This is a genomic window from Siphonobacter sp. BAB-5385, from assembly GCF_002261125.1.
Lineage (GTDB): Bacteria > Bacteroidota > Bacteroidia > Cytophagales > Spirosomataceae > Siphonobacter.
In genome coordinates, this window is sequence record NZ_NMPS01000070.1 from 115,344 (window position 1) to 173,014 (window position 57,671).

General features: G+C 49.4%; 47 protein-coding genes, 1 tRNA gene, 1 pseudogene and 1 riboswitch (2 of these 50 cut by a window edge). Of the genes and pseudogenes, 32 read left to right on the forward strand and 17 right to left on the reverse strand.

What is annotated here, in order from left to right:
- Both BWI93_RS06765 and BWI93_RS06770 read left to right on the forward strand, forming a co-directional pair.
- Positions 1-781: the final stretch of a SusC/RagA family TonB-linked outer membrane protein gene (locus BWI93_RS06765; RefSeq protein ID WP_255157759.1), read on the forward strand. It extends 1,382 nt beyond the left edge of the window; the window shows 781 of its 2,163 coding nt (coding positions 1,383-2,163); its start codon lies off the left edge, out of view; the stop codon is at positions 779-781.
- Between the two features lie 44 nt (positions 782-825).
- Positions 826-2,511, forward strand: a complete 1,686-nt coding sequence (locus tag BWI93_RS06770) for a RagB/SusD family nutrient uptake outer membrane protein (protein ID WP_094809462.1) — start codon at positions 826-828, stop codon at positions 2,509-2,511.
- Between the two features lie 183 nt (positions 2,512-2,694).
- Here the strand turns inward: BWI93_RS06770 and BWI93_RS06775 are convergent, their stop codons facing one another.
- Positions 2,695-3,522, reverse strand: a complete 828-nt coding sequence (locus BWI93_RS06775) for a ThiF family adenylyltransferase (protein ID WP_094809464.1) — start codon at positions 3,520-3,522, stop codon at positions 2,695-2,697.
- 18 nt (positions 3,523-3,540) lie between these two features.
- Positions 3,541-4,200: a TatD family hydrolase gene (locus tag BWI93_RS06780; RefSeq protein WP_094809466.1), complete on the reverse strand. Its 660-nt coding sequence runs from the start codon at positions 4,198-4,200 to the stop codon at positions 3,541-3,543.
- A gap of 152 nt (positions 4,201-4,352) precedes the next feature.
- Between BWI93_RS06780 and gltX the strand changes: the two genes are divergently transcribed.
- The 6 genes and pseudogenes from gltX (at position 4,353) to BWI93_RS06810 (ending at position 11,579) form a co-directional block, all read left to right on the forward strand.
- The gene (gene gltX, locus BWI93_RS06785; RefSeq protein WP_094809468.1) at positions 4,353-5,846 is read left to right on the forward strand and encodes a glutamate--tRNA ligase; all 1,494 of its coding nucleotides are present in this window, start codon (positions 4,353-4,355) and stop codon (positions 5,844-5,846) included.
- A 112-nt stretch (positions 5,847-5,958) separates the two neighbouring features.
- Positions 5,959-6,233, forward strand: a pseudogene (locus BWI93_RS06790) (hypothetical protein).
- 191 nt (positions 6,234-6,424) lie between these two features.
- Positions 6,425-7,207, forward strand: coding sequence for a TIGR00266 family protein (locus tag BWI93_RS06795; RefSeq protein ID WP_094809470.1), 783 nt, complete (start codon positions 6,425-6,427; stop codon positions 7,205-7,207).
- Between the two features lie 144 nt (positions 7,208-7,351).
- Entirely contained in the window at positions 7,352-7,939 is a 588-nt protein-coding gene (gene gldD, locus BWI93_RS06800) for a gliding motility lipoprotein GldD (RefSeq protein WP_094809472.1), read from the forward strand.
- 54 nt (positions 7,940-7,993) lie between these two features.
- Positions 7,994-9,460, forward strand: coding sequence for an ATP-binding cassette domain-containing protein (locus BWI93_RS06805; RefSeq protein WP_094809474.1), 1,467 nt, complete (start codon positions 7,994-7,996; stop codon positions 9,458-9,460).
- A gap of 148 nt (positions 9,461-9,608) precedes the next feature.
- Positions 9,609-11,579 (forward strand): glycoside hydrolase family 127 protein, encoded by a 1,971-nt coding sequence (locus tag BWI93_RS06810; RefSeq protein WP_094809476.1) that lies wholly within the window; start codon positions 9,609-9,611, stop codon positions 11,577-11,579.
- Positions 11,580-11,610: 31 nt separating this feature from the next.
- Here BWI93_RS06810 and BWI93_RS06815 read toward each other — a convergent pair whose 3' ends face one another.
- Positions 11,611-12,729: a glycosyltransferase gene (locus BWI93_RS06815; RefSeq protein ID WP_094809478.1), complete on the reverse strand. Its 1,119-nt coding sequence runs from the start codon at positions 12,727-12,729 to the stop codon at positions 11,611-11,613.
- A gap of 267 nt (positions 12,730-12,996) precedes the next feature.
- Between BWI93_RS06815 and BWI93_RS06820 the strand changes: the two genes are divergently transcribed.
- From BWI93_RS06820 to BWI93_RS06840, 5 genes are all read left to right on the forward strand, one after another.
- A complete protein-coding gene (locus BWI93_RS06820; protein WP_094809480.1) occupies positions 12,997-14,316 on the forward strand; it encodes a vanadium-dependent haloperoxidase in 1,320 nt (439 codons plus the stop codon).
- Between the two features lie 286 nt (positions 14,317-14,602).
- Entirely contained in the window at positions 14,603-17,650 is a 3,048-nt protein-coding gene (locus BWI93_RS06825; RefSeq protein ID WP_158242737.1) for a TonB-dependent receptor, read from the forward strand.
- A gap of 72 nt (positions 17,651-17,722) precedes the next feature.
- Complete coding sequence (locus tag BWI93_RS06830) at positions 17,723-19,240, forward strand: RagB/SusD family nutrient uptake outer membrane protein (protein ID WP_094809484.1); 1,518 nt, start codon at positions 17,723-17,725, stop codon at positions 19,238-19,240.
- Between the two features lie 87 nt (positions 19,241-19,327).
- Positions 19,328-22,726, forward strand: coding sequence for a VCBS repeat-containing protein (locus BWI93_RS06835; RefSeq protein ID WP_094809486.1), 3,399 nt, complete (start codon positions 19,328-19,330; stop codon positions 22,724-22,726).
- A gap of 14 nt (positions 22,727-22,740) precedes the next feature.
- Positions 22,741-26,079 carry a VCBS repeat-containing protein gene (locus BWI93_RS06840; protein ID WP_094809588.1) on the forward strand — a complete coding sequence of 1,113 codons (3,339 nt, stop codon included), beginning with the start codon at positions 22,741-22,743 and terminating at the stop codon, positions 26,077-26,079.
- Here BWI93_RS06840 and BWI93_RS06845 read toward each other — a convergent pair.
- A complete protein-coding gene (locus tag BWI93_RS06845) occupies positions 26,076-26,861 on the reverse strand; it encodes a hypothetical protein (protein ID WP_094809488.1) in 786 nt (261 codons plus the stop codon). The genes BWI93_RS06840 and BWI93_RS06845 overlap by 4 nt on opposite strands.
- Before the next feature lie 354 nt (positions 26,862-27,215).
- Here BWI93_RS06845 and BWI93_RS06850 point away from each other — a divergent pair, with 354 nt between their 5' ends.
- Positions 27,216-27,758, forward strand: coding sequence for a DUF4136 domain-containing protein (locus tag BWI93_RS06850; protein ID WP_094809490.1), 543 nt, complete (start codon positions 27,216-27,218; stop codon positions 27,756-27,758).
- A 73-nt stretch (positions 27,759-27,831) separates the two neighbouring features.
- Here BWI93_RS06850 and BWI93_RS06855 read toward each other — a convergent pair whose 3' ends face one another.
- The 3 genes from BWI93_RS06855 to BWI93_RS28610 are packed head-to-tail and all read right to left on the reverse strand — an operon-like array spanning position 27,832 to position 28,970.
- A complete protein-coding gene (locus BWI93_RS06855) occupies positions 27,832-28,401 on the reverse strand; it encodes a phosphoribosylglycinamide formyltransferase (protein ID WP_094809590.1) in 570 nt (189 codons plus the stop codon).
- 60 nt (positions 28,402-28,461) lie between these two features.
- Positions 28,462-28,689, reverse strand: coding sequence for a hypothetical protein (locus BWI93_RS28605; RefSeq protein WP_255157755.1), 228 nt, complete (start codon positions 28,687-28,689; stop codon positions 28,462-28,464).
- A gap of 32 nt (positions 28,690-28,721) precedes the next feature.
- Complete coding sequence (locus tag BWI93_RS28610) at positions 28,722-28,970, reverse strand: hypothetical protein (RefSeq protein ID WP_255157756.1); 249 nt, start codon at positions 28,968-28,970, stop codon at positions 28,722-28,724.
- 201 nt (positions 28,971-29,171) lie between these two features.
- On the opposite strand from BWI93_RS28610, the gene BWI93_RS06865 reads away from it, so the two are divergent.
- The 10 genes from BWI93_RS06865 (at position 29,172) to BWI93_RS06910 (ending at position 40,041) form a co-directional block, all read left to right on the forward strand.
- A complete protein-coding gene (locus tag BWI93_RS06865) occupies positions 29,172-29,735 on the forward strand; it encodes a YcxB family protein (RefSeq protein WP_094809492.1) in 564 nt (187 codons plus the stop codon).
- Between the two features lie 104 nt (positions 29,736-29,839).
- A complete protein-coding gene (locus BWI93_RS06870) occupies positions 29,840-30,616 on the forward strand; it encodes a DUF3050 domain-containing protein (protein WP_094809494.1) in 777 nt (258 codons plus the stop codon).
- Positions 30,617-30,838: 222 nt separating this feature from the next.
- Entirely contained in the window at positions 30,839-32,584 is a 1,746-nt protein-coding gene (locus tag BWI93_RS06875; RefSeq protein ID WP_094809496.1) for a GMC oxidoreductase, read from the forward strand.
- Positions 32,585-32,618: 34 nt separating this feature from the next.
- Positions 32,619-33,068, forward strand: a complete 450-nt coding sequence (locus tag BWI93_RS06880; RefSeq protein WP_094809498.1) for a four helix bundle protein — start codon at positions 32,619-32,621, stop codon at positions 33,066-33,068.
- Between the two features lie 49 nt (positions 33,069-33,117).
- Positions 33,118-33,729, forward strand: coding sequence for a gluconate 2-dehydrogenase subunit 3 family protein (locus BWI93_RS06885; protein ID WP_094809500.1), 612 nt, complete (start codon positions 33,118-33,120; stop codon positions 33,727-33,729).
- Positions 33,730-34,055: 326 nt separating this feature from the next.
- A riboswitch (cobalamin riboswitch) is annotated at positions 34,056-34,333 on the forward strand.
- Positions 34,334-34,372: 39 nt separating this feature from the next.
- On the forward strand, positions 34,373-36,352 hold the full coding sequence (locus tag BWI93_RS06890; protein WP_141217381.1) for a TonB-dependent siderophore receptor: 1,980 nt from the start codon (positions 34,373-34,375) through the stop codon (positions 36,350-36,352).
- Positions 36,353-36,542: 190 nt separating this feature from the next.
- Entirely contained in the window at positions 36,543-37,553 is a 1,011-nt protein-coding gene (gene cobT / locus BWI93_RS06895) for a nicotinate-nucleotide--dimethylbenzimidazole phosphoribosyltransferase (protein WP_094809504.1), read from the forward strand.
- The gene (locus tag BWI93_RS06900; protein WP_094809506.1) at positions 37,546-38,316 is read left to right on the forward strand and encodes an adenosylcobinamide-GDP ribazoletransferase; all 771 of its coding nucleotides are present in this window, start codon (positions 37,546-37,548) and stop codon (positions 38,314-38,316) included. Before cobT ends, BWI93_RS06900 begins: the two co-directional genes overlap by 8 nt.
- On the forward strand, positions 38,301-38,870 hold the full coding sequence (gene cobC / locus BWI93_RS06905; RefSeq protein WP_094809508.1) for an alpha-ribazole phosphatase: 570 nt from the start codon (positions 38,301-38,303) through the stop codon (positions 38,868-38,870). Before BWI93_RS06900 ends, cobC begins: the two co-directional genes overlap by 16 nt.
- Before the next feature lie 52 nt (positions 38,871-38,922).
- Positions 38,923-40,041 (forward strand): glycoside hydrolase family 130 protein, encoded by a 1,119-nt coding sequence (locus BWI93_RS06910; RefSeq protein WP_094809510.1) that lies wholly within the window; start codon positions 38,923-38,925, stop codon positions 40,039-40,041.
- Position 40,042: 1 nt separating this feature from the next.
- Here BWI93_RS06910 and BWI93_RS06915 read toward each other — a convergent pair whose 3' ends face one another.
- From BWI93_RS06915 to BWI93_RS06930, 4 genes are all read right to left on the reverse strand, one after another.
- Entirely contained in the window at positions 40,043-40,342 is a 300-nt protein-coding gene (locus tag BWI93_RS06915) for a rhodanese-like domain-containing protein (RefSeq protein WP_094809512.1), read from the reverse strand.
- Between the two features lie 57 nt (positions 40,343-40,399).
- The gene (locus BWI93_RS06920) at positions 40,400-40,702 is read right to left on the reverse strand and encodes a rhodanese-like domain-containing protein (RefSeq protein WP_094809514.1); all 303 of its coding nucleotides are present in this window, start codon (positions 40,700-40,702) and stop codon (positions 40,400-40,402) included.
- Positions 40,703-40,839: 137 nt separating this feature from the next.
- Positions 40,840-42,651, reverse strand: a complete 1,812-nt coding sequence (locus BWI93_RS06925; protein WP_176454154.1) for a T9SS type A sorting domain-containing protein — start codon at positions 42,649-42,651, stop codon at positions 40,840-40,842.
- Between the two features lie 99 nt (positions 42,652-42,750).
- Positions 42,751-43,566, reverse strand: a complete 816-nt coding sequence (locus tag BWI93_RS06930; protein ID WP_094809518.1) for a PASTA domain-containing protein — start codon at positions 43,564-43,566, stop codon at positions 42,751-42,753.
- A 210-nt stretch (positions 43,567-43,776) separates the two neighbouring features.
- Here BWI93_RS06930 and BWI93_RS06935 point away from each other — a divergent pair, with 210 nt between their 5' ends.
- Positions 43,777-44,217 (forward strand): NUDIX hydrolase, encoded by a 441-nt coding sequence (locus tag BWI93_RS06935; protein ID WP_094809520.1) that lies wholly within the window; start codon positions 43,777-43,779, stop codon positions 44,215-44,217.
- 194 nt (positions 44,218-44,411) lie between these two features.
- Positions 44,412-44,582, forward strand: a complete 171-nt coding sequence (locus BWI93_RS27695; RefSeq protein ID WP_158242735.1) for a hypothetical protein — start codon at positions 44,412-44,414, stop codon at positions 44,580-44,582.
- 89 nt (positions 44,583-44,671) lie between these two features.
- Here the strand turns inward: BWI93_RS27695 and BWI93_RS06940 are convergent.
- The 4 genes from BWI93_RS06940 to BWI93_RS06955 form a co-directional block, all read right to left on the reverse strand.
- Positions 44,672-44,742 (reverse strand) — tRNA-Gln (locus BWI93_RS06940).
- Positions 44,743-44,873: 131 nt separating this feature from the next.
- Positions 44,874-45,761, reverse strand: coding sequence for an ACP S-malonyltransferase (gene fabD / locus BWI93_RS06945; RefSeq protein WP_094809522.1), 888 nt, complete (start codon positions 45,759-45,761; stop codon positions 44,874-44,876).
- Between the two features lie 43 nt (positions 45,762-45,804).
- On the reverse strand, positions 45,805-46,191 hold the full coding sequence (locus tag BWI93_RS06950; protein ID WP_094809524.1) for a thiol-disulfide oxidoreductase DCC family protein: 387 nt from the start codon (positions 46,189-46,191) through the stop codon (positions 45,805-45,807).
- Positions 46,192-46,303: 112 nt separating this feature from the next.
- Positions 46,304-49,153: a gliding motility-associated C-terminal domain-containing protein gene (locus BWI93_RS06955; RefSeq protein ID WP_094809526.1), complete on the reverse strand. Its 2,850-nt coding sequence runs from the start codon at positions 49,151-49,153 to the stop codon at positions 46,304-46,306.
- 416 nt (positions 49,154-49,569) lie between these two features.
- On the opposite strand from BWI93_RS06955, the gene BWI93_RS29450 reads away from it, so the two are divergent.
- The 5 genes from BWI93_RS29450 (at position 49,570) to BWI93_RS06975 (ending at position 55,345) form a co-directional block, all read left to right on the forward strand.
- Positions 49,570-49,857, forward strand: coding sequence for a hypothetical protein (locus BWI93_RS29450; RefSeq protein WP_369679109.1), 288 nt, complete (start codon positions 49,570-49,572; stop codon positions 49,855-49,857).
- Between the two features lie 35 nt (positions 49,858-49,892).
- Positions 49,893-50,357: a hypothetical protein gene (locus BWI93_RS29455; protein WP_369679110.1), complete on the forward strand. Its 465-nt coding sequence runs from the start codon at positions 49,893-49,895 to the stop codon at positions 50,355-50,357.
- 88 nt (positions 50,358-50,445) lie between these two features.
- Positions 50,446-52,434 (forward strand): fumarate reductase/succinate dehydrogenase flavoprotein subunit, encoded by a 1,989-nt coding sequence (locus BWI93_RS06965; protein ID WP_094809528.1) that lies wholly within the window; start codon positions 50,446-50,448, stop codon positions 52,432-52,434.
- Positions 52,435-52,476: 42 nt separating this feature from the next.
- The gene (locus tag BWI93_RS06970; protein WP_199182003.1) at positions 52,477-53,226 is read left to right on the forward strand and encodes a succinate dehydrogenase/fumarate reductase iron-sulfur subunit; all 750 of its coding nucleotides are present in this window, start codon (positions 52,477-52,479) and stop codon (positions 53,224-53,226) included.
- Positions 53,227-53,533: 307 nt separating this feature from the next.
- On the forward strand, positions 53,534-55,345 hold the full coding sequence (locus tag BWI93_RS06975; protein WP_141217382.1) for a hypothetical protein: 1,812 nt from the start codon (positions 53,534-53,536) through the stop codon (positions 55,343-55,345).
- A 178-nt stretch (positions 55,346-55,523) separates the two neighbouring features.
- Here BWI93_RS06975 and rpoN read toward each other — a convergent pair whose 3' ends face one another.
- Positions 55,524-56,519 carry an RNA polymerase factor sigma-54 gene (gene rpoN / locus BWI93_RS06980; protein ID WP_369679116.1) on the reverse strand — a complete coding sequence of 332 codons (996 nt, stop codon included), beginning with the start codon at positions 56,517-56,519 and terminating at the stop codon, positions 55,524-55,526.
- Positions 56,516-56,965 carry a hypothetical protein gene (locus BWI93_RS28615; RefSeq protein WP_255157757.1) on the reverse strand — a complete coding sequence of 150 codons (450 nt, stop codon included), beginning with the start codon at positions 56,963-56,965 and terminating at the stop codon, positions 56,516-56,518. Before BWI93_RS28615 ends, rpoN begins: the two co-directional genes overlap by 4 nt.
- Positions 56,966-57,180: 215 nt before the next feature.
- On the opposite strand from BWI93_RS28615, the gene lysS reads away from it, so the two are divergent.
- Positions 57,181-57,671: the start of a lysine--tRNA ligase gene (gene lysS / locus BWI93_RS06985; RefSeq protein WP_094809534.1), read on the forward strand. Its footprint extends 1,222 nt past the window's final position; the window shows 491 of its 1,713 coding nt (coding positions 1-491); its start codon is at positions 57,181-57,183; its stop codon lies beyond the right edge, outside the window.

A 57,671-nucleotide genomic window follows, 5' to 3' on the forward strand; every position in this document is an offset into this window, starting at 1 on the left:
TGCGGCGAATGGTTTCCGCTGGTCAACGGATTTGCAGTTCACCAAAAACAAGGAACAGATTCGTGAATTGTTCAACGGTAAAGTAGATGACGTGGGAAATGCCCGATTCATTGGTCAACCGATTACGGCTATCTACGACTTCAAGAAAATTGGCATCTGGCAAACGAGCGAAAGTGAAGAAGCCAAACGCTACGGACAGAACCCAGGCGAAGTAAAACTACTTGACATCAGTGGAAAAGACGGCGTGCCCGACGGGAAGATAGACGCTACGTATGACCGGATGATTATCGGTTCACAGATTCCGAAATTCACCGCCGGTATGACGAACCGCTTCAGCTTCAAGGGCGTTGATCTGTCCTTTTTCCTGTATGCCCGCGTGGGAAGTACCATTACCAGTGGTTTCCACCAGACCTTCAACACGTTAGCTGGCCGTTATAATAACCTGGATATTGATTACTGGACGCCTAACAATCCTACGAACGAATTTCCTCGTCCGAACCAAAACCAGGAATCGCCCCTGTACGCCAGTACTTTACGCTATTTCAGCGGTACGTTCGTAAAAGTTCGCAACATCAATGTAGGATACAACTTCACCGAAGGTATTGCCAGAAAACTGGGGATGAGCAGTTTACGGGCTTATGTAGCCGCTCAGCAGCCCTTCATTTTCTCGGAATACCGTTCGAAATACAAGGGTATCGATAATGAGACCGTGAATAACGTGGATGAAAATCAGACGCCTTCGGCCCGTCAGTTCATTTTCGGTATCAACGCGAAATTCTAGCAAACGATTCGGAACGCTGGTTCCGGTTTCAACTACAGACATTCATGAAAAAAATAGTATATTCTTTATTGATTGCCAGTCTGATGCTGACCGGGCAATCGTGCAGTAACATGCTCGATGAAAAAGCCATTTCATCGGTAGGCGGTGAGTATTATGACACGTCAGCGGGGTTTGAAGCGGGCGTTCGGGCCGCGTATGCCTCGTTACGGGATTATTACGGTCGCGAAATCGGTACCAACCTGACGGTATTCGGCACCGATACGTTTACGATGGGAGCTGACGGCAGCTACAAGTACATGAACCGTTATACAACCGAATTCAATTCGAATGTGGATCTGCTCCGGGATCTATGGAATAACTTCTACGTGGCGATCAACACGATGAACATTCTCATCGATAAAGCCAACGCGGGTCAGGTTTCCGGTTTGACGGATGCGAATAAAAACTTGCGAATTGCCGAATTACGCTTTTTGCGAGCTCATCATTACTTCATTCTGGTGCAAAACTGGGGACCGGTTGCTCTGACACTAACGGGCAATCTGGAAGCAAAAAAAGATTTTACCCGTGCTCCGGTCAAGGATGTATACGCAGCTATTACTGCCGATCTGGAAGCGGCGTTAACGCAATTGCCGACGACTACCGCTGATTATGGCCGGGTCACGAAAGGAGCCTGTGAGCATCTGCTGGCTCGCGTGTACCTGACCAAAGCAACGTCAGAGGCTGCTGCGTCAGATGATTATACCAAGGCGGCTACCTATGCTCAAAATGTGATCAAGAATTATACGTACTCCTTACTGACCGACTTTGCCAGCGTCTACGATCAGGCCAATCAGGTGAATAGTGAAGTCATCTTCGCGGTGCAGTACACGAACGATGCGTTGACGGACATTGGGCCCAGTTCCAGCAATACGGGAACGATTTACAATGGGAATCAAACCCACTTATTTTTTGGAAATGAGTACGACGTTCAGGCAGGGATGAAACGGGATTTGGCCAATGGTCGGCCCTGGAAACGGTATATGCCGACGAATTATATGCTGAACACCGTTTTCAATCCAGCGGATCGTACGAAAGATTCACGGTACAAGAAAACGTTCAAGGACACCTGGTACTCTAACAATCCGGGCACGTTTACCAACGTGTTCGATAACTCGAAAACGAAAGTAACATTTGCTGCGGGGGATACGGCCATTTTTATTCCTGGTATGGAATGGACGCAGGCTCAGCGGGCGGCTAAACCGTATCAGGTGCTGGTACCGAGCCAGTATAGACCTACGTTGTTTCCTCCGTTGAAGAAGTTCTTCGATCCACTGCGGCAGGATGTAACGGCGGAGTGGGGCAGTCGCGACTGGTTTGTGATGCGTCTGGCCGAGACCTATCTGATTCTGGCCGAAGCGAATCTGAAGCTGGGTAAAATGCAGGAAGCCACCGATGCCATCAACGTGGTACGGGTACGGGCAGCATGGGCCGGTCAACAGGAAGCCATGAAAATCAAAGCTTCGGATCTAACCATGGAATTTATCATGGAAGAACGCGAGCGGGAACTGGCAGGTGAAATGTTTCGCTGGTACGATCTGAAACGCTGGGGTGTACTGGTCGAACGCGTGAAAAAGTATAACCCTGATATCGTGAATCTTCAGGAGTACCATAACCTGCGACCCATTCCACAAACGCAGATTGACCGAACCACGGGTGGCGTTACGGCTTTTCCTCAGAATACGGGGTATTGAGCAAGCACGGCGATGATCATGAGCCACGGACCAACGTCCGTGGCTACCAGATGGATCGAGCCTGCGGCTCTGGTACGCAAAAGGTATCGTAGGTAGAGGATTGTGATCCGAACCATTAAAGCGTACTTCCGAACCAGAGCCGCAGGCTTGACCCTTTTCGTAGGGCTGGACTTTAGTCCAGCCCTACTTTTTTAAAGCCTGTTTAGCTTTCCGCTTCGCCTGTAAACGGAAAAATTCTTCCCGTTTCCGCTGTTCTTTCTTCCGGGCCTCCAGTTGAGACGCTTCGTAGTCGGCGATGGGTTCACCCAGCAAATCCCGAATAACGACCGAAGCACAGACGGCTCCGAACGTAGCGGGAAGGTAGGAGATCGTTCCGTAGGCCGAACGTTTAAAATTCGAACCGTCGGTATGCATGAGCGATTCGGCTCGTACCAGCTCCGTCGAGTATACCGCCTTGATTCCCGATTGCACGCCAAGGCGACGCAGCCGTTTGCGTACGTAGTAGGCGAGGGTACAGGACTTGGTCTGAAACAGGTCCGCCACCTGTACCTGCGTTGGGTCAAATTTTCCACCTGCACCCATCGAACTAATGATGCGATACCCCTTCTGATACGCCGTTTCCAGTAGCGTCAGTTTGGGTGTAATCGAATCGATACAATCCATGACGTAGTCAAAGGGCTGGTTCAGAATGTCGCGGGCGGCTTCGGGAGAAAGAAAATCCTTGCGTACGTGCAGTTTCAGTTCCGGATTGATACTCAGCAATCGTTCGGCCATGAGATCGGCCTTTGAAAGTCCGTGCGTAGTAGCCAGGGCGGGTAATTGCCGGTTTCGGTTGGAAGGGTCTACCACATCACCATCCACGATAGTCATTTCACCCACACCCGAGCGGGCGATAAATTCGGCAGCGAAGGAGCCTACACCACCCAGGCCAATCACCAGAACGTGGGCCTTTGCTAATAAATCGAGCCCTTCTGGCCCGATCAATAATTCAGTTCTTGATAACCAACTCATTGCTTTAAGGATACCGCTTCAACAGGCCGTGATCCGCTGAAAATTCTGCCAGATTTGATTTTGTAGCTCATTCACAGAACCATTCAGCTGCCGGGAAGCCTCCACAAAGATACGATCAATGGAGAGTTGCTGATCATCCGTTTCCAGAAAAAGTCGGTCTAACGGAATCATTTTCAGACACTTCGAAGCATTTGATCCTTCTTTCAGCAAGGCATGGCCGAGGGAAAAATAGAAATCGTGCTGGAGTAGTTGCTGGGCAATCTGCTCATTGGCGTTGAAGCCATGTACAATCAATGGAATCTTCAGTTTCAGTCGCTTGACCAACGCAATCAATTCAGGGAACGCCCGTACGCAGTGAATAATGACGGGCATCTGGTACTGATGGGCCAGTAACAACTGCCGTTCAAATACCGCTTGTTGCAAGGAAAGTGGAGCCTCGGTTAGCCGATCCAGTCCGCATTCGCCCACGGCGGTTAATTGCTTTTGCTGAAGAGCCTGTTCGATCAGGGCTAGTTGCGAATCGATGGCTGCTTCCTGAATGTACCAGGGATGAATGCCCAGACTGATGCGTTGCCCGGCAGGCGTTGCTTCCGAAAAATGAGCATTATAAATGGTCTCGGTCCCTTCGTTGGGCTCGATACGGTGGGTATGGAAATTCAAAAAAGATAAATCAGCCATCGTTTGTTGGAAGAAAAGCGAATCGTACGCAAAAAACGAAACACGCCGCCTGGAAAACAAGTACCTTTGTCGCAGCAACTGGAGCGGAGCCAGGTTACGAATCGATCAGACCGTATCGAACGCTCGTACATCCGCCATCCGAAACTATTACTATGTCTACTCAAGTTCGCGTACGTTTTGCTCCCAGTCCCACGGGAGCCTTACACATTGGCGGCGTTCGTACCGCTTTGTATAACTACCTGTTCGCCCGCCAGACGGGCGGAAAGATGCTCCTTCGCATTGAAGATACGGATCAGAACCGCTTTGTACCGGGAGCCGAAAATTACATCCTCGAAGCCTTGGCGTGGGTGGGTATCACCATCGATGAAGGCATCGGCGTGGGCGGCCCCCACGAGCCTTATCGCCAGTCGGAACGGAAACACATGTACCGCGATTTTGCCGAAACGCTCGTGGCTACGGACAAGGCTTACTACGCCTTCGATACGCCGGAAGAACTGGACGAAATGCGTCAGACGTTTGAAAAACAAGGTTCGGCCTTTCAGTACAACAGCATCACGCGGACTCGTTTAAAAAACTCGCTGACCTTGCCCGTCGAAGAAGTACAGGCCAAGATTGCCGCTGGTGAGCCGTACGTAATTCGTCTGAAAGTACCGGCCAAGGAAGAAATTCGTTTTAAAGACTTGATTCGGGAATGGGTAAACGTGCATTCGTCCCAGATTGATGATAAAGTTTTACTCAAAGCCGATGGAATGCCAACGTACCACCTGGCGAACGTGGTGGATGACCATTTGATGGGCATTACGCACGTCATTCGCGGGGAAGAGTGGTTACCCTCGGCTCCTTTACACGTACTATTATACCAGTCTTTTGGCTGGGAACGTCCCGAATTTGCTCACCTGCCGCTGTTGCTGAAACCCGAAGGCAATGGCAAGTTGTCGAAACGTGACGCGGATCTGGGCGGTTTTCCGGTATTTCCGCTCGAATGGAAAGATCCGGCAACGGGTACTGTAGCCCGTGGCTTTCGTGAGGACGGGTACCTGCCCGAGGCTGTCGTGAACTTCTTAGCCTTTTTAGGCTGGAACCCTGGTACCGAACAGGAGATGTTTACGATGGACGAACTGATTACGGCGTTTAGTCTGGATAAGATTCACAAAGCCGGAGCCCGTTTCGATATTGCGAAAGCCAAATGGTTCAACCAGCAGTATTTGCGGCAACGTTCGGATGATTCGATAGCTGAATTACTGAAGGCGTCATTTCCCGCTTCTACAGCGGAACAAGTACAGAGCATTGTTCATTTGTTGAAGGACCGCGTCACGTTTCCGCAGGAAATCGTCGAGCAATCGAAGTTTCTTTTCGAAGCTCCCACGCAGTACGATGAGCAGGTGATGAACAGCAAATGGAATGCGGATGTAGCCGGGGTAGTACAGGCTTATGCCGAGGCTTTGCCCGCCGTTGAACCCTTCACCGCCGAGACGGCCAAGGAAGCCTTGCACAAGGTGACCGATGAGAAAGGCATCAAACTGGGTAAGGTGATGCAACCCCTTCGGGTAGTACTGACCGGAGCCGCTGCCGGGCCGGATTTGATGCTTTCCATGGAAATCATGGGGAAAGCAGAAGTCATTAACCGATTAACGAAAGTCCTGTAGCGTTCGGAGTTTTGGGTTTAGCGTTTGGAGTTGGCCCATCCTTTTTGGCAAAAAGTCGAGAAAGTTAGACTGAACGCTAAACCCGACACGCAAAACTCAAAACATAAAAGCCATGGCTAAGAAATCACCAAAAAAGCCCGTTCAACCCGAAAAGCCGCGAGTTCATAAAGACTTGGAAGGCTGGATATTACGATTAATAACTTTGGCGAGCTGAATATGTCTCTGCCCATCGACAAGATCAACGAATTCCTGAACCGGACGGTAGATGATAAAAAACTTCGTCATCGGGATGACTTGGAAGCTTTGCCGGGTCGCAAACGCGAGGACGAAGAAGAAGAGGAAGATTTCGATTTGCCGGACGATCTCAAACGGGAATTAGGGGAGTAACTACGTTTGGAACGTTTCAGGTTATGGGGTTTGAGTCATCAGCATAAAGCCGTATTTAGTACATTGAATTTTATATAAGTAGCTGGGGGACAATAGTTTAAAGCAGTGTTTGTTACTGAAAATATAAATGTTTATTTCAGCTCCTGGTCCTTTATCAAACGACTCAAACGCTTTAAAACCGGAACACTACCATGCGTAGCCACGAGATTGATTACAAAATTATTGGTGAAGATATTCAGATCGTTGAAATCGAACTGGACCCCAACGAAACGGTAATTGCCGAAGCCGGAGCCATGCTCTTTATGGAAGATGGCATTCAGTTCGAAACCAAGATGGGCGACGGCTCGGAACCTGATCGCGGCTTGCTGGGAAAACTCCTGCAGGCCGGAAGCCGGAAGCTGATGGGCGAATCGCTCTTCATGACGCACTTTACTAACCGTGGCTACGGCAAGCGTAAGGTGGCTTTTGCGGCTCCGTATCCGGGTACCGTACTGCCCATCAATCTGGCCAATTTACCGGGCCAGGCCCTCATTACTCAGAAAGATAGCTTCCTGTGTGCCGCCTTGGGAACGAAAGTAGCGATCACGTTCAATCAAAAAATCGGCTCGGGACTATTCGGTGGGGAAGGCTTTGTCCTCCAGCGATTGCAGGGCGACGGACTGGCGTTTATCCACGCCGGAGGGGTCGTCATTGAGCGGTATCTGAATAATGAAACCCTACGGGTTGACACGGGCTGTATCGTAGGTTTTGAGCAGCAAATCAACTATTCCATCCAGCGTTCGGGTGGTTTAAAATCCATGGTTTTCGGCGGTGAAGGTATCTTCCTGGCGACCCTTTCGGGTACGGGGCGGGTCTGGATTCAGTCGATGCCGATTGTGAAACTAGCGAACGCCCTGGGTTCCATGACCAGTGTTACGGGTAGTGGTAAGGAAAGTGGTTCGGTACTGGGCGGCCTGGGTAACTTGTTTGAGTAAACGAACATTGGGACTCAACTCCTAGGAAAATAATGATAAATTCGCGGGAATCCATCAGTTGGATTCCCGCTTTTCGTTATAGCGTTTACCGTTTTCCTGAACGTAAGGTTTGAAACAGAAAACGGAAAACAGACTACTAAAAAGATGCTCCGAACTCTTTCTTACAGCTTCCTGACCTTTTTGATGAGTAGTATTTTATGGTCTTGTAGTGAAGATTATACGCCCAAACCCAAAGGCTTTCCCCGGATTGATTTACCCCCGCACGCGTATCAGCCCCTCACGGAAAATCATCCGTATACCTTCGAGTATTCCAAAGCCGCAGTCATCAAACCGGATACGTTCAAAGGAGCCGAGCCCCACTGGATTTTCATTACCTATCCGTCTTTAAAAGCTAATGTTCAATTGACCTATAAGCCCGTACAGGGCAGTAAGGAACGCCTGCGGGGCTTTATTTCCGACGCGTACAAGCTGGCTGCCAAACATCAGGAAAAAGCTTACGCTCTGAAAGATGCTGTCGCCCTGGGCAAGTCCGGACAGACCTTTACTCTGCTGGAAATCGCCGGAGATGTACCCAGTCATATGCAGTTTTATACGACAGATTCCACGAAGCATTTTCTACGCGGAGCCATGTATCTGCAAACGGCTACGGAGAATGATTCCCTGGCTCCGGTGGTCGAGTACATCAAGCAGGATGTAATGCACCTGGTGAACACCCTGAAGTGGAAAAAATAACCAATGAGTAATGCGGCTGGGAGCATAGAACCTGGCCTACAATAGCAGTAGCGAATGTCTGTATCTTTTGAATTGATAAATGCCCGCATCGGTTGGGAGCGAGAAACCCTGATCGAAAACTTAAACTGGACGCTGGAAAAAGGCCAACACTGGGCCTTGGTAGGCCCTACGGGTTCGGGAAAGTCTTTGCTGTTATCCATACTGGCCGGAAAACGATCCGTGCTGGGAGGCGTATTTCATTCCGATCTGCCGAAAGAAAGCGTCGAATTGGTCCCCAACGATTTCAGTTTTAACCGAAATATTGCGGCTTCGGCCACCTTCTATCAGCAGCGTTTCAATAGTTATGCATCGGTGGAAAGTCCAACGGTATGGGAAGTCCTGCAAAATCAGGTGAAACCCGTAGGTACCGTCGACGCTCATTCGATACAGTTACCGCCGCTGGCTTACGAGGAAGCGTATGTGCAGGAAGTGGCTACGCGATTGCGGGTTAGTCATTTACTGGATCGGCACGTTACTTCGCTTTCCAATGGCGAAACCCGGCGGACGTTGCTCACGCTGAGTTTTCTGAGAAATCCGCAGGTACTTTTACTGGATAATCCGTTTGTCGGACTGGATGTAGCGAGCCGGTCCGCTTTGCACGATATTCTCACGCACATTGCCGAAACGGGTACGACGTTGATTCTGGTCGCTCCGCCGACGGATATTCCCAACCCCATTACGCATATACTTGAGTTACCCGAAGGCAAGTCCCTACTGCGATGGAACTATGTACCTCCTGCGGCAGCCAAGCGGCGGGACCAGATTCAGTTACCCGAACCGCTGACACCAGCGGCTTCTTTTGACTATGCCATCCGAATGCGAAATATTTCGATTCGCTACGGAGAAACCCAAATACTGGACGGGATAAACTGGGAGGTGAAACGGGGCGAAAAATGGGCTTTGCTCGGTCCGAACGGCTCCGGAAAATCTACCTTACTGAGTTTAATTACGGGCGACAACCCGCAAGCCTACGCCAATGATTTTGACTTGTTTGACCGGAAACGGGGTACGGGCGAAAGCATCTGGGATATTAAGAAAAACATCGGATTCGTATCACCCGAACTGCATTTGTACTTTCCCCGCGATCAAAACGTCTGGAAAGTGGTAGCTTCCGGCCTGTTTGATACCATGGGTCTGTTCAAAAAACTCAAAGACGAACAAGCCGCTTACGTCGAACAATTCCTGACGGCGTTTGAACTGCAAGCTTATCATGATAAACGACTGGCTCAGCTTTCCACCGGGCAGCAACGGCTGGTATTGCTGGCTCGGGCCTTAATCAAAAATCCGCCCCTACTTATTCTTGATGAACCCTGTCAGGGACTGGACACGGATCAGATGATTCGTTTTCGGGATACCGTCGATAGCCTGTGCGAAAATACGGACCGTACCTTGTTGTACGTTTCGCATTACACCGAGGAAATCCCGCAATGCGTAACCCGTATGCTTCAGCTGAATGGCGGAAAAGTAGCGGAAATGGAGTAGGTTTTGAGCGAGTAGTAGGGTAGGAAGCGGGAAGCGGGCCTTGGCTGATTTGTTCAGCCAAGGCCGATCATTTTCTGGACCGTTTGAAGCGAAGAGGTATTATTTTTTTGAGAGAATGCGTTGTTAAACGTACCCAAGCTGGCATTTTATGAGAAAAAGTACCTTCCTGACCACTGCGATACTAGGTTCAATCCTGACGTTTTCCGCCCGGAGCCAGGATTATCCCATCCAACCCGTACCCTTTACGAACGTTAAAATTACCTCGGCTTTCTGGCAGCCCCGGATTGAAACTAACCGTACGCAAACCATTCCTTTTGCTTTTCAAAAGTGCGAGGAAACGGGTCGGATTGACAATTTTGCTATTGCGGGGAAGCTGAAGAAAGGAGAATTTCAGGGGCAGCGATTTGATGATTCCGACGTGTTCAAAGTGGTCGAAGGAGCTTCGTACTCGCTGGCCAGTCATCCCGATCCGAAACTGGAGGCGTACCTGGATACGGTCATCACTAAAATCGCGGCGGCTCAGGAACCCGATGGATACCTGTACACAATTCGTACCATTTTGGGCGATAAAATAATGGACCGGGACTGGCGATCCGGCTATACCCGGTTTAATTTCTTAAATGGCTCGCACGAACTATACAACGTAGGCCATTTGTACGAAGCCGCCGTGGCTCACTACCAGGCTACCGGAAAGAAAACCTTACTAAACGTAGCCACCAAAAACGCCGATTATTTATTGAAGGTATTCGGTCCGGAGAAGTTAATTGAGGTACCCGGCCACGAAGAAATTGAGTTGGGGCTGGTTAAACTCTACCGGGCAACTAAGAAGAAAGAATACCTGGATCTGGCCAAATTTTTCATTGATATGCGGGGCCGTAAAGACCTTCGCCGGATTCTCATCGTGCAACAACCCGACGGTAGTGCTTCGCACGCCGATAGTTTGTACTTCCAGGATCACATTCCTGTAACGGAACAAACCGAAGTAGTGGGCCATTCGGTACGTGCAGGATACCTGTACGCGGGTATGACCGATGTAGATGCCGTAATGGGAGCCAAAACCTATGGCAAAGCCCTCAATAAACTCTGGCACAACGCCGTAGATCAGCGAATGTTTCTGACCGGCGGGGTAGGAGCCAACCGGATGAACGAAGGGTTCGGAGAAGATTACGAATTACCCAATCAGGAAGCCTACGCGGAAACCTGTGCTTCCGTAGCTCAGATGCTCTGGAATTACCGGATGTTTCTGGAGTCGGGCGATGCCGCTTATCTGGACGTCTTCGAGCGAATCATGTACAACGGCTTTCTGTCGGGGGTCTCGCTGGACGGTACGCACTTCTTCTATCCCAACCCACTGGCTGCCGATGGCGTAACCAAGTTCAATGGCGAAGCAACCCGAGTCGAATGGTTTGCGACCTCGTGTTGTCCCACCAATGTTACCCGCGTCATGCCTTCTCTGCCGGGCTACGTGTATGCCGTTCGAAATAATGATCTGTACCTGAATCTGTTCATGGCCGGTACCGCTAATTTGACCCTCAACAATCAGCCGATTACTGTAACGCAGGAGACCAATTACCCCTGGAATGGCTTTCAAAAACTGACACTGACGCCCGAAAAAGCTACGGAATTTGCCGTACGAATTCGAATTCCCGGCTGGGCTCAGGGCAAACCCATGCCTGGCGATCTGTACCGGTATCAGAACGCCGAAGCTCAGCCCATCACGATTAAAGTCAACGGAAAAAAAGCTGCGTATCGGCTCGAAAAAGGCTTTGCCGTATTGCAGCGTACCTGGAAGAAAGGGGATGTCGTAGAAATGGAATTACCAATGCCCATTCGCAAAGTACTGGCTCACGAAAAGGTGAAAGCAGATCAGGGTCGGGTCGCTCTCGAACGCGGCCCGATTGTATACTGCGTGGAGGGCGTGGATAATGGTGGTGAGGTCGAGCAAATCTCCGTTAATGAGCAGACGAAACTAAAAGCCATTAACGCTCCGGATTTCATCACCACGAGTGTACTCATCAAAGGGGAAAACCCCGGCGGAGCGAAATTTACAGCTATTCCGTACCACCTCTGGAGTCATCGGGGTGTGGGGAAAATGGCCGTTTGGCTACACAATCGCTAAACTAAAAAGGTTCATCTTCGGATGAGCCTTTTTAGTTTTGAAGGATGCGTTCGTAAAAATCCAGCAGCCGCTGTTGTTCGTAAGCCCAATTGTAACGTTGCCGGACGGCCCGTTTGCCGCGTTCACCCATCTGTGTTCGGACGGCAGGTTGCTCAATTAAAATCTTCAGGGATTCGTACAACTGCTCCGCGTCAGTAGGATCGATACAAAAGCCGCATTCGTTTTCCTCAACTACCGATTGATACAAAGGAAAGTTGGACGTAACCACGGGCAAACCCAAGGCCATGTACTCAAAGATTTTGCTGGGATACGATCCGGGGAAATCGCCGATGGGTCGTAGTAGGGCGACCCCACCCAGACATCCAGCTCCCGTTCGATACGCTTCCGGAGCTGGCGTATGTCCGTGAAAAATCAGGTTTTCTTTGACCTCCTCATAGCCGGGTAACTGTTCAATTTCTTCAAAGGAGCGAAGATCGAATCCCGGTTTTCCGAAAATATGCCAGCGAAAATCCGGGTACTCCTTCCGAAGAAGGCGGGACGCTTCAATCATGACATCCAGGCAACGGGCCTTACTGATTTGTCCCAGATAAAAAAAGGCGGGCGGCCCACCTGTCGTTGAAGGAGCAGACGAAGGAAATAAAGAAAGGTCCGGAAAATTATGCAGGACGATGGACGGCTTCTGTACGTCCGTATACGATTCTAGGTACGAATCTTCCGCAAAAATGAAGTAAAACTTCCGGCGAGCGATACGGTCGAAAAGTCGGAAAAACCAGCGAAACAGCCGACCATTGTTGATCTGCTTCCCATCGAGTTGCTTCGCCATATTTTCGTAGGCATCGAAAATGACTTTTGACCCCAACCACTGATTCAGCAACGCAATGGGTAAGGCTTCGGGGGCGTGTACGTGTACAATGTCTGCTCGTACTCGTAAACTGTGCCACAAAACCTGTGGATGTACAAACAGCAACCGTTTCAGTAACGAAGATTCGTAGGGAATCGGAAGGAACGTAATGGAAGTATTGGAGTTCAGCGGTGGCGTCGCTAGTACAGTAGTCGGGTAACGCAGGGCCGTACTAACCGCCATCTTCAGGACCATTCGCGAATCATCCCCCCGATGCAGGGTACTCAGGTGTAGTACGTTAGGTTTCATGCAGAAATAACTCCGTTTTCAAAGCAGGCTGGAAAGCTACTAACTATACGTTCAGGAAATGCATTGCGAACGACTGTTTCCGACAAAGATACTACGGATGCTTTTGTTCTACGGAGGCTAATGCGGAATCTAGAGCGATCAGATTACCTGGGAAATCGCATAAAAATAAAATTATAGTTAATTCCTGAAAAATAACATAGGATGCTGCCAGTTTTGTTATTTTTGTGGTAATTTATTGTAATAAAATAATACGTATAGTAAGTTCGAATGAAGCAACTTTTCCTCATCTTACTTCTTCCTATTCTGATTCTTAGTAGTTGTCAGAAAAATAAGCAGGAATATACCCGTCTTACCAATAATCCTGAATTTTTACGAAAGGCTGAACGCAAACTCACGCAGGTAATCATCCACGACGTATTTGGGCCACCCGTAGCTGCCCGTATCTACGCGTATTCTAGTTTAGCCGCGTATGAAGCCTTGTTGCCCGCGTATCCACAGTATCGGAGCATGGCAGGACAGTTGAATGAGTACACAGCTACGCCTAAGCCCGAAGCCGATCAGGAGTACTGCTTTCCGCTGGCCAGTAGCCGGGCCTTTCTGCTGGTCGGTCGGCAGTGGACCTTCTCAGGGGGTATGATTGATGATTTTGAAAAAGATTTTTACGAAGCGTTTGAAAAGGCTTTGCCTTCGGACGTCTACGAACGCTCCATGCAGTATGGAGAGGCGGTAGCCAAACACGTCATTGCGTATTCGTTAAAAGACCAGTATAAGGAAACCCGGGGATTTCGCTATACCGTAACGAATCAAAAAGGAAGCTGGGTTCCTACGCCACCCGCGTACATGGATGCGTTGGAACCATTTTGGGCCAAAATCCGGCCTTTGGCCCTGGATTCGGCTACGCAATTCCGGCTTAAGGGTTTTCCAGCCTACAGCGATAATCCCGCCAGTGATTGTTACAAAGAGGCAAAAGAGGTATATGAAGCCGTAAAATTTAGTACCGAAGAGGAGAAGGAAATCGCAAATTTCTGGGATTGTAATCCTTTCAAAATGAATATTCAGGGGCATGCTGCGTTCGCTACGAAGAAAATGTCCCCAGGTGGGCACTGGATGAGTATCGTGGGTCTTACCACCCGGAAAACCCAGAAAGATTTCATGCAAACTGCCGAAGCGTATCTGCTTACGTCCATCGCTTTATTTGATGGATTCATCGCTTGCTGGGATGAAAAATACCGTACGGTTCGTATTCGACCAGAAACGTACATCAATAACCTGATCGATGAGCAGTGGCAGCCTTTGTTACAAACACCACCCTTTCCTGAATATCCTTCCGGACACAGTGTCGTTTCCGCTGCCTCAGCGGTTGCATTAACGGCTGTACTGGGAGATCATTTAACTTTTGCCGATTCCTCCGAAGTAGCCTATGGATTGCCCGTGCGGCAATACACTTCCTTTAAAGCGGCGGCTACTGAAGCGGCGATCAGTCGGCTATACGGTGGCATTCACTTCAAAACGGCCATTGATCACGGTTTTGATCAGGGAGAGGCAGTAGGTGCCTGGATTTTGCATAAAATAAAGACCAGGCAGTAAAATAAATACTTAGGTGTAAAAAACTCATTTGTAAAAAACAATTTTAAGGGATTCAAATTAGGATTTTAGCTAGGTATAAACACTTAAATTGTTTTTTTTTAAACATTAGGGGCTAAATTGTATTATATGAACTAAATATTGTAGTTTGCGTACCGGAAAGCGGTAAAAATGTATCCATCCAATAGTATACTAGACAAATTCGAGTGGTTTGATTTGTCTTTTTTTGATTGGATGTGCATTTTTCTCTAACCAAGTTTACTAATACAATACATAACCCTTACAAATGATGAAACAGACTTACTTGCAGCGTAGCTCGTTGGGTCAAAAAAGTAAATTCAGACAGTGGTCTACCGCATGTCTGAGTCTTTTAATGATTCTTCTCAACATGACGACCTGGGCTCAGCAAAGAACCCTCACTGGAAAGGTTACTTCAGCTGAAGATGGAAGCGATCTCCCCGGGGTGAGCATCCTGGTCGTTGGCACCTCTAACGGTACACAAACCGCCGCCGATGGAACGTATAAGATTAACGTTACATCCGGTTCTAAACTTCGGTTTACGTCGGTTGGTATGATTTCACAGGAAATTGACATCACCAGCCAGACCACACTCAATGTAAGCTTACAGCCTAATTCTCAGTCGCTTTCGGAAGTAGTAGTAGTCGGATACGGTACGCAGCGAAAAGCGGACGTAACTGGAGCCACCGCTACGGTAACCTCGAAAGACTTTAACGCGGGGGTATTGAACAACCCCTTACAGGCCGTACAGGGTAAAGTTTCCGGTCTGGTTATCAGTGCTCCCAACAGTGATCCTACGAACAACCGTCCTACGATTCGTCTACGCGGAACGTCATCGCTGTCTGCTAACTCCGAGCCTCTGATTGTAATTGACGGAGTAGCCGGTGCTCCGTTAAACAGCGTTGCTCCGGAAGATATTCAGTCGGTTGACGTATTGAAAGATGCTTCTGCCGCGGCGATCTACGGTTCACGCGGGGCAAACGGTGTCATCATTGTTACGACTAAAAAAGGTACCGCAGGTCGTACTTCGGTTGAATACAGTGGTTACATCTCGATGGGTAAAGAAGTACGTCGTCCTGGGTTCCTGACGCCAGACGAATTCCGGGCGAAGTTAGCGGAACGGAACGTCACGGGTCAGGACTTTGGAGCTTCAACCAACTGGATTGATCAGGTCACCCAAACTTCCTGGACGCAGAACCACTCGGTAGCCGTCAGTGGTGGGGCCGAAAAATTCAGCTACCGGGGTTCACTGGTGTATCTGGATCAGCCCGGCATCGTGAAAAACTCTGGATTCAACCGGATTAACGCTCGTTTGAACCTGGTACAGAAAGCGTTGGACGACCGGTTGGAAATTCAACTTTTACTGTCCCACCAGACGAATAACAAAAAATTCGTCGATTACGGAGCCCTGCGTTCAGCGGTACGTTTCAACCCGACGCAGCCAATCTACAACGCCGACGGAACCTTCAACCAACCCCAGGGACAGTTTGAAGTAGAAAACCCGTTGGCTCGACTGATGCAATTGACGAACGAAGGCAAAGAGCGTCAGACCTTACTGAATGCCAAAGCCAGCTACGAAATTGTGAAAGGCTTGAAAGTAGGGGTGAATGCTTCGCAAAGTACGTTTGATTACCTGTATGGTTTCTTCATTCCCAGTTATTTCCGGGGTAGTGGAAACAGTATTTCGCGGGCCCGTCGGGAAACGCAGGAAGTACTGGATCGCTTGATTGAAAGCACCGTTAACTATTCGAATACGATTGATAAACACAACTTTAGCGTTCTGTTAGGTCATACGTATCAAAAAGTTAGCAACGAAGGTTTTGGTGCCGAGCACAGCAATTTCCCCGATGCCTTTGGTTACAATAACCTGGAATCGGGTAACGATAACGCGGACGGATCGACCAACCGTCGGGTAAACTCCTATAAATCAGAAGCGATCCTGGTAGGTCTGATTGGTCGGCTTAACTATTCGTACAACGAAAAGTATCTGTTGACGGCCAATATTCGCCGTGATGGTTCTTCGCGTTTCGGTGCCAATAACCGCTGGGGTTGGTTCCCCTCCGTATCAGCGGGCTGGCGTTTAATTGAAGAGGATTTCATTAAAAATAGTAACCTCTTTAGCGATTTGAAACTGCGGGCCGGATACGGCGTCACGGGTAACCAGGATGGTATTGCGGACTACGCAGCTCGGCGTTTATACGGTTCGCAAGGATCGTATTACACCAACGGTGGATTCCAAACGGCTTACTTCTACTCACAAAACGCGAATCCAGACTTGAAATGGGAAACCTCTGCCATGACCAACATCGGGGTAGACTTCGGTTTCATGAAAGGCCGCCTGACGGGCTCACTGGAATTTTACTACAAAGACACCCGCGATCTGTTGTTTAACTACCCCGTTGCCATTGGCTCCCGGTATGGTTCACAGCAACTCGTTGCCGGAACGAACAACGTCCTGGCAAACGTAGGTCGGGTATCCAATAAAGGGGTTGAGTTAGCTCTGGATTTCCAGGCCATTAGCAAACAGGATTTCGAGTGGCGTACCACCCTGAATCTGGCTCACAACACGAATAAAATCGTATCGTTGAGTAACGACCTGTTTCAGTACAACACCAGTAACCCTATCCTTTACGGTGGTTTTGGTAGCGGACAAGGCGGTATTGCTTCCCCCATCGTATTGCAGGAAGGCTATCCCATCGGTACGTTCTACGGTCCCCGCGTAACGGGTTTCAACGACCGGGGTGAGTACATTTATCAGGATTTAGGGGGTGGAGGAACGCAACCTGCCGGTGCCGACCGTACTTACCTGGGTAATGCTCAACCCAAGCTGACCTTAGGCTGGCAAAACAACTTCACGTACAAGAACTGGGATTTGTCCATCTTCTTCCGCGGAAGTTTAGGTCAGAAAGTAGCCAACGGAATGTACATCTACTTTGCGAACCCCAACCGGTTCCCCGGCGAAAACTTGCTGAAAGATGCGTTCACGACGGGTATCGGCACGGGCGTATCCTCTGCCTGGTCGGATCTGTGGCTGGAAAATGCCTCGTTTGTACGCTTGGACAACTTCCGTTTGGGTTACCGCATTCCGGGCCTGAAGAAAATTCTTCAGAATGCTCAGGTCTACCTTTCCGGTCAAAACATTTTCGTTATTACGAAATACCGTGGAGCTGATCCAGAAGTACGTACCGGAGATTCGCGTAGCCAGTATGGTTCAATCAGCGACGATAACCGGGCTGTGAACCTGTCACCCGGCGTTGACCCTGTGTCTTACTACCCGCGGGCTCGCACGTTGGTAGCTGGTGTTTCATTAACGTTCTAGGCTAATTGCGAGTAAATTCATTATGTAATCAGTAATAGGCTTTACGCTTATTTATAGAATATCATACTTCTTATGAAAACGCTTAAAATTTTATACGGACTCGGGCTTACAGGGATGATGATTTTCAATCAATCCTGCACCAATCTGGATTCCACCGTATACGATCGGGCCGATGCAAGTAATTTCCCAGCTACTGAATCCGATCTGAACGCCGTTATTGGTTCCTCCTACGGAACGTTACGGTCTTTCGTAGACGATCCCTTCGTGTTGCAGGAAACCACTACGGATGAAGTGGTAGTACCGACGCGGGGACCTGACTGGTACGATGATGGTCGCTGGCAACAGTTAGCCCGCCATCAGTTTACGCCCGTTATTCCATCAAACATTAACGGAGCCTGGGAAGCTTTTTACCGCAGTATTGCTAACGTTAATATCAATATTGGTACTCTGAAAGAGTCTAACGTAGCCAATAAGGAGAACACGATTGCGGAGTTGCGGGGAATCCGGGCTTTGAACTACTACTATCTGGTGGATCTGTTCGGTAGGGTTCCCATTCTGACGGAAAATTCTCCTGCCGGAAACCCCCGACAAAGCCCCCGGGATAGCGTATTCTACTTTATTGAAAAGGAGTTGAAAGAAGCGATTCCTCTGATGCGGAATGAAAACAGCGTCGCCATGTACGGACGGATGTCACGCGGGGCTGGACATGCTCTGCTGGCTCACGTGTACCTGAACGCAGGAGTATTTACGGGTACGCCTCGCTGGGCTCAGGCCGCCGCAGAAGCAGACTCGGTGATCAACTCAAAACTGTACTCGCTATCGCCGAATTTCCTGGACAACTTCGCCGTCAATAACGATCGGAACGGATCAAGAGCCGAGAACATTTTCGTCATTCCTTACGACAAAACGTTTGCTACCGGGAACACCTTCCAATTGCGTACCCTGCACTACGCGTTGCAGCAGAAGTATGGACTGGCCAACAGCCCCTGGAATGGCTACTGTACGTACGCTGATTTCTATTCAACGTTCAGCGATCAGGATGCCCGTAAGAAAATGTGGTTAGCTGGTCCGCAGACGGGTCCCGATGGACGGGTTATCCAGTACGATGACCGCGTAGATGGACAACGGCACGACGTGAATTTTACCCCGGAAATCAATGCTCTGGAACGGGCTCTGGCTTATCAGGGGGTTCGTTTTCAGAAATTCGAAATTCAGGCGAATAACTTGATTACCAGTCAGGATAACGACTTTCCGATTTTCCGGTACGCATCCGTGTTGATGACCAAGGCCGAAGCTTTATTCCGCCAGGGAAAAGTAGCGGAGGCACTGCCTTACATCAATCAGATTCGGAAACGGGCGGGTGTAGCTGATTTTACGGCTTCCGATATGACGCTGGACAACCTGCTGAAAGAATACGGACGGGAATTTGCTTTCGAAGGCCGTCGCCGTACGGATTTGATTCGCTTCCAGTCCTTTACTCAAAAAGCATGGCAGTTTAAACCCGTAACGGATCCCAAGTATAACCTGATGCCGATTCCGGCTACGCAGCGAAACAGTAACCCTCTGCTGGAGCAAAATCCGGGTTATTAATTACAAATGCTTTACCTTATTTTACAGGCTCCTTTCCAGGTTGGGAAGGGGCCTGTATTGATACTAGCCCCAGTAAACAAGTAATCAATGCGTGAGCAGTGTAACGTAGTCCTGAAAGTACTAATCGTAGCGAGTGGTTTCTTACTAGGCTTGACGGCCTGTACTTCTTCCCATGAAAAACCCCTGTTTGAAACGCTGGATTCGACCCAAACGGGTATTGCGTTTCAGAATACCGTTATAGACGATGACAGCCTGAATATTGTCGAATACCTGTATTTCTACAATGGAGCGGGCGTAGCGGCGGGAGACATTAACAACGATGGACTAACGGATTTGTACTTCGTTAGCAACCGTGGCAAGAATAAATTATACCTCAATAAAGGAAACTGGAAGTTTGAAGACATTACCGAGCAGGCGGGCGTCGGCGGTTTTGCCGACTGGCAGACGGGCGTGAGTATGGCCGATGTCAACGGTGACGGATGGCTGGACATGTACGTATGTGCCGTCGGAAATTACCGGGGACTGGAAGGTTCCAACGAACTGTATATCAACAATCACGACGGAACCTTTACGGAAAAGGCCGCCGAGTATGGGCTGGATTTTACGGGCTTTTCAACGCAGGCAGCTTTCTTCGACTACGATCACGATGGCGACCTGGATTGCTATCTGCTCAACCACGCCATTCATAAAGCCATTTCGTACAACAACGTAAATGCCCGGTTCCTGCGGGACAATGAAGCGGGGGATTACCTGTTCGAAAATAAAATCATTGATAAGGGAAATCAGGCGAAACCCTTGTTTGTGAATGTATCCGAAAAGGCGGGTATTTACGGAGCACCCATGGGCTACGGTCTGGGGATTTCCGTGGGCGATCTGGATAACGACGGCTGGGAAGATCTTTACGTTTCCAACGACTTTCACGAAGACGATTACTACTATCACAATAACGGAAACGGCACCTTTACTGAAAAGCTGAAGGAGACGTTTGCTCATACCAGCCGTTTTTCGATGGGCAACGACATGGCCGACATTAACAACGATGGCTGGCTGGATGTCATGACGCTGGATATGTATCCCGAAGATGAAACCGTCGAAAAATCATCGGCGGGTGAAGATGCGTTCGACGTTTTTTCGTTCAAACTCAGCTATGGGTATCACTATCAGTATGCCCGCAATTGTCTGCAATTAAACCTACAGGGTAAACGCTTCGTGGATATTGCCGCTCAACTCGGCATGGCCGCTACGGACTGGAGCTGGGCACCGCTCTGGGCCGACTACGACGGCGATGGCGTGAAGGACGTATTCATCACCAACGGTATCGTCCGGCGACCCAACAACATGGACTACATTAAATACGTCTTTCAGGACTCCGTATACGCCGCCTTGGATAAACGGGTGAAAGATGCCGTTCGCAGATCCATTCAACACATGCCCGAAGGCAAAACGCACAATTATTTATACCAGGGCGTTGCCAAAGGACCCTTCGATTTCAATTTCAAAAACCGCTCTGCGGACTGGGGATTTGCGAAGGAAAATATTAGTAACGGAGCGGTCTACGCCGATCTGGATAACGACGGCGATCTGGATCTGATCAGTAATGATATCAATGAGACCGCGGGCGTGTATCGAAATACAGCCCGTCAGACGATGGGCAATCATTACCTGAAAGTAAAGTTTCAGGGAGAGAAAGCGAATGTTTTTGGCGTCGGGGCGAAAGTATTGATGCGGGACAGTACCCAGTTGTTTTACCAGCAAAACAGCCCCGTACGCGGGTTCCAATCGTCCGTAGAACCTACGTTAACGTTTGGTTTAGGGAAACAGACCGTGATCGACAGCCTGCTGGTCATCTGGCCGGATGGAAAATCAGAAATCCTGCGGAATGTTAAAACGGACCAGAACCTGACCTTGCGGCATGCTTCTGCCAAAAATCAGGAAGTATCGCAGTGGTGGAAAACGGCCGAAACGCCCGTACTGGAAGAGGTACAGCCCGGTCCCATTCCCTACACGCATTACGAAAACAAAGATTATTTTGACTTTAGCCGCGAACCACTGATGCCTTTTCAGCTTTCGACGGAAGGCCCGCGACTGGCCAAGGGTGACATAAACGGCGATGGCCTGGAAGATATTTACATTCCCGGAGCCAAGCTCAAGGTCGGGCAGTTATTCACGCAGAAACCCGACGGTCAGTTTGTACGTAGTAAGCAACCCGCATTCGACGCTGATTCTTCGGCTGAACACGTAGCCGCTACGTTTTTTGATGCCGATGGGGATGGCGATCTGGATCTGTACGTTGTCGCGGGTGGGAACGAATACTACGGCGAAATGGGTCAGTTACAGGACCTGTTGTACTTCAACGACGGAAAAGGTTCATTCACCAAAGCTAGTACGGCATTACCGAAAATGCTGGAAAACAAGTCGGGCGTGTACCCGGCGGACTTCGATAAAGACGGGGATATTGATTTGTTCGTTTCGGGCCGCGTGACGGCTTATGCCTACGGTAAACCACCCCGGTCTTTCCTGCTCGTAAATGATGGGAAAGGGAATTTCAGTGATCAAACGGATCGGCTGGCTCCCGAATTAAGGTTGGCAGGTTTACTAACGGATGCCCACTGGAGTGACTTTGACGGCGACCAGAAACCCGACCTACTGGTGATCGGCGATTGGATGGAACCCCAACTCTTCGTACAAAAAGGTGGAAAATTCACCCGAAAACCCATTCGGATGGAAGAAGCCGACGGTACGGAATCCACCCGTATGAAAGGTTTCTGGAGTCGTATGGCCTGGGGCGATCTCAATAAAGACGGGCGGGAAGATGTCGTACTTGGTAACCTGGGTCTGAATAGTCGTTTTCGGCGAAAAGGCTCTAATCATCTGAAAATGTGGGTGAAAGACATCGATTCGAATGGACAGGCCGAACAAATTCTGGCGTACGAAGATCAATCTGGCTCGTATTACCCACTGGCGGGCAAAGACGAATTGGGCAAACAGCTTCCTTCGGTCATCAATAAGAAGTTTACCACCTACGCTGATTTCGCCGGAAAAACCGTTGAGGACATCTTCAATAAAGGCGAGCTGAACGGAGCGACTGAATTTGAAATCAACCGCTACAGTTCCGTCTGGCTGGAAAACAAAGGCGGCCTTCGGTTTGTCATTCACGAACTGCCAGCCCCGGCCCAATGGTCAAAACTGTACGCGTTCGCGATTGGCGATGTGGACGGTAACGGAACACCGGACGTACTGATCGGCGGAAACCTCTACAGCGTTAATCCGGCTCAGGGGCAGTATAATGCAAACCCCGGCCTGGTACTATTCAACGACGGCAAAGGGAACTTCCGAGCCAGTCCCGGACCTCTTTCCGGATTTTCGGTAAACGGCGAAATCCGCGACATCCAGGCCCTTCGAACGGCAGCGGGCACCCGCTGGCTGGTTAGCCGGAACAATGATCGTCCCCTAGTATTTAAAACCCATACGCACCCCATTCAGTGAATTCCCTATACCCCATGAAGCAATTGATTCGAATAATGGCCCTGATTCTGATCCTGGCCGCGTGCGGAAAGAAGCAGGAAGAAACCCTGTTTGAGTCGCTCCCGGCGGAACAAACGGGGATTACGTTCGTCAACGAAGTGAAGGACGATAAGGAACTGAACATTTTCAATTACCGAAACTTCTACAACGGCGGCGGCGTAGCCATCGGTGACATCAACAATGACAGTTTGCCCGACGTGTTGCTAACGTCCAACATGGGCGATAACAAGCTATATCTCAACAAAGGCAATTTTAAGTTTGAGGATATTTCCGAGAAAGCCGGAATCAAAGGAAAGCACGCCTGGAGTACCGGAGCCACGTTTGCGGATGTGAACGGCGATGGTCTTCTGGATTTGTACATCTGTAATGCAGGGAATCGTCCCAATGACGACCGGGCCAACGAACTGTTTATCAACAACGGCAACCTGACCTTTACCGAAAAAGCCAAAGAATACGGGTTGGACGACCGGGGTGTATCGACGCACGCCGCCTTTTTCGACTACGACCGCGATGGGGATCTGGACATGTTTCTGCTTAACAACAGCTTCATGCCGGTTGGGCGACTGGGCTATAAAAATCTGCGGAACCAACGCGATTACGACGGCGGTCACAAGTTTTTTGAAAACCGGGTCATTCACAAAGATGCGGCTCCGGTAACCACGCAGTTCGTAGATATTTCAGAGAAAGCGGGCATTTATGGAAGTGTCATTGGCTTTGGATTAGGCATTACGGTAGGGGACGTAAACGACGACGACTGGCCGGACATTTATGTTTCCAATGATTTCTACGAACACGATTATCTGTACCTCAACAATCACGACGGAACCTTCCGCGAATCGCTGAAGGAAACTTTTCCGCATATCAGCCTGTCCTCGATGGGAGCGGACGTAGCCGACGTGAACAACGACGGACGACTGGATATTTTCGTAACGGAAATGTTGCCCGGCACCGACCGCCGACTGAAAACGACCACGTTGTTTGAAAGTTACGAGCTGGAACAGTTCAAGCTCAGTCAGGACTACCATTACCAGTACATGCGAAACATGCTGCACCTGAACAACGGACTGGATGCGAAGGGAAAACTATCGTTCAGCGATGTGGGGCAGTACGCGGGAGTAGCCGCCACCGACTGGAGCTGGGGAGCCCTGCTGTTCGACATGGACAACGATGGGCAGAAGGATATTTTCGTGGCGAATGGTCTATATAAAACTATTTCGGATCAGGATTTTATCTCCTTCTTTTCCGACGACCAGACCATGCAACAAGTGGTAACCCAGGGCTTCAATTTTGCGGAATTTCTACCCAAAATGCCCTCGGAACCGATTCCCAATTATGCCTTTCGCAACGAAGGTAATCTGAAATTCAGTAATCAGGCCCAGGCGTGGGGACTCGCTGAACCCAACTTCTCGAACGGATCGGCTTACGGCGATCTGGATAATGACGGCGACCTGGATCTGATTGTCAGCAACGTCAACCAACCCCTGTCGGTCTACCGCAATCACGCCAGCGACCGTAACCACCAGCATTTTTTACGCGTAAAGCTGAAAGGAACCGACCAGAACCGGAATGGCATCGGAGCGAAAGTTCGGGTGTATCAGCCTAATCGTACGATACTCCTGCAACAAATGCCGAACCGGGGTTTTCAGTCTTCCGTAGACCTGACGCTGGTTTTTGGCTTGGGAACGGAAACCAAGATAGATTCCGTAACGATTGTCTGGCCGGACGGTCAGCAACAGGCCATCCCGAGTGTAAAAGCGGATACGGAACTCGTTCTGGATTATCGACAATCAAAAGCCGGGGTACCTCGAAGTGAAGCGACGCCTGCTTCTTACTTCACTGATGCAACGGCTCCCGCTCGCCTGGACTATACCCACGTAGAAAATACGTTTGTGGACTACAATCGCGATCCACTGCTCAAACAGATGTACTCCACGCAGGGACCGCCGCTGGCCGTAGGGGATGTCAACGGCGATGGTTTGGATGACGTATACCTCGGCGGGGCTTCCGGCTCGCCCAAAAAATTATTCGTGCAACAAGCCAATGGTACGTTTAAAGGTCAGGAGCTGATCATGCTGGATACCGAACGCCTGTACGAGGACGTTGCGGCCACCTTCTTTGACGCGGATCAGGACGGTGACCAGGACTTGTACGTGGTGAGCGGAGGGAATGAATTTATCGACGGCTCCGCTGAACTCGAAGATCGTCTGTACCTGAACGATGGGAAAGGAACGTTTACTCGTGACCGTCGCCTGCCCTTATTGTATTTAAACGGCTCCAGTGTCACGGCGGCTGACTTCGATCGCGATGGAGATCAGGATTTGTTTGTGGGAAGTCGCATGGTATCCGGACAGTACGGGGTGTCGCCGCAGAGTCAGTTGCTCGTCAATAATGGTCGGGGAGAATTCAAGGTAATGACCAAACGGTATATCCCCGAATTTTCAAAAATTGGAATGGTAACTGACGCGGTCTGGGCGGACGTCAACCGCGATTCCTGGCCCGATCTGATCATCAGTGAAGACTGGGGTCCCGTTACCATTTTCCTGAATGAAAAGGGACAACGCCTGGCCAGATCGCCTCAACTGTCGGAACTGACGGGTTGGTGGAACCGCCTGTACGTGCGGGATCTCGACGGCGATGGCGATCTCGATCTGGTAGCGGGTAATCTGGGTAGCAATAATCGGTACCATGCTTCGGCAGAGCACCCGGCGGAGCTGTACGTCAACGATTTTGACCGCAATGGTACCATGGAACAAATCATCAATTGCTGGACCGAAACCGGCAAAAGCTATCCCATGGTACTCAAGCAGGATTTACAGAAAGCAGTGCCTTCCATCAAAAAGAAATTCCTGAAGTTTACGGATTACGCCGAAAAAACGGTCGAAGACCTGTTCGATGAAAGCTCCCGCGAAGGTATGCTCAAGCGTTCAGCCGTGGAAGACCGGACGGGCGTATTCTGGAACGACGGAAAGGGGAATTTCCGCTTTGAAGCCTTACCCCGGGATGTTCAGTTTTCGCCCATTTATGGAATCAGCAGTGTAGATTACGATCAGGATGGAAAGCTGGATTTGGTATTGACGGGTAATTTCTTCGAGTGCCTGCCCGAACTGGGCCGTTACGACGCCAACCGGGGAGTCGTACTAAAAGGCATGGGACAACAAAAATTCAACGTCGTACCTTCCGCTCAGACGGGTTTGATCGTCGAAGGGCAGGTACGACGTTCGGCCGAGCTAAAAACGCCGCAGGGAACCGGACTGATTTTTGCCAAAAATGGAGCGGCCGCTCAATGGGTGCGTACACAGCCAAAGCCTCGCTAGTTAACCGGAATCTTAAGCAAAAATTTATTCTGCTCCTGGTACGAAGCGGGCAAATGGTTAATAGCCGTAGGCGTATTGAGATCCGAAGCCGAGTAGGCAGAACCGAACAAATAGCGGCCGTCTACATTTTCGACTTTGGAAGCGTAAAACGGCGTATCAATGTGGAATTCAGTACGAAATTGGGCGTCCGTGGACAGCGTCAGGTAATTACGGAATTTCAGCGGACTGTTCGCTTCTGAAAACTCATAACGCACCAGAGACTGTTTCTTTACCTGAGTCGCCACAATAGGGATATCTATTTGCTCTACAGCGGTAGGCTCTTTCGAAAAACGCCAGGCCTTGCCAGGAGCTACTACGAATTTAGCCTGTACCAGTTTAGTTTTGGGCGGAATAAACGCAATCCGGTCCTCTTTGCGAAGAGTGCCGCTGAATGATCCACCCTGGTAGGAATACCAACGGTATCGATTAGCAGAGGTGCCCGAATATTCTCCCTGAAAGCTAGCCTCATCAACCCAGTAATCAAACTTTTCAGTGTCTTTAATAAAGGCCGAGCGTTTCCAGTCGATGTATAAGGGTACCTCTAGTTTGTTGTAGATGTTCATCCGAACTACACCATTTTCTCCCTGAAAGTTAAATTGAAGGCGGAGCGAATCGGTTTCGTAAACGAAAGCCTTATCCTGCAGAATAACGTTTGGACTGTGTAACGTAACCACCTGAACCTTGGGCGTACAAGACACAAGCCCTAAGGCGAGTAGGAATAGTAATAAACGTAAAGTTTTCATAGCGGTTGATTTTGAAGCGTTAAAGTAAAACAAAGTGAGAAGTGGGGAAGTTAAAAGTTCTTAAAAGCCTACAGGTTGGGCAAAACGATCCCTAGAAGAGTTTCCTGCAAAAGGATGTTTTTTTTAGCAAAAAAGAGAGTGCAAATATTTTGATATTTGTCAAATTATGCGGAGTTTAATACTTTCAAGCAACGTATGCTTACCTTAGCTTAACTCGCTGGTTACGAAAGCAGTACTTCGGATTCAGTAAGTCAAAATCTGGCATTATTTTTTAGATTTTCCTGCCGCTTACGAACCCAGTTCTTCAGAAAACCAAATTTCCATTTAAATACGGCTTCACGGCCATTAACTTTTATGAAACAGTTTTTATTTGTTTTTGCTGTTATGGGCGTGCTATGCTCAGCCTGTAATCCGAAAAGTCTGGTTATCCACTCAGGATATGCTCCCAATTACACGCACCTTTACAATACGTACTGTATTGCTTTCGATCCCATCACTGCTCAGGATACAACACTTCAACACGACATTATTACAGCCGAAATCAATCGGCAAATGCAATTGAGAGGTTTTCAGTATACCACCCAACAACCGGACGTACTGGTCTTCTATTCCCTGCATCCCGACAAAATCAAACTGAACACTTACGTAAAGAGCTACCGTTATCCAGATGTGGATTATGTAGTGGACAAGACCTTTTTGCGGAAAGGGACCCTGCTGATTCAGTTTCAGGATACGTTCATGAACAAAACGGTATGGCAGGGCTACGCAGCCCGGGTCTCACCGGAAGGATTTTTCGATCGAAAAGCTATTCGGACGGCTACCCGAAATGTACTGCTTGGCTATAATACGTTCTCGCTGACGTATCAGGCTCAAAACCGCGAGCGTTCTTCCTACTAACAAGTACAGGAAAGACAAAAGAAAACCTCCGTTGCTGAGCAGCGGAGGTTTTCTTTTAATGGAGTAACAAGCACTAGAGTCCCTTCAAAACGGCTTCTTCAATCACCGAAGGATAATGTTTATATTCCAGCTGGTGGCATTTACGGGCCACTTCAGCGGCGGTATCACCCGGTTCTACGGGGAAGGAAGCCTGAAAAATGATGTTTCCTTCGTCGTAATGTTCATTGACAACGTGAATCGTAATGCCCGATTGCGTTTCGTTCGCCGCCACGACCGCTTCGTGTACGCGTTCGCCGTACATGCCCTTACCACCGTACGAAGGCAGCAACGCCGGATGAATATTGAGAATTCGATTAGGAAAAGCTTCGACCAGCTCTTTGGGTACCAGCCAGAGGAATCCAGCCAGAATGACCCAGTCGATGCGGGCTTCCTGGAGCCAGCTCAGTACCTCGCCGGAGCGAAACTGCTGCCGATCGAATAAACGAAGGGGAATGCCCAGGCGATTCGCCCGTTCGATGACGCCCGCCGATGGGTTATTACAGAGAATCAGTTCGACCGAAATCTCAGCGTGACCGTCGAAGTAGCGGGCGATATTCTCGACATTCGTACCCGAACCCGAAGCAAAAAGTGCTAAACGTTTCAAAAGCAAATAGTAGTTACGCAGGTACCTTCAACGTACCCGAAAAGTCAAAACAGTTGGAACTTACCGCAGGTACACGCCCGCCTCGGGACCTTCCAGTACCACCTCAATGTGGTCATTGAGCGTGGTCATCAGAGCGTAGCCGACGAAATCAGCGGATACGGGGTAGCGGCGGTAGTTGCGATCGACCATCACCGATACCTGTAAGCGTTTGAGCTTCGTCTGAAAAAAGGGCATCAGGCTGTAGGCGAGTGTACGGCCCGTATACAACACGTCATCGCAGACAATCACGCATTTGCCCGCCAGCGTGGCTGAGTCAATGTCTAGTTGAATGGCGTGGGAGGCGGGATCGGTTTTTGAAGCTGAATGTCAATCTGCTGTACCTTCAGCGGCGAAATGGCTTCCAGTTGTTCTTTTAACAGGGTTGCCATCACGACACCCTGACCTACGATGCCCGCCAGAACGATTTCCCGCTCTTCAAAATTGGTTTCGTAGACCTCAAACGCAATCCGGCGTAACTTCTGCTTGAGTTGTTCCGGATTCAGGAGCAAAGTTTTTTCAGTCGAAATCATGGCCGAATTTACGGGGTCCGCTTCGTACGGAAACCATAGTACGCCGGAAAAATCATAAAATTGACCGTCGATAAGATATTCTCGGAGCCGACATCATTTAGTACACCCGCCTTTTCGTATTTTTGTACTTTCGATGAGAATCGGTCGGAAGGCCCGCCAAGTTCTCCGATTTTCGTTATTTAGTTTTTCACTACTGAAGAAATGGCAAAAGTTCCGGTAAATCGCTACCAACAGCCCTACATTAACAGCGGTCAGATGGGAATGCCCCAGGGCGTTCGCACGAAAAAATATGGCCTTGAACCCAAAAAGTACATTAACCTGGCCCTGCGTGACTGGATTAAGCAGGAATGGTTCTGGTTTTTGATCCCCGTGGCTGTAATTATCATCAACGTAGTTCTGAACGTCACCAATGCGTATCCCAACTGGTGGATTTATCTGGTAGCCGTCTTAGGTGCAGTAGGTTTCGGATTGTTCCGGGCCATGCAGTTCACCGCTACTACGCAGGTGGAACAGAATAAGCAGATGTTCGAAAAATTCGTTTATGAATTCGACAACCGTCAGATCTTTGTCTGGAAAAACCGCGAGAAGAAAGAAGGAGGTCAACTGCCCTGGAACATGATTCAGTCGGTACAGAAGGAGAAAGATGCGTATCTGTTCATTTTAGGAAAATATCAGTATCTCTATCTTCCTTTCAATGTCTTTAATTCGGAGCACGACATCAAAATGTTCGAGACGATTTTGACGCGTAAAGAACTGTTGAAGTAATTGAAAAGGTATTCCATATAATCAAGCGAAAAGGTCGGTGGCTTGCCATCGGCCTTTTCTTTTAGTTAGCGAATCAGACTACGACACCGCAAATCCCCAAAACCATGTATCAACATCTGCTCAACGAACGACTGGACCCCTTACGTCAGCAGTTAATTGAACACTCCGTCTATCACCGTATTCACTCCATAGAGGCTCTACGGGTCTTTACCCAAAGTCACGCCTTTGCCGTCTGGGATTTTATGTCGTTGCTCAAAGCCCTGCAACGGCAATTGACCTGCGTGCAAGTGCCCTGGTTACCAACGGCTTCAGGGAACACGGCGTATCTGATTAATGAAATCGTTACGGGTGAAGAAAGTGACGTCGATCAGCACGGCGTACGCATGAGCCACTACGAATTGTACCTGCGGGCCATGCAGGAACTACAGGCGGATACTACGGTCATTGAAACGTTCGTAGCCGACCTGCGGCAGGGTAAATCCGTAAGCGAAGCCCTGGAAAATACTGGCATTCCCGAAGGAGCCCGGAATTTCGTAGCCTTTACATTTTCCGTCATTGATCGCAATCGTCCCCACGAAATTGCTGCCGCTTTTACGTACGGACGCGAAGACCTGATTCCGGATCTGTTCATCGAACTGGTACGCAATCTCAACGAACGCTTTCCGGGTCAGCTCGATACCTTCCGGTACTACCTCGAACGACACATTGAAGTAGACGGCGGTCATCATGGTCATCTGGCCGAAGCCATGGTGCAGGAACTCTGTGGTAACGACGAGACCAAATGGCAGGAAGCCATTGCCACGGCGGAAGAATCCATTCGTCAGCGGATTGATCTATGGAATTCCATCACGAGTCGTTTAGAACCCGTCGATCAGAACTAATTCGTAAAATTTTTAAGTAATTGCAGCGTTTCTAAAAGCAATACATCCAAAGAAAACTAAGGCTATGAAGTGAGCTTTTTTATCCGGCGAAGAATTCTAAACCTTCTTGGAAAAATTCTACTTGCTTCAAAGCCTGACTTCTCTGGAAGTAAGCGTACAAATCTTTACCTTTAAGTTTCAGTACCAACAACGAGTCTATACCTATTTCTTCACGCACTGCTTATGAGCAATTTCCACATCCAGGAAACGCCCGAAGTATTCGATGTCATCATCGTTGGCTCGGGTGCGGGTGGCGGCATGGCGGCTTATCAGTTATCGAAAGCCGGAGCCAAAGTCTGTTTACTGGAAGCAGGAGGTTACTACGATCCTGCTGATCCCAAGTACATTACGCAATTAAAATTCCCCTGGGAGTCCCCTCGTCGCGGAGCCAGTACCACACGTCCCTTCGGCGATTTCGACGCCGCCTGGGGAGGCTGGCAATTGGAAGGCGAACCGTATTCAGCGGCACCGGGTACCGAATTTCACTGGTTTCGTAGCCGAATGCTCGGCGGCCGTACCAACCACTGGGGCCGTATTTCGCTGCGTTTCGGTCCCGACGATTTTCGTCGCGGAACGCTCACGGGCATCGGGGATGACTGGCCGATTACGTATGACGATGTCGCTCCGTATTACGATAAAGTCGATAAACTCATCGGTATTTTCGGTTCGAAAGAAGGGCTTCGCAACGAACCCGACGGCCATTTCTTACCGGCTCCCAAACCGCGTTTGCACGAATTGATGCTTAAGAAGGCGGGAAAAAATCTGGGAATTCCGGTTATTCCGTCGCGTCTATCGATTCTGACAAAAAAAATTAACGACGAACGCGGTCAGTGTTTCTACTGCTCGCAGTGTGGCCGGGCCTGTCAGGTATACGCTGACTTTTCTTCTTCGTCCTGCCTTTGCAAACCCGCGGTCAAAACGGGTAATACCCGGCTGATCAACGGAGCGATGGTTCGCGAAGTACTGACCGATCAGAAAACCGGATTGTGTACGGGCGTTTCGTACGTGGATACCGCTACCTTACAGGAGCGGACGGTACGCGGAAAGATTGTGGTACTGGCGGCTAGTTCCTGTGAATCAGCCCGATTGCTGTTGAACTCCAAATCAGCCCGTTTCCCGAATGGACTCGCTAACTCCAGCGGGGTCATCGGTAAATACCTGAATGACTCGACGGGAGCCAGCCGTTCGGCCTTCATTCCGGCTCTGATGAACCGGAAACGGTACAACGAAGACGGTGTGGGTGGTATGCACGTATACACACCCTGGTGGCTGGATAACAAAAAGCTGGACTTCCCCCGGGGCTACCACATCGAATACGGCGGCGGCATGGGTATGCCCATGTACGGCTACGGCATGGGGATTCACGGCATGAACGGCAAGTACGCCTATACCGATGGAAAGTCATTGCCTTCGGGTGGTTACGGTTCGCGTTTGAAAGAAGATGCCCGCCGTTTCTACGGAGCGTACGTGGGTATGGCCGGTCGCGGTGAACCGATTCCCTTGGAAAGTAACTACTGCGAAATCGATCCGAATAACGTTGATAAATACGGGATTCCTACGCTGCGATTCCACTACAAATGGTCGGAAAACGAAGTGAAGCAGGCCCAGCACATGCAGGATACGTTTGAAGAAATGATCCACGAAATGGGAGGTATTGCGTTAGGAAATAAACCGGGGAAAGAACAGAACTATGGCCTGGAAGCTCCCGGCAAAATCATCCACGAAATCGGTACGGTCCGCATGGGCAGCGATCCCAAAAAATCCGCTCTGAACTCGTTCATGCAGGGTCACGACGTGAAGAACCTGTTCGTCGTAGACGCCGCTCCGTTCGTTACCCAGGGCGACAAAAACGTAACCTGGACGATCCTGGCGATGTCTATGCGAACGAGTGACTACATCATTGATCAGGTGAAACAGAAGAATTTATAAAGCGTTTTCTGTTTTCGGTTTACAGTTTTCAGTTATGGCTACCGTTCAGCGATTTGAGGATTTAAAAATCTGGCAAAAAGCTAGGGTATTTTCTGTATTGATTTTTGAATTAACGGGGACGGGTCCCTTTGGCATGGACTTTGACCATCGAAGACAGATCAGGCGTTCGGCAGATTCGGTCATGGACAATATTGCTGAGGGTTTTGGACGAGGGAGCAAAGGTGAGTTTATCCAGTTTCTGGGAATCGCCAAAGGTTCGTTAACGGAAGTCAAATCTCAGTTATACCGAGCATTAGATCGTCAGTACATTTCAACAGAGATCTTTGAAAAAGTGTACGCAGATGCCGATGAGCTAGGGAAAATGATCGCTGGATTTATTTCCTATCTGTCAAAAACGGAAATCAGAGGAAGTAAATACAAAGGCTCTACTGACAAAAATCAATTACAGGAACCAGCGTTGGATTATCAGGGCTGGACGGAGTAGACGTACTAATTACTGAAAACCGAAAACAGGCAACTGAAAACTGATACGCATGAAACGTCGCGATACACTTAAATCCATTGCACTCGGGTCGCTGGGCATGGCTACGGTTCCTTCGACGGACCTGGTGGCGGCACCGCCTGAGAAACCGCTACCCATTCCCGGTGGACGGCAGAAATCCGAAGCCATTCGGGATGCCAAACTCATGGCGGAAAAGTTCTTTACGCCGCACGAGCTGAAAACGATTACGGTCCTCTGCGACATCATCCTTCCCGCCGATCAGAAGTCAGGGAGTGCCTCGCAGGCGGGCGTACCCGCGTTCATCGAGTTTATGGCGAAAGACCAGCCCGTACACCAGACGCCCCTGCGGGGTGGGCTGGCCTGGCTCGACAGCGAAAGCCGCAAACGCTTTAACAAGAAGTTCGTAGAACTGACGAAGCCCCAGCAAATCGAAATCGTCGATGACATTGCCTACCCTGAACAGGCCAAGCCCCAGTACTCTCAGGGAGTAGCTTTCTTCAACAAAATGCGTGACATGACGCTTACCGGTTTCTACACCACCCGCATGGGCTTTGACGACCTCGGCTACGTAGGAAACACCCCCAACAATTGGGAAGGTGTACCCGAAGAGGTGCTGAAGCAGTATGGCTTGAGTTATGAATAGGGAATGTTTTAGGTTTGAAAAGAGAGTTTGAAGTTTGAAAAGGTGTGAAGTTTGAGTAAAGTTTAAAGTTTGTTGGGGTTTGAATAGCGTTTCAAGTTTGAGTGAAGTTTGAAATTTAAGTAGGGTGCAAGGTTGAGCGAAATAGGTTATTAACTTCATAGCCTAGGGTCATTTCACTGTACTTACAAGCCACTGAAACCCCTCTCAAACGCTCTTCACACCTAAAACCATTTAAACCTGAAACTTCACTGAAACCCCATCAGACCTCAATCTCATTCCCCAATGCTGATTCGGAGAAATACCGGGTCAGCATTTTTATTTTCCCTACTTTTGCGGACGTTTTAGGTTTCGGTACCTCCCGGTACCGGATTAAAAGGGAACACCGGTGCAAATCCGGGGCTATCCCCGTAGCTGTAAGTTTCGGTCAGTTTACAGTTTACGGTTTATCGTTTTCAGTTAATGGGTAATCGTATTTAACTGAAAACAGACAACCGAAAACTGCAAACTGAAGTTTCCAGACAAATCGCCACTGTATCCGTTCCGGTATGGGAAGGCGTCTGGGATGAAACGAGCCAGAAGACCTGCCTGAAACGAAATCCATTTCGAGCTTTCGGGTGAAAAGTCGTTTAGGAAAGGTAGACTATTGGCGGGTGGCTCTGACGCCCGTCCGTATCGTTTATGCCTTTCGCCTCGCGTAACCGGATTGCTCATCATCTCTTTTATTCAGAAAACGATGAGCGTTTTTACCAAAAGTACCCTTCTCTGTTTGTTGGCTACGACCGCTGTTTGGGCTCAGGAAACCCAGCTGGAACCCGTCACCGTGACGGCCAACCGTACCGATCAGAAACTCTCCCAGACCGGAAAAGTCGTCACTGTACTCCCGGATTCAGTCCTGCAAAAATACGCTACGCAGTCCGTCGGTGAATTGCTTTCGCGTCAGGCTGGCTTCATGGTAGTTGGTGCCCAGGGGCCTCTCGGTACCAATCAGGACGTATACGTACGCGGAGCCGGCCAGGGCAATACCTTGATTCTACTCGACGGCGTACCCATTTACGATCCCTCCGGTATCAACAACACCTTCGATCTGAACTTACTTTCCGTGGGCGAAATCGAACGGATTGAAATTCTGAAAGGAGCCCAGTCTACTCTGTACGGCTCGGATGCCGTGGTGGGGGTCATCAACATTTTCACCCGAAAGGAAGGCGACCGTCCGTTAGGAGCTTCGGCTACGGTACAGGGCGGGAGTTATGGTACGTTTCGGGGTACGGTGGGCCTGAATGGTTCTTCCAAAGCCGGATACTTCAACGCCCAGTACACGCGGTTACGTTCCGATGGGTTTTCGGCGGCATACGATGCCAAAGGCAATCAAAACTTCGACAAAGACGGTTTCTGGCAGGATAACGCCTTGTTCAACGGCGGAATCCAATTGGGATCGAAGTTGCTCTGGAAAGTACGGGGCATGTATTCCTGGTACCGAAATGAACTTGACGGGGGAGCCTTCAAGGATAGTACTCAATACGACTATACCAATACCATGAAAATGGCCGGTACGGGTTTTGAGTATACGCACAAACTCGGAAAGCTGACGGCCAATTATGCGTTTACGACCTTTGACCGGAAATCCGAGCTGGATCAGTCGAGTTTTGAGGGGAATACCCATTTCGCCGAACTCTACCATTCCTGGAATATACGACCCTGGTTTGATCTCATCACGGGAGCCGATCTTCGTTCACAAAATACCTATCAGGCTAATCCATACGGCCCACCCATTCAAAAAGATACGGCTCATACGCAGTTGATAAGTGCCTACGTAACCGCTCTGTTACGTAGTCGAACCAACCTTGCTCTGGAATTGGGTGGCCGGTATAATCACCATTCGTTGTACGGAAGCAATGTTACGTATTCGGTCAATCCTTCGTATCTGTTCAAGGATCGATACAAAGCCTTTGTCAATCTCTCCAGTGGCTTCCGAACGCCTACGTTGTATCAGTTGTATTCGGAATATGGCAACAAAAGCCTGAAACCGGAAACCAGTCGTTCGCTGGAGCTGGGGGTACAATGGTTTAACAAAGACAAAAAGTCCAATATACGGGTACTGTACTTTGATCGATTAATTAAACAAGTGATCGATTTCCAGTCACTCAGTCAGCCTCCGTATGGCCGGTATGTGAATTACAATCAGCAAAAAGATCATGGGTTCGAACTCGAAGGCTCTTACCTGTCAAACGGCTGGTCGCTGACGGCGAATGCGACTTACGTGACCGGGCAGGTTACGCAGCCCGTGAATGGACGCGATACGACGTTTAATAATCTATTCCGTCGCCCAAAGATTTTGGTCAATGCGACGCTGGGTTATCAGATTACCCCGAAAGTATTTGCTTCCGCTACAGTACGCTCTTTAGGGAAACGTGCAGATCGATTCTACAACGGTGAAACCTACCAAACGGAGCTTGTCGAGCTGAAACCTTACACCACTCTGGACGTTTACGCCGACTACCAGATCAATACTTTCCTACGCGTATACGGCGATGTCCGTAATCTGTTTGATATGCAGTATTTTGACATTTACGGATACAATACCCGGGGCCGAAACTTTACGGCGGGCGTGCGATTACAGTTTTAATACGAGAACTACGTAAGCTGAAGGGTCTGGCCCGGGGTGCAACCTCGGGCTAAGCAAATTGAACCCCGTTGGGGTTTTTAGTACAGCTCAATAGCAAGCGTTTGAGTGGAGGCTTTAGCGAATGTGTCTACTTCAAACAGCCCTTAAACCACCTATCAAACCATTCAAACCTTAAACCAAAACACCCCCGATGACTTTAAAAGAAACGCTTCGTCGAAAGATTGATCTAAAAACCAAACCGCTGGGAGCCCTGGGTCAACTCGAAACGCTGGCCCTACGGATCGGTCTGATTCAGCAAACGGAGACTCCTGCGTTGAACAATCCGACGATCCTGGTATTTGCCGCTGATCACGGGATTGCGGCGGAAGGCGTGAGTGCATACCCAGCGGAAGTGACGTATCAGATGGTCCTTAATTTTTTAGGGGGTGGAGCGGCCATCAACGTTTTTTGCCGGGAAAATGGTCTGGATTTACGCGTCGTAGATGCGGGCGTGAACGCTGCTTTTCCGGAGCATTCTTCTTTAATCGCTGCGAAAGCGGGCTACGGAACGGCTAGTTTTCTACACGGTCCCGCCCTGACGGTTGAACAGCTGGAATTCTGTCTGGCCAAAGGAGCGGAACTGGTACAGAGCTTACAGCAAACGGGCTGTAATGTCGTCGGATTTGGGGAAATGGGAATCGGAAATACTTCCTCGGCGAGTATGCTCATGAGCGTTTGTACGGGCATCCCGCTGGACCAGTGCGTGGGCAAAGGAACGGGACTGACGACGGATCAGCTATCCCGTAAACGAAGCGTATTGCAGCAGGCTCTGACTCGGCACGGTTCGCCCACCGACCCTTATAAAATCCTGCAAACCTACGGAGGCTTCGAAATCGCCCAGATGGTGGGAGCTATGCTAACGGCCCGTTCGTTACACATGGTCTTGCTGGTGGATGGCTTTATCTCGACGGCTGCTTTGCTCGTAGCCAGCCGGATACAGCCGGAGGTGTTGGAGAACGTAATCTTCTGCCACCATTCCGCCGAACAGGGACATGGCTTACTACTGGATTTTCTGCAAGCGGAACCTTTGTTACGGATGAACCTGCGGTTAGGCGAGGGTACGGGCTGTGCTTTGGCGTATCCACTGCTGAAAAATGCCGTGGCCTTTCTCAATCAAATGTCTACTTTCGCCGAAGCCGGTGTTTCTTCGCTTGATGACTGAATTACGATTATTCCTAACGGCGGTGGGTTTTTACACCCGCATTCCCATTCCGGGCTGGGTTGGCTACGGGGCCGAACAACTCAATGCCTCCCGCAAATACTTCCCCCTGATTGGAGCCATCGTGGGGGGAATGATGCTGGCGGTCTATTTCAGTAGTGAACTGATTTTCCCCAAAACGATCAGTATTTTGCTGAGTATGATTGCTGGAATCCTAACGACGGGAGCCTTCCACGAAGACGGTTTCGCGGACGTATGCGATGGCTTTGGCGGTGGCTGGACCAAGGAGCAAATCCTGACGATTATGAAAGACAGTCGGGTCGGAACGTATGGAGTAGTCGGCTTGGGTCTGCTACTGAGTTTGAAGTTTCTGATTTTACTGGAAATAGCGGGAGTTTCCCCTCATCTCTTCTGGAGTGGTATTCTGAGTGGACAAATCGTAAGTCGCTTTATCGCCTCCACCATGATTGATACGCACGCCTACGTTCGGGATATCGATACCAGTAAAGTGAAACCGATGGCTTCCGCCCGATTAAAGAGGCCAACGTTGTTCGTAGGATTCTTCTTTTGCCTGGTATCCCTGCTGACCTTACCCAATTACTGGCTGGGATTGGCGGCAGTATTGGCGTTCGGCAGTAAAGTAATACTAGCTCAGTACTTCAATCGATGGATCGGCGGGTATACGGGCGATTGCCTGGGTGCCATTCAGCAGGTGAGTGAAGTGATTTTTTACCTTAGTCTATACGCGGGATGGAAGTGTTTGTAATTCGTCATACCGCCGTCAAAGAGGCCCAGGGGCTTTGTTATGGGCAGAGTGAAATGGCTCTGGCCGAAACGTTTGCCGCTGAATCACAGCGAATCGTAGATCGGTGTCCGGAAATCTTTGATGTGGTATTCAGTAGTCCCTTACAGCGTTGTACGCAATTGGCCGGGCAGTTGCCCGCCCGGGAAGTACAAACGGATGATCGACTGAAAGAAGTATCTTTCGGGAGCTGGGAACAAAAAGCCTGGAACAACATTACCCGAACGGAATTCGATCCCTGGATGGATGATTTTGTTGACGTAGCCCCGCCGGACGGGGAGAGTTTACGGCAACTGTATACGCGGGTAAACGAGTTTCTGAATGAACTGCGAAACGTACCTCATCAGCGGGTGGCGGTCGTAACCCACGCGGGAGTCGTACGTTGCGTATGGGCGGCTTTGCTGGGTGTACCCTTGCAAAACATCTTTAAAATTGAGGTTTCCTACGGTCAGATCCAGGTATTCGAACTGGGTCCGGAACCCGCCTTTGATCGCTGGATAAGCTCGGTAGTTAACTGATTTTTTGTTTATTTGTGAAGTTCCCGTATCTAAGGGGGGGCCTCGCAAACCTATGAAATCCTTACTTCTGCTTTCGGCAGCCCTGGGGCTAAGCCTGACTGCCTGCCGAAATTCTACGGACCGCCAGACGGCCCAGCAAACCACTACCTCGCCCGACTCAACCGGTACCGACTGGGCCATGCTTCCCTTCGAAAAAGTGGATAGTCTGAATCCCGTTCTGGTACCCTCGCCCGCATTAACCTTCCGTGACCCCATCTGGAAAAAAGACGTGAAGTGGGAAGAAAAAGACGTATTCAATCCGGCGGCGGTGGTACGGGATGGGAAAGTCTATCTGGTATACCGGGCCGAAGATAAACTGGGCAAATACGCGGGCGTTTCGCGACTAGGGCTAGCGATTAGTACCGATGGCCTGCATTTCGAAAAAGAGGATACACCCATTTTCTTTCCCGACAACGACGCCCAGAAAAAGTACGAGTGGGAGGGTGGTTCCGAAGATCCGCGTATTGTGGAAAGTCCGCAGGGCGATTACGTCATGACCTATACGGCCTACGATGGAAAAACGGCCCGGATGATGCTGGCCACTTCCCCGGACTTACGGAAATGGACGAAACACGGCCCCGTACTCGGCGAAGGCAAACACCTGAATACCTGGTCAAAATCCGGAGCCATCGTAGCGAAGCAAAAGGGGGATCAGATTGTAGCCGAAAAGATCAATGGAAAGTACTGGATGTATTTTGGCGATACGAATCTGTTTTTGGCCCAATCCGATGACCTGATTCACTGGACGCCGCTGGAAGAAGCCGATGGCTCGCTTAAACCGATTGTGCGGCCACGCCCCGGTAAATTTGACGGCCAGCTCGTTGAACCTGGTCCCTATGCGTTACTGACGGAAAAGGGAATTTTACTGATCTATAACTCTGCCCGCCCCATTCCCGATAAAAAAGACGCACTGGTCTATTCAGCCGGACAAGTGCTGCTCGATAAACAGGATCCGACGAAGATATTAGCCCGAACCAGTGAGCCTTTTTTCATTCCTGAAAAAAACTACGAACTCACGGGGCAGGTCAACAACGTCGTCTTTCTGGAGGGTCTGGTTCCCTTTAAAAACAAGTGGTTTCTGTACTACGGAACGGCGGATTCCAAAATTGCCGTGGCCGTTCACGAAGATTAACCTAAAGACTCAGGTACGCCTGCAGGCCCCCTTCCAGGTTATGGATACGGCTGAAACCCTGTTTGGCGAGTACGCGGGTCGCTACGGCACTTTGCATTCCCGAGCCACAGATAACAACGATTTCTTCGTTCTTCCAGCTATCGGGAATATCGTGTACCCGCAGCAGTAACTCATCGAGTGGAATATGCAGACCGCCGATGGAAAAGCTTTCCCATTCGTAGGGCGTTCGGATGTCTAGAATTCGAAGGTCTTCGCCTGCCTCCAGACGACGTTTTAATTCAAAGGCAGAAATAGCTTCCATAGCTGTAAAAATAAAAACGCTCAGGGTCTATACAGGCCCTGAGCGTTTCGTGTATGCTTACTTCGATTCGATTTCGTTGTACGCCAGAATGCCTCCCAGTACGTTGCGAACGTTCGTAAAGCCCTGACTTTCTAAAAACTGCTGAGCTCGGGCGGAGCGGGCACCAGAACGGCAGTGAATAATGACTTCTTCATTTTTCATCGGCTCCAGTTCGTCGATTCGGTCGGGCAGATCGCCCAGCGGAATCAGCGTACCACCCAGGTTTTGCTCTTCGTATTCGTCGGGGTTGCGAACATCAATCAGGTTTATTTTTTCACCTTTGTCGAGGCGTTCCTTCAGTTCCTGCACAGAAATATCCATGTGTCGTAGCGTTTGGTAAACGGTTAAAAAAGCAAATCGTTAGAGGTTGCTAAGCGGGCCTTTTCTGCTGAACGTTCAGCGAGTAGCCATTAGTATCCCCCTTAGTTAAGGCAAAGCAAGCAAAATGTTCGCACAACTTACTTTTCAACGACCAGTTTTTTCACCAGGGTTTGTTTCCCATTCGACAGACGCAGCAGGTACAGTCCCCGACTCAGGCCCGAAAGATCGGCCGCGGGTTCCGGCAGGTCGGATTTCGACCAGAGCGTGCGTCCCGACAGGTCCAGTACTTCCAGCGACCGGAAGCTGTCAAGATTCCAGCGAATACGTCCGGCACTCGGATTGGGATGAATCCTTAGATCGTTTTCCCTGATTTCCTCTACGCCCGTAACCACTTCGCTCGCTTGTCCACCCATAACCGGACGAATCATCAGAGCTCCTTGTAGATTGGTATTCTGAGCCCATTCATTGCCCAGATTGTAATAAATATGATTGGAAAATTTCGTACTGTTTTTATCCAGTCCAATCGATATCCGGTTTTGCGAAAGCTGCTGGTAGGCTACCCAAAAGGTGTCACGTACGGCGACAGGATTTTGAAGTTTGAACTCGACAAAACCTTGTGGATCGTCGGGATATCTAATCAGAAACGACTGTCGGGTAAGCGTTTGACCGGGCTGACCGTTGCGGTTAGCCAGAATATGTAAAACAAAAGTATTGTTTGGGGTATCCGTTGGATACCGGATGGTTTGCATCCGTACGGCGGAAACTACGTCAGCTTTTCGCGTAACAAATCGAACCGCTACAAAGCCATACTGCTGGTTGATGCCGGCCGCATATTCCGCCGATCCGTCATCATAGGCAAAGTAATCCGCCAATTCAGTAATGGAAGAGAGCGTATCATTCCGCCGCAAATCTACGCCCGGAATACTCGGGTTCTGGTCGTCCGTGGTTAGAATATCAAACGTGGTCCGAACGAGGGCTCGTTTACCCGCAAAGGCGGGCAGGGGCGAAGGAACTACCCGTTTTTCCTGTGAACGGAGCTGGGGAATGTTCTCGGAAATATTCTGCGTAAAATTCTGAATCGACTGTCCCGTTGTAAGTTCCTGAATCCGGAATCGTAAGGTCGTAAAGTTGTTGTTGTTGAACAGGTTCGTAATGTCCGTACTGATCGTATCTGCCGTTTCAGCCGCCGGATTGACTAAGTAATGAGCCAGCGGCATCGCCCGGTAGTGCTTCAAATACGAACTGATGGACCGGCGGATGGAAACATCCTTAATGTACTGATCGCGAACCGAACGACCCTTGTTCAGGTATACGTAATCAATATGCCAAGCATCGAACTCGCCCGATTGCCTGCCAAAAGTCTGAAACCGAAACTGAAAACCCGCGTGTAAATATAGAGCCGCCCGTACGGCAATGCGAGCCTGGGCGTATTCATTCATTACCTGCCCACCCTTTTGAACCCAGACGGTCTGCCAAACATTGCCAGTAGTCAGAAACTGTACCCGCAATGAATCTTTTGAATCGGGTTGTTCGCCCAGCCCTTTGGTGATCCAGAAAAAACTCAAGTATACCGAGTCACGGGGCGATAGACCGGCCAGATTAATCGGCTGAGAAGTAAGGGAATCCGTTTCTCCAGTAGCTAATGGAGTATTTGAATTATAAGGGATTCCATCGCGGCGAAGGCCATCAAACGAAACGATATTCAGCGAAGGATGATTATTGGTGAGGCTATTGTTGACCACCGTACCACCGCCGGGCATCCACAGTGAAGGATCGGGTATACCCGTTCGTGTAATGGAAAAATCGTCAAAAAAGGGCAGCGATACCGCAGCGGTACGGGCTCCGGAAGACTGCGTAGGTATCGGAGCTGTCGTAATCGGAAACTCTCGGAATTGGGCCTGTACTCCAAAACCTAAGGAACACAGCAGAAGGGTAAAAAGTAATCGCATACAGATACCGGACCAATGAGCCATTGATCGTTGATGGATTGGGTAGGATATTCAGAAAAGCAAACGAAGCGGAACCTGTTTTATGGTTCCGCTTCGGTATTAATTACGCTCGGGTTCGGTGGGGCCTTCACCCGTGTCGGTATCGGGTTTTCCGGCGATCCACAAGTCAATAATTTCACCCACGTTGATTTTGGTGCCAATGCCGGGAGCGGGTCGCTGTTCAACTACCGTACCGGGGGCCGCTCCGGGAACCTGCTTGTAGAGGATGGTGCCCATGCGAAGGTCCGAGCCCTTGATGATGATTTCGGCTTCTTCCAGCGAAACGCCAATCAGGTTAGGTACGTCGAGTTCGGTATTGCCAATCCCGTTACCCACCACCAGTTCGATTTTGGAGCCTTTGGGAACCTGCGTGCCCGGTTCAATCTTCTTGCCCTGGTACCATTGTTCCAGTACGGCATTTTCGGCGATATCGGGAATGTAGCGAATGTTGCCTTCCTGCAAACCCACACTGCGTAAGAGCGACAAGGCACTGCGAAGACCCATGTTCGTGGATACCAGATCCGGCATCCGAATCATGGGGGCCGTCGCCATGGTGACGGTGAGATAAATGTTCCGGCCCTCTTTTACCAGTGAATTAGGAAAAGGATACTGGGAAAGCACCGTAAAAGGCGGTACGCCAGGCACAAAGGTGCAGTCCGAGACAATGTAGTCGAGTTTCCGTTCGCTCAGCGTTGCTTTTACATCTTCCAGGTTCGCTTTTCGTAAATCAGGGACCGTAATACTTTGTCCGTGGTTAGTCGACCAGGGCAGATAAACGAAGAAAAAACTAAGAAATAGAGAAAGAATGATACCGACGACCAGCATCAGGTGAATGATGAGGTCTTTTCGGGAACGGGTATTCAGATAAATGGCCATAGTTGGGTAATAGAGTGCGAAGCCGTGCAGGAGCTACGTACCTAACGAAAATTTCTGCGTCAATTGGGATACAAGTTTACAGAAAATACAGGATTTGCGGGCGTTTACGCTGGGGCTTTTCCGCAGTAGCCACGGAATTTATCTTGAAAACTCCAGTTGACCTTTTTATTTTGTTCGTATTAATTGCTTAATAAACCGAAGTAGATTCTCATGAAAGTACGCCCCGCAGTCGTTCTGGTTGAAAATGACCATGTTTTACTGACTCGCTATGAATACGGTGATCAAACTGTTTTTCAGTTACCCGGAGGCAATCCCGATCCTGGCGAAACCCTGCCCGAAACCCTTATGCGGGAACTTCGGGAAGAACTAGGCATCGAGATTGAAGTACAGGGCTTGCTGGTCATGGGTGAAGTATTACTCCCTCAGCTCAAACAGGGTGTTTTGCACTGCGTATTTCTGGGTACGTTGGTGGGAGGAATTCCCCGAATTAATCCAGCCGAAACAACGGCTCTGGAAGTTGTATGGCGACCGCTGCCAAGTATCGCTGGACTAAATCTGTATCCAAACGTAGGCGTTGAGTTACTGGAACTGGTAACGGGTGTACGAAGCTCCCCGTACATCGGCAAAATTCGCCAGGAATGGTTTGGCTAAAGGCTTTGGGAATATTTACTTCCCAAGCCCCAAAGCAATGGTCTAAGCTAAATTAGTAAGGTTTTTGGGCAGACTATGACTTCGTTCGCATTTTTCTGGAACGAATATACGTCTCATGGCACATCATTTTTTTAAAGGAAGCTTAGTATAAATAGGGGGCATACAAAGCCCACTCATTTTAAACGATAAAAGCCATGATGATCCTACCCATAGTTATCGTAATGCTCCTCGTAATGGCGAGCATGTTCTTAGGTATCCGGGAAAATTTTACGGGTTCCAACCAGGACGACAAAACCGGTTTTGAAGGAAACGTTCGGACGATCCGTACGCTATACAAAGCATCCCCGCACGAGCTCGCTCGTTAATGCGAAAGATGAGCTAACATATCCGATGAGTGAAGAATCGTATCAAAAGGAAAAAGCCCCTCAGAAATTAATCTGAGGGGCTTTTGAAGTTGACCGACAAGGATTCGAACCCTGAATAAGAGAACCAAAATCTCCTGTGTTACCATTACACCATCGGTCATTTCCGTGTTCCGTGGTGCAAATATAGGGGGTTTTTGAAAGCCTTGTCAAGTCGTTTCTGAAAATAAATTTGAATTCAGGGAGCAATTTTTTTTAAATGCCTGAATACGAATCGCTTTTCATTGAAAAAAATTACACACCTGCGGTCTCGGCAGCGGCGTCGATCTTTTTCACCAGTCCTTGTAACACTTTACCCGGGCCGCATTCAACAAATAACGTGGCTCCGTCGGCCCGCATGGCCTGTACCGATTGCGTCCAGCGTACGGGAGCAGTTAGTTGAGCAATCAGATTCGTTTTGATGGCGTCAATCTGCGTAGCGGGCTGGGCGTTCACGTTTTGGTACACGGGAAACCTGGCCGTATGGAAAGGCGTCACTTCGATAGCAGCAGCCAGTTCTTCCCGAGCGGGTTCCATCAAAGGAGAGTGGAACGCTCCACCTACGGGCAAGGGCAGTACGCGTTTGGCTCCCGCTTCCTTCAAGCGTTCGCCCGCAATACGTACGCCTTCGTGCGAACCGGAAATGACCAGCTGACCCGGGCAGTTGTAGTTAGCCGCTACGACGATCTCGCCCGTTTCCTGACGTACCTGCTCACACAACTGAGCTACCTGCTCATCCGGCAGCGAGCTTAGAACAGCCGCCATCGTTGAGGGGTTGATTTCGCAGGCTCGCTGCATCGCCAAAGCCCGTTTGGAAACCAGCCGTACGCCATCTTCAAACGATAAAACACCCGCCGTAACCAGAGCCGAGAATTCACCCAGGGAGTGACCTGCGACCATATCCGGATTGAGATCGGGCGTAATGGATGCCAGGATCACGGAATGCAGGAAAATAGCCGGTTGCGTAACTTTCGTTTGCTTGAGTTCTTCATCGGAACCATTGAACATGATGTCCGTAATGCGAAACCCTAAAATATCGTTAGCCTTTTCAAAAAGAATGCGGGCTTCTTCGGAACGCTCGTACAGGTCTTTTCCCATACCCGAAAATTGCGATCCCTGACCCGGGAAAACATAAGCTTTCATACTGACAAGTTTGATAGAACCGCAAAAATAAAACTTCCCCGGCTTATCCCACAAAACGAAGCCGCTCTTTGGGGCTCGGCAGTCGGCAACTCTCGCGTTTGCCAAACCAGGTATAGCGGTTTCGGGCAATCAGACTGTACACGCGATCACGGATTGAAAGTGGTAAAAACCGAAAGCCCCAGAGCCATTGCCACCCTTTGACGTGGCGGGCGATGCGGAGGGCGGCTTCCGATTTCTCGTAGATGCGACCGTCTTCCCAAAGCAGTACACTATCAAAATCACGGGAAGGCCGATCCAGTTGGTCAAGTATAGACTGACCATACGCGGATTGCAGGGAAGCAAACTGATGCCTTCCGCCGTCATGATCCATGATGTAGTTGATGGTGGCGTTACAGAAGTTACAAACGCCATCAAAGAGAATGACTACCATGCGTGAAGGCCCTGATGTTACTGGATGAAGACACGGGTAAGGACTGAAACGTTCAGATACAGAAAAAGGAACCGCCCAGCAGTTCCTTTTTCTGTATCTGAATCAAAATAAGCTAGCGAATAATCTGTACCCAGCTCTTCAGAATAACCGGACGATTTTCGTCAGCCCGGTTCAGGCGTTCGTAAGTAACCTGAGCTTCGTAGTAGTACGTACCCGCGGCCAGTTCCTTACCTGCGTCCGTCCGTCCGTCCCACTGAATGAGCACATTGTCATTGCTCTCAAAAACTTTCACTCCCCAGCGGTTGTACACCCGGAACCGGACGTTTTTCACAAAACGAGGACAGCGAATCGGCTCGAATGTATCGTTTTTGCCGTCACTGTTGGGCGTGATTACGTTCGGTAAGGAGTAATCGGGACAGTTGTCTTTGCAGACCGTATTACTCGGCACAGACTCCGTACCAAAACGGTTTACCGAAGTTACGTAATAACACCCAGCGTAACTACCGAGGTTATCGTGCGTAAAGTTGCGGCTTGGAGGCGATTTGGTTTCACCGATTTTCTCAAAGTCACCCGTATCGCCGTAGCGTTTGTAGTAAATGTTATATTGAACAATGTTCGGATCACAGGCGGCACCGTTGGGACCCGTCGTTGCGTCGGTCCAGCTTAACCTATTGCTATACGGTCCTGTTTCGCAGATGCCTTGTACGTACGTTGCACAGTCAAGCTGGTCAAGCGTGAGCACGGGCGGGCAGGGACGAGTCGTATCCGTAGGCGTCAGACACAGGCGTTGCGAGAAGTTGTACAACAGACCGCTGTGAATGCTCGGGTCACCGTACGTGCCCACCGTTTCCACGCGGTAACAATACGTAGAGTCAGCGGAAAGTGTCGTACTGATGTCACCATCGGAGGTTACGTTATCGCGTCCATTATCCGTGTAGGTATAGGTTCCGGGACCCTGTACGGCTACCTGCTGAATCAGGTTGTACACGCCCGGCCGTACCTGACGGTAAATGCGGTGAGTCTGGTTATCATTGCTCCAGGGTACATTGGCCTGCCAGGAGAGCTGTACCGCACGTGACTGACCGCTTCCGCTCAGACGAACACTACTGGCCGCCTGCGAAGAATCCTGCCGCGTGGTACCGTTGAACACATCTACGCGGTAGCGATAGGCATTCGCTTCGGTATTCAGTCCACGATCCACATAAATGGTATCGTTGGTACGGGGAGCGGATAAGTTGGTATTGATCGTGCCCACTTGCGTATAGGCCGTACCATTCAAACCCGTAGTCCGGAAAATGCGATACTGCCGGGCTCCTGCACCTTCAGGCCGGGTCCATTTTACGGTAATCTGACCCTGGGTAGTCGAAGTTTCATCGACCGTCACGTTGGTAATGTACAAGGCCTGATTGGGTAATCGCTGACAGGCCTGGTTTGAGAACGTACTGTTAAATCGCGTCAGGTTATTCGGACCGGGGAACGAAGCCACAAGCCGGTAACTGTATTCGGTATTGGGTCGTAGACCGCTGGAATTGTCAGTGTACGTTGTTTGCGTAATCGGCACGCGACCTACTTCTACATAACCCGGCGGTGGCCCCGGTTTACAGAGATCAGGGGTCAGGTTCACACAACCCTGTCGACGATAAATCACGATTTGGGCACCCGTAATCTGGCAGGGGTACGCATCCCAGTTGAGTACATAGCCCGGGCCGCTGGGTTCAGAGCGTAAGTTTTTGGGAGCGGGAGCTACCACCCGGACTTTCACCGTTTTGCTATCTGTCAAATAGGGTTGAACGGATCCGGGGTGATCCCGTACCTTGAACAGCACTTCGTAGGGCAACTGTCGTAAATGGGTACAGTTGGTTTGCCAGCTAAAAGTACCCGTGGCTGGCGACGCCTGCGGTTGGGTAGGGGTAGTGAACGTCGCAAAGGGCGGCTGGATCAGGTTTATGCCGAGTGAACTTTGCTGATACACCCCGCTCGTAGAGGTAATCGTCAGGCGGTTGCCGTCAGGGTCCGTAGCCCGGACATTGAACGTAGCGGTTGATCCTGCCTCTACGCAAATTTCATCGGGAGCTTCTAACGTAGGCCGTTTGTTCTGACAGTCACGAACGATAATCTGCATATCCCGCGTGATCTCGCCAATTTTCACCCCACTTCGCCATTCTTCAATGATAAAAGCTACGTTATACTGACCGGGGCAGGTGGGGGCATCCCAGATCAAATCACCAGTAACAGAGTTAATACTATAACCCGCAGGGCCATTATTGGCTTCGTTACGATCATTACAATTCGGAATGTCGTTGGGGTACACAATACTTGGAATCACAAATCCATTACAGGACTCGCCCACCAGCGTTGATTTGTTTTGCGTCAGGCGGTACGCCAGGCTGTCGCCGTCTGCATCAAAAGCACTGGGGTTGTGGATGTATCGCTGACCCGCACAGGCTTCAAAATCAACAGGGGGATTTAGCATGACTGGCGTGCTGTTCAGACCCAGGAAGGCGTTGATAGCCAGCGTAGATTCAACAAAGAAAGGATATTCGTCTGATCTGTTATTGGTAATGTTAAGCGTTCCTTTGTTTCGGTTGTCGATGCCAACGGAAACGGTATACGTACCGGGAGCACTGAAGGTATGCGTCGTGCGAAAGATCAGCCGGACCGTACTATTCCCCACATCGACTATGCCTCCACTCGGTAAACCCTGCGTGAAAAGGGGGGTGTTCTGAACGGGGGTTCCATCCCCAAAACAGAATTTTACGCCAGTACCAGCCGTACCCTCGGTAGCCGGACGGCCCTGAGCCCAGTCGCAATAGATCGTAAGCGTTAACTCGTAGGTTAGGCTGGTACTGGAGATCCGGCGGGAGGTAATCTCACCGGCCCGCACGTGGGTAGCCCAGGCCGTGGAGGTTAACCCACAAATGGTAAAAACCAGTAATCCAAATAAACGGTAAAGGGTTCTCATGCTACGCTGGTATAATCAGACAATCAGTTCGGTAGTATTCAAAAAATAGCGGTAATCGGTACAGATGCCTCAAAAACAGGCTTGTAAAGGTACGGGTGTAATGCAGGTTCAAGGTACAGATTTGAATGTTCTTTCAATTCTGAAAACAATTGTTTTTACAACAAACTTTTTCACTGCTAAAGAAGTTTTTTTCCTGGGGGAAAATGTTCTGACAATAAGGTACTGAAACAGAGCTTGACCAGCCTTGAAGCGGGCACTAATTTCAAATGCTGAACGCTTTTCGGAAGCAAAAGGTATTTTTAATTAGCAAAAAATCAGAAATCGACTTTGGCAACCCACCGTTTGTGCCGTAGTTTTGATGCCTAATTAAGGGTTGGTTCCCTACCATTTTTAACTGTTCTTCGAGTCAAAAAACGATGTCCTGGGTCACACAAACTTTTTCGAGTTCGCTGGGCCGCAAGCTCATTATGTCCTTAACCGGGTTGTTCTTATGTACTTTCCTGGTGGTACACGTGAGCGGTAACCTGCAATTGTTCAATCACGATGAAGGCTATGGCTTTAATAAGTACGCTGCCTTCATGTCTACGTTCACGCCCATTCGGGTCGTTTCCTACGGCTTGTATGCATTCATTCTCTGGCATGCGTCCAGGGTCTGTGGCTGGCAAAAGACAACCGCAAAGCTCGTGGGGCACAGCGGTATGTAGTCGTTCATAACCAAAGTACTTGGGCAAGCCGTAACATGGCCCTGCTGGGTACGATGCTGTTGCTGTACATTGTGGTACACATGCACGATTTCTGGTATGTGTATCATTATGGAGATGTACCGTATCGTCAGTACGAAGAAAGCCTGGTAACGGGCGAAATTTCTTCTACGCCGTATACGGGACAACCGATTAAAGGCCGGCTGGAAGAGTACGTACGTGAAGATTCACAAACCCGTGTTACGATTGTAAAGGATTTGTACAAGGAAACGACCGTAGCTTTCTCTAATCCCCTGCTGGTACTCTTTTATGTACTGGGAATGGCGGCACTGGCCTATCACCTGGTGCACGGCTTCTGGAGTGCCTTCCAGACACTGGGCTGGAATCACCCCAAATATAATCCGCTGATCCGTTTCCTGGGCGTGTGGGTATTTGGTATTGGTATCCCGCTGGCTTTTGCGGCCATGCCGATTTATTTTTATATTAAGAGTTTAGGAGCGTAACCTTTGCCTTCAACCTTAGTGAAGGCGTGTGTATTCTCGTTAGTCATCAGTCCGGAATTATCCGGAGTTTATAAACTGAAATCATTCCATGGCAACATCACCCAAATTGGATGCCAAAATACCTGACGGGCCGCTGGAGACGAAGTGGACAAAGTACCGCTCGACCGTGCCGCTCGTTAACCCTGCCAATAAACGGAGTCTGGAAATTATCGTCATTGGTACGGGGCTTGCAGGAGCTTCGGCGGCTGCAACTTTGGCGGAATTAGGTTATAAAGTAAAAGCGTTTTGTTTTCAGGATTCTCCCCGTCGGGCTCACTCCATTGCAGCTCAGGGTGGAATCAACGCTGCTAAAAACTATCAGAACGATGGTGACTCCGTCTACCGTTTGTTCTACGATACAATTAAAGGTGGTGACTACCGGGCCCGGGAGTCTAACGTATATCGTTTGGCTGAGGTATCAGGTAACATCATTGACCAGTGCGTAGCCGCTGGGGTTCCCTTTGCCCGTGAATACGGCGGACTGCTTTCTAACCGTTCATTCGGTGGTACGCAGGTTCAACGTACATTCTATGCGGCAGGTCAAACGGGTCAGCAATTGCTGCTGGGAGCCTATTCAGGTCTGCAGCGTCAGGTAGGAGCCGGGAACATTGCGATGTATACCCGCCACGAAATGCTTGACGTCGTAATGATCGACGGCAAATGCCGGGGGATCATTGCTCGTAACCTGATTACGGGTGAACTCGAGCGTCACTTTGGCCATGCGGTTCTGATTTGTTCAGGAGGGTACGGAAACGTATTCTACCTGTCAACGAACGCCATGGGTTCCAACGTAACGGCTGCCTGGAAAGCTCACAAAAAAGGAGCATTCTTCGGAAACCCCTGCTTTACGCAAATTCACCCCACGTGTATTCCGGTATCGGGCGATCATCAGTCGAAACTGACGCTGATGTCCGAATCCTTACGGAATGACGGTCGGATCTGGGTTCCTAAGAAGAAAGATGACAATCGTCCTGCGGATCAGATTCCCGAAGACGAGCGTGATTATTATCTCGAGCGTCGTTACCCGGCTTTCGGTAACCTCGTACCCCGGGATATTGCCAGCCGTGCCGCCAAGGAGCGTTGCGACGCAGGCTATGGGGTAGGGACTTCGAAAATGGCCGTTTACCTGGACTACTACGCAGCCTATGAGCGGTACGGTAAAGGTGAAGTAAATAAAAGAGGTATTCACAATGCCTCAGCCGATCAGATCCTTCAGTTAGGAAAGGCCGTCGTAAAAGAGAAATACGGTAACCTTTTCGATATGTATAAGCAGATTACGGGTGAAGATCCGTATCAGGTGCCGATGCGTATTTACCCGGCCGTTCACTACACCATGGGAGGTCTTTGGGTGGATTACAACCTGATGACCACGGTACCCGGTCTGTATGCCCTGGGCGAAGCCAACTTCTCCGATCACGGAGCGAATCGTCTGGGAGCTTCAGCTTTGATGCAGGGGCTGGCCGATGGGTACTTCGTAATTCCTTATACGATCGGAGCGTATCTGGCGAGCGAAATCCGGACGAAAGCGATTTCAACGGATCACCCCGCCTTCGTACAGGCTGAGAAAGAAGTAAACGACCGGATTACTAAACTGATTTCGATCAAAGGCACGAAATCTCCCGAAGCTTACCACAAAGAACTGGGTAAGATCATGTGGGATAAGTGTGGAATGGCCCGTAATGAGCAGGGTTTGAAAGAAGCCATCCAGGAAATTCGTGCGTTGAAAAAAGAATTCTGGTCGAATGTGAAAGTTATGGGTGACGTAGATGAGTTCAACCCAGAACTGGATAAGGCGAACCGCGTAGCTGACTTTATTGAGCTGGGCGAACTGATGTGTATGGACGCTCTGGATCGCAATGAATCCTGCGGCGGTCACTTCCGCGAAGAATATCAGACGGAAGAAGGCGAAGCGAAACGCGACGACGAAAATTACATGTACGTATCCGCTTGGGAATATCAGGGTGAATCGCAGTGGGAGCTTCACAAAGAAGAACTCAACTACGAGAACATCAAAATCGCCCAGCGTTCTTATAAGTAATAGGTTAACAATTAGAGAGTTAACGAAACAATGGAAGGTAATATGAATCTGACGCTCCAGGTGTGGCGTCAAAAAAATAGTAGAACGGAAGGCCGGATGGAAACCTACCAGCTTTCCGGCATTTCCGAGGATATGTCGTTCCTGGAAATGTTTGATGTACTGAACGAGCAACTCGTACACGAAGGCAAAGACCCCGTATCCTTTGATCACGATTGCCGTGAAGGGATCTGCGGAGCCTGTTCCATGTACATCAACGGTCGTCCTCATGGACCCTTACAGGGCGTAACTACTTGTCAGCTGCACATGCGTAGCTTCAAGGATGGCGATACGATTGTAGTAGAACCCTGGCGGGCTCAGGCATTCCCGGTTATCAAAGATCTGGTAACGGACCGGGCCGCCTTCGACCGGATTATTTCGGCAGGTGGGTATATTTCGGTCAATACGGGTAATGCTCAGGATGCAAATGCGATCCCGGTTGCCAAAGAAAACGCAGATGCTTCCTTCATGGCAGCAGCCTGTATTGGTTGCGGAGCCTGTGTAGCCGCTTGTAAAAACGCTTCGGCGATGCTGTTTACTTCGGCTAAAATCTCTCAGTTAGCCCTGTTACCGCAGGGTGAAGCCGAACGGACCGCACGAGCCAAGAAGATGGTAGCCCAGATGGACGAAGAAGGCTTTGGAGCCTGTACAAACACGGGAGCCTGTGCTGCCGAGTGCCCGAAAGGCATCAGCATGGAAAATATTGCCCGTATGAACCGCGAATTTTTTGTGGCAGAAATTGGTACAAAAGATTAATTATAAATTGATGATAAACCAGTACTTGAGCAAAAACTTGCTTAGGTACTGGTTTTTAAATCAATAAGTTAGGATTAGAGGATAGAATAATATAGAAATTATTATACGGTATTTGGCCACTTGGCACAGTTATTATATTTATTACAGCGAAGTATCCTTTCGATAAATTATTCTCTGGGAAGTAAACAATGTCACTGGGACTTAGTTTACTTTGTGGAACTGAAAGTCAAATTTCTCCGTATATTTGAGAAAGTACTTCATTGCTGTTGTTTAGCTTAGCGACTTATCAAACAAAAACACACAAACTATGAAGAGTATCTACCGCTCGTTGTGCATGGGGTGGGGAATTTTAGCAATTTTACTTTGTTCAACCCAATTCAAAGCAACAGCTCAGACCACCGATCCGTCAACCTCTAGCAAACGTCTAACGTTACGCCAGTGGCGGAAGCAGGCTTTGAACGCACAAACCTCATCAACGTACATTACTGTTGGTGACTCTCTGACCGCTTGTGACACGATCACGTACATTCCGGTTCTTGGAAAATCACCCTGGCGTCTTGCCATCCCATTTGGTCCAGGTATTGCCTATTGCGGCACTTGGAACGGCACCTTTAACGATCACCGCGATCGCTCCCTGTTTAACGGCTTTGGTCTGAACGTTTCTGTAGGAGCGGATTATTTCTTCAGACCTGAAAATCGTTTCAAATTTGGTTTGGGCGTTGAAGGGGGCTGGCAAACGTTCTTCGTTCGTGGAGCGTACCGTAACTACCTTCTGAATCAACCTGCAGCTGCAAACATTGGTGCAGATAACATCGACATTAGAAAGCGTGCTTCTGAAGACATGTTCCTCTTAGTCGGTCCCGTTATTTCGTACGACCTGACGAAGAAACCACAAAGTAGCTTCCTGGAAGCAGCTGTAAAAGGGGGTGTTTTCCGCACGCAGTCAGCGATGATTGGTGCAATTGATACCCGTAACAACCAGCTGATTTCGATGGTTTCTCCGACGGACAAACTGTTACACCCGGGCGTTAAAGGACATATTGGTGCCTTCTTCCCCTTCGGTAACAACTGGTACGGTGGTGCACAAATCAGCGGTTTCTACACGCAGGTAAACTACTTTACGCAAGACAACGCTGCTCACATCTGGGAATTCAAGCGTAAGCATGGTGGCTGGGCTCTGCAATTAGCTCTTCGCAAGTCTTTCAACCGTACGACGCTGGTACAAGTGGCTCCGGCTGAATGCCCCACTTGCGTAGCTCCGACGATTACGGGAGTGACACTGGGTGACCAAACGATCACGGGTCTGACAGTAAAAGATTCGTTAGCGAACACGTTCTTCCGGGCTGGTACGTATCCAAAAGTTACCTGGACGAGCGGAAGCTCAGAAGCGGGCGAAACGTATACGGTGAATGTTCACAAGAAATCTCCGAACTCGGACGAAATCGTATACTCACTGAAGAGCACGACCGAACGTAGCTTCGAATGGCCTCAGGATCTGAAATTCCCGGGTGACTCGATTTCTCAAACGGAATTCTACTACGTAACGGTTCACTCAGAGCGTAACAACAAGTGTGGACGTTGCATCTCTGAAGTAGCTACGGCTAGCTTCGGTTTCGAGAAAGCAGCTCCGAAAGTTGTTGAAGAAAAAACTCGCTTCCGTCACCGCTTAGTTGAAGTTTCTGCATACTACTCTACGGTAGTGGGCCGTGATTCAGTACAATGCTACTGCTACTGCGATGGAACGCGTCAAGCAAGTGGTACGTACCGCAAACGCACCCTGTACGGAACGTATACGCAAGAACTGGAACAAGCTAAGCTGAACGCTTTCGAAGAACTGAAAGACGATATCGAAATCGCAGTTCCTGCTCAATTCGATGCTCTGGTATCTAGCATGAAGCGTCCAAGATACTTCAAGGCTATCTACGAAATCGATGAAGTGAAAGCAAACGGTGAAGTGGTTCGTCACTTAGGTGATTACCAGGTAACCATCACTCGTTCGAAAGGTAAATACATCATCTCTAAAACCAGTATTCGTCAGATTACGGAAGAAGAGAAACAACGTATCATCGAACAAGAAGGCCGTAAGGCTAAAAAAGGAAAGCCTAGAAGAAGAAACTAATCTTTCCTGAGTAACAAAAAAGGCTCCGCTACAAGTGGAGCCTTTTTTGTTTAGAGGTTGCCTGATTAAACGCGGAGTCGTACGTATGGGAAGGTGAGTTTCTTCCTGTACAGCCTGTCAATAAAAAGGCGGATCGTATCTACGATCCGCCTTTTTATTAATTTATGAGTAATGGATGCTAAAGTTCCCGGCGAATTTTGGCAATGGGTATGTTCAGTTGTTCACGGTATTTGGCCACCGTACGTCGGGCAACCGGATACCCTTTCTCCGTCAATAGTTCCTGAATCTGCTGGTCGGTATACGGCGACTGCTTGTCTTCTTTTTCGATGATTTCAACGATGGCCTGTTGGATCTCACGGTTAGAAACCTCTTCACCTTCGTCGTTTTTCACGCCCTCGGTAAACAGGTCTTTCAGGTGAATGATACCGAAAGGCGTTTGAGCGTATTTGCCCGAAGTAACCCGTGAAATGGTCGAAATGTCCATGCCAATGCGGTCAGCAATATCCTTGAGAATCATGGGTCTAAGCTGCCGTACATCGCCCGTTATGAAGTAGTCCTTCTGAAACTCAATGATGGCCCGCATCGTATTCAGCATGGTTTGCTCGCGTTGCTTCAGAGCATCGATAAACCAGCGGGCCGAAGCCAGCTTGCTTTTAACGAACTGAGCCGTGGCCCGGTCACTTTTGTTGCGGGATTCGGCCATTTCGACTACTGCCTTACTTAGCCGGATGCTGGGTAAGTCGCGACCATTGAGGTTTACTTCAAAAAGACCATTATCGTTCGTAACAAAGTATTCGGGCAGGATATTCTCATTAACGACCAGACTACTGCTTTGTCCACCCACTACGGGTTTGGGGTTCAGGTGAGCAATCACGCCGAGTACTTCCTTCAACTGTTCGTTGTCCAGGTTCATCACCCGCATGATTTTCTCGTAATTTCGTCCTGCCAGTTCGTGCATGTGCCGCCGTACGACTTCTATACTCAACGTATTTTCGGGCGTATGCGGCTTGCGTTCCAGTTGTAACAGTAAACAATCCTGCAGGTCGCGGGCGGCCACACCCGGTGGGTCGAGCGAGCGGATCAGGGGAAGGATTTCTTCTATCTCCGATTCTTCTACCCAGATGTTATTGGTAAAGCTAATGTCGTCCGCGATGTTGTAGGCGTCGTACTTCAGAAAGCATCATCATCGAGCGAGTCCACGATGAAATCAGCAATCAATCGCTGCCGCTCGGTTAATTCAAGCGTACCTACCTGTTCTTTGAGTTCCTCCCGCCAGGTATTCAGCTGAACGATGGGAGAAGTATAGAAATCCTCGTCGGCGGCAAAGTTATCCGACCGGGTTTTGTATTCAGGAATGTCATCATCGGCAAATTCATCCCAGTCCCGAAAATCATCGGTGGGTAAATCATTGCCTTCGGGTTGGAAGTCATCCAGACCGTCGGAATTCTCTTCTGCTTGTTCGGGCGTTTCGACGCCTTCTTCCAGTACCGGATTTTCTTCCAGCTCATCTTTTATTCGCTGCTCCAATTCCAAGGTATTCAGACCCAGCAAATTCAACATCTGAATCTGCAGGGGTGAAAACTTCAGCGTTTGGCGTTGCGTTTGGGTCAGTCGCTGCATATCTCTTCCTAGTAAAAGGTCCCCATACCCATTAAATGAGTACATGGGGCGGTGATTTCTACAAAGCTAAGGATAGTTAAAAGGTAGCGAAAGAATAAAACCTTAAAATTGAGCAGGTATTTATGCTAACGGAGCAGTCCGCAATGGTTATTTTTGCAGCCAATCCACTGGGTGGATGTATTGTCAACATTCCCTGAGAAGGGTGATATTAAATCATGCAACTTTCTGAACAAGAATTACTCCGTCGTCAGAAACGGGAAGAACTATACCGGCTGGGCATCGATCCGTATCCGGCTGAAGGCTACGAAATCAACGTTACGGCCGCTGACATTCTCCAAAACTACGAACGGAATAAAACCGATTATAAAACCGTTTCCATTGCCGGTCGATTGATGAGCTTCCGGATTATGGGTTCGGCCAGTTTTGCTGAATTACAGGATGCTACGGGCCGTATTCAGTTGTACTTCCGTCGCGATGACCTGTGTCCGGACGAAGACAAGACCCTGTATAATACGGTTTTCAAAAAGCTGCTTGACATCGGAGACATTATCGGTATCAAAGGGTACGTATTTACGACGCAGACCGGCGAGATTTCCATTCACGTACAGGAATTTACGATCCTGACCAAATCGCTTCGTCCGCTTCCCATCGTGAAACGGGATGAAGAAGGGAACGTGTACGACGGCTTTATGGACCCTGAGTTACG

Bases quoted from the DNA above. Each gene is read 5' to 3' on its own strand.
- gldD (WP_094809472.1), top strand. From the start codon at position 7,352: ATGCTCCGAACTCTTTCTTACAGCTTCCTGACCTTTTTGATGAGTAGT.
- BWI93_RS06865 (WP_094809492.1), top strand. From the start codon at position 29,172: ATGGCAAAAGTTCCGGTAAATCGCTACCAACAGCCCTACATTAACAGC.
- BWI93_RS06930 (WP_094809518.1), bottom strand. From the start codon at position 43,566: ATGGCCATTTATCTGAATACCCGTTCCCGAAAAGACCTCATCATTCAC.
- BWI93_RS06845 (WP_094809488.1), bottom strand. From the start codon at position 26,861: ATGAAAACTTTACGTTTATTACTATTCCTACTCGCCTTAGGGCTTGTG.
- BWI93_RS06910 (WP_094809510.1), top strand. From the start codon at position 38,923: ATGAAATCCTTACTTCTGCTTTCGGCAGCCCTGGGGCTAAGCCTGACT.
- BWI93_RS06970 (WP_199182003.1), top strand. From the start codon at position 52,477: ATGAATCTGACGCTCCAGGTGTGGCGTCAAAAAAATAGTAGAACGGAA.
- cobC (WP_094809508.1), top strand. From the start codon at position 38,301: ATGGAAGTGTTTGTAATTCGTCATACCGCCGTCAAAGAGGCCCAGGGG.
- BWI93_RS06915 (WP_094809512.1), bottom strand. From the start codon at position 40,342: ATGGAAGCTATTTCTGCCTTTGAATTAAAACGTCGTCTGGAGGCAGGC.
- BWI93_RS06770 (WP_094809462.1), top strand. From the start codon at position 826: ATGAAAAAAATAGTATATTCTTTATTGATTGCCAGTCTGATGCTGACC.
- BWI93_RS06830 (WP_094809484.1), top strand. From the start codon at position 17,723: ATGAAAACGCTTAAAATTTTATACGGACTCGGGCTTACAGGGATGATG.
- BWI93_RS06795 (WP_094809470.1), top strand. From the start codon at position 6,425: ATGCGTAGCCACGAGATTGATTACAAAATTATTGGTGAAGATATTCAG.
- BWI93_RS06775 (WP_094809464.1), bottom strand. From the start codon at position 3,522: ATGAGTTGGTTATCAAGAACTGAATTATTGATCGGGCCAGAAGGGCTC.
- BWI93_RS06950 (WP_094809524.1), bottom strand. From the start codon at position 46,191: ATGGTAGTCATTCTCTTTGATGGCGTTTGTAACTTCTGTAACGCCACC.
- cobT (WP_094809504.1), top strand. From the start codon at position 36,543: ATGACTTTAAAAGAAACGCTTCGTCGAAAGATTGATCTAAAAACCAAA.
- BWI93_RS06815 (WP_094809478.1), bottom strand. From the start codon at position 12,729: ATGAAACCTAACGTACTACACCTGAGTACCCTGCATCGGGGGGATGAT.
- gltX (WP_094809468.1), top strand. From the start codon at position 4,353: ATGTCTACTCAAGTTCGCGTACGTTTTGCTCCCAGTCCCACGGGAGCC.
- fabD (WP_094809522.1), bottom strand. From the start codon at position 45,761: ATGAAAGCTTATGTTTTCCCGGGTCAGGGATCGCAATTTTCGGGTATG.
- BWI93_RS06900 (WP_094809506.1), top strand. From the start codon at position 37,546: ATGACTGAATTACGATTATTCCTAACGGCGGTGGGTTTTTACACCCGC.
- BWI93_RS06880 (WP_094809498.1), top strand. From the start codon at position 32,619: ATGGCTACCGTTCAGCGATTTGAGGATTTAAAAATCTGGCAAAAAGCT.
- BWI93_RS06935 (WP_094809520.1), top strand. From the start codon at position 43,777: ATGAAAGTACGCCCCGCAGTCGTTCTGGTTGAAAATGACCATGTTTTA.
- BWI93_RS06920 (WP_094809514.1), bottom strand. From the start codon at position 40,702: ATGGATATTTCTGTGCAGGAACTGAAGGAACGCCTCGACAAAGGTGAA.
- BWI93_RS06825 (WP_158242737.1), top strand. From the start codon at position 14,603: ATGAAACAGACTTACTTGCAGCGTAGCTCGTTGGGTCAAAAAAGTAAA.
- BWI93_RS29450 (WP_369679109.1), top strand. From the start codon at position 49,570: ATGTCCTGGGTCACACAAACTTTTTCGAGTTCGCTGGGCCGCAAGCTC.
- BWI93_RS06835 (WP_094809486.1), top strand. From the start codon at position 19,328: ATGCGTGAGCAGTGTAACGTAGTCCTGAAAGTACTAATCGTAGCGAGT.
- BWI93_RS06925 (WP_176454154.1), bottom strand. From the start codon at position 42,651: ATGCGATTACTTTTTACCCTTCTGCTGTGTTCCTTAGGTTTTGGAGTA.
- BWI93_RS28615 (WP_255157757.1), bottom strand. From the start codon at position 56,965: ATGCAGCGACTGACCCAAACGCAACGCCAAACGCTGAAGTTTTCACCC.
- BWI93_RS06975 (WP_141217382.1), top strand. From the start codon at position 53,534: ATGAAGAGTATCTACCGCTCGTTGTGCATGGGGTGGGGAATTTTAGCA.
- BWI93_RS06850 (WP_094809490.1), top strand. From the start codon at position 27,216: ATGAAACAGTTTTTATTTGTTTTTGCTGTTATGGGCGTGCTATGCTCA.
- BWI93_RS06810 (WP_094809476.1), top strand. From the start codon at position 9,609: ATGAGAAAAAGTACCTTCCTGACCACTGCGATACTAGGTTCAATCCTG.
- BWI93_RS28610 (WP_255157756.1), bottom strand. From the start codon at position 28,970: ATGATTTCGACTGAAAAAACTTTGCTCCTGAATCCGGAACAACTCAAG.
- BWI93_RS06780 (WP_094809466.1), bottom strand. From the start codon at position 4,200: ATGGCTGATTTATCTTTTTTGAATTTCCATACCCACCGTATCGAGCCC.
- BWI93_RS06885 (WP_094809500.1), top strand. From the start codon at position 33,118: ATGAAACGTCGCGATACACTTAAATCCATTGCACTCGGGTCGCTGGGC.
- BWI93_RS06840 (WP_094809588.1), top strand. From the start codon at position 22,741: ATGAAGCAATTGATTCGAATAATGGCCCTGATTCTGATCCTGGCCGCG.
- BWI93_RS06875 (WP_094809496.1), top strand. From the start codon at position 30,839: ATGAGCAATTTCCACATCCAGGAAACGCCCGAAGTATTCGATGTCATC.
- BWI93_RS06820 (WP_094809480.1), top strand. From the start codon at position 12,997: ATGAAGCAACTTTTCCTCATCTTACTTCTTCCTATTCTGATTCTTAGT.
- BWI93_RS06870 (WP_094809494.1), top strand. From the start codon at position 29,840: ATGTATCAACATCTGCTCAACGAACGACTGGACCCCTTACGTCAGCAG.
- BWI93_RS06955 (WP_094809526.1), bottom strand. From the start codon at position 49,153: ATGAGAACCCTTTACCGTTTATTTGGATTACTGGTTTTTACCATTTGT.
- BWI93_RS27695 (WP_158242735.1), top strand. From the start codon at position 44,412: ATGATGATCCTACCCATAGTTATCGTAATGCTCCTCGTAATGGCGAGC.
- BWI93_RS06805 (WP_094809474.1), top strand. From the start codon at position 7,994: ATGTCTGTATCTTTTGAATTGATAAATGCCCGCATCGGTTGGGAGCGA.
- BWI93_RS06965 (WP_094809528.1), top strand. From the start codon at position 50,446: ATGGCAACATCACCCAAATTGGATGCCAAAATACCTGACGGGCCGCTG.
- BWI93_RS29455 (WP_369679110.1), top strand. From the start codon at position 49,893: ATGGCCCTGCTGGGTACGATGCTGTTGCTGTACATTGTGGTACACATG.